General features: G+C 44.2%; 45 protein-coding genes, 4 tRNA genes, 2 rRNA genes and 1 other RNA gene (1 of these 52 cut by a window edge). 15 read left to right on the top strand and 37 right to left on the bottom strand.

The window, feature by feature from the left end; all coding sequences use genetic code 11:
- The 9 genes from AO382_RS05980 to nfsA all read right to left on the bottom strand — a co-directional run.
- Window positions 1-2,409 (bottom strand): 23S ribosomal RNA (locus tag AO382_RS05980); the annotation flags it as partial.
- A 245-nt stretch (window positions 2,410-2,654) separates the two neighbouring features.
- A tRNA-Ala gene (locus AO382_RS05975) sits at window positions 2,655-2,730 on the bottom strand.
- A gap of 4 nt (window positions 2,731-2,734) precedes the next feature.
- Window positions 2,735-2,811, bottom strand: a tRNA-Ile gene (locus AO382_RS05970).
- A 61-nt stretch (window positions 2,812-2,872) separates the two neighbouring features.
- A 16S ribosomal RNA gene (locus AO382_RS05965) occupies window positions 2,873-4,401 on the bottom strand.
- Window positions 4,402-4,856: 455 nt separating this feature from the next.
- A tRNA-Met gene (locus AO382_RS05960) sits at window positions 4,857-4,933 on the bottom strand.
- Between the two features lie 132 nt (window positions 4,934-5,065).
- An RNA gene (gene rnpB / locus AO382_RS05955) (RNase P RNA component class A) lies at window positions 5,066-5,404 on the bottom strand.
- Between the two features lie 19 nt (window positions 5,405-5,423).
- Entirely contained in the window at window positions 5,424-5,675 is a 252-nt protein-coding gene (locus AO382_RS05950) for a YfhL family 4Fe-4S dicluster ferredoxin (RefSeq protein WP_064602541.1), read from the bottom strand.
- A gap of 8 nt (window positions 5,676-5,683) precedes the next feature.
- Window positions 5,684-6,178 carry a pantetheine-phosphate adenylyltransferase gene (coaD, locus tag AO382_RS05945; RefSeq protein WP_064611642.1) on the bottom strand — a complete coding sequence of 165 codons (495 nt, stop codon included), beginning with the start codon at window positions 6,176-6,178 and terminating at the stop codon, window positions 5,684-5,686.
- 148 nt (window positions 6,179-6,326) lie between these two features.
- Window positions 6,327-7,109 carry an oxygen-insensitive NADPH nitroreductase gene (nfsA, locus tag AO382_RS05935; RefSeq protein ID WP_064618993.1) on the bottom strand — a complete coding sequence of 261 codons (783 nt, stop codon included), beginning with the start codon at window positions 7,107-7,109 and terminating at the stop codon, window positions 6,327-6,329.
- A 209-nt stretch (window positions 7,110-7,318) separates the two neighbouring features.
- On the opposite strand from nfsA, the gene smpB reads away from it, so the two are divergent.
- On the top strand, window positions 7,319-7,783 hold the full coding sequence (smpB, locus tag AO382_RS05930; protein WP_049235842.1) for an SsrA-binding protein SmpB: 465 nt from the start codon (window positions 7,319-7,321) through the stop codon (window positions 7,781-7,783).
- 55 nt (window positions 7,784-7,838) lie between these two features.
- On the opposite strand, the gene rarD is transcribed toward smpB, so the two are convergent.
- A complete protein-coding gene (gene rarD / locus AO382_RS05925; protein ID WP_064618990.1) occupies window positions 7,839-8,747 on the bottom strand; it encodes an EamA family transporter RarD in 909 nt (302 codons plus the stop codon).
- Window positions 8,748-8,955: 208 nt separating this feature from the next.
- Here rarD and AO382_RS05920 point away from each other — a divergent pair, with 208 nt between their 5' ends.
- Window positions 8,956-9,423, top strand: a complete 468-nt coding sequence (locus AO382_RS05920; protein ID WP_227512542.1) for an Lrp/AsnC family transcriptional regulator — start codon at window positions 8,956-8,958, stop codon at window positions 9,421-9,423.
- A gap of 1 nt (window position 9,424) precedes the next feature.
- Window positions 9,425-10,027 (top strand): hypothetical protein, encoded by a 603-nt coding sequence (locus AO382_RS05915; RefSeq protein ID WP_227513640.1) that lies wholly within the window; start codon window positions 9,425-9,427, stop codon window positions 10,025-10,027.
- A gap of 35 nt (window positions 10,028-10,062) precedes the next feature.
- On the opposite strand, the gene AO382_RS05910 is transcribed toward AO382_RS05915, so the two are convergent.
- On the bottom strand, window positions 10,063-10,953 hold the full coding sequence (locus AO382_RS05910) for a DMT family transporter (RefSeq protein ID WP_064618984.1): 891 nt from the start codon (window positions 10,951-10,953) through the stop codon (window positions 10,063-10,065).
- A gap of 5 nt (window positions 10,954-10,958) precedes the next feature.
- Window positions 10,959-13,034 (bottom strand): NAD-dependent DNA ligase LigA, encoded by a 2,076-nt coding sequence (gene ligA, locus AO382_RS05905; protein ID WP_064618982.1) that lies wholly within the window; start codon window positions 13,032-13,034, stop codon window positions 10,959-10,961.
- Between the two features lie 266 nt (window positions 13,035-13,300).
- Here ligA and AO382_RS05900 point away from each other — a divergent pair, with 266 nt between their 5' ends.
- Window positions 13,301-14,323, top strand: coding sequence for a PTS transporter subunit IIC (locus tag AO382_RS05900; RefSeq protein ID WP_064618978.1), 1,023 nt, complete (start codon window positions 13,301-13,303; stop codon window positions 14,321-14,323).
- Between the two features lie 177 nt (window positions 14,324-14,500).
- Window positions 14,501-15,148 (top strand): uracil phosphoribosyltransferase, encoded by a 648-nt coding sequence (gene upp, locus AO382_RS05895; protein ID WP_064618976.1) that lies wholly within the window; start codon window positions 14,501-14,503, stop codon window positions 15,146-15,148.
- Between the two features lie 114 nt (window positions 15,149-15,262).
- Here upp and AO382_RS05890 read toward each other — a convergent pair whose 3' ends face one another.
- From AO382_RS05890 to pstS, 12 genes are all read right to left on the bottom strand, one after another.
- Window positions 15,263-16,255 (bottom strand): LLM class flavin-dependent oxidoreductase, encoded by a 993-nt coding sequence (locus AO382_RS05890; protein WP_064618973.1) that lies wholly within the window; start codon window positions 16,253-16,255, stop codon window positions 15,263-15,265.
- A gap of 162 nt (window positions 16,256-16,417) precedes the next feature.
- A complete protein-coding gene (locus tag AO382_RS05885; protein ID WP_147286450.1) occupies window positions 16,418-18,892 on the bottom strand; it encodes a DUF262 domain-containing protein in 2,475 nt (824 codons plus the stop codon).
- Window positions 18,870-20,258, bottom strand: a complete 1,389-nt coding sequence (locus tag AO382_RS05880) for a hypothetical protein (protein ID WP_162270577.1) — start codon at window positions 20,256-20,258, stop codon at window positions 18,870-18,872. The genes AO382_RS05885 and AO382_RS05880 overlap by 23 nt, the downstream gene beginning before the upstream one ends.
- Window positions 20,259-20,293: 35 nt before the next feature.
- Entirely contained in the window at window positions 20,294-20,683 is a 390-nt protein-coding gene (locus AO382_RS10470) for a DUF262 domain-containing protein (protein WP_162270576.1), read from the bottom strand.
- 322 nt (window positions 20,684-21,005) lie between these two features.
- Window positions 21,006-21,081, bottom strand: a tRNA-Gly gene (locus AO382_RS05875).
- Window positions 21,082-21,229: 148 nt separating this feature from the next.
- A complete protein-coding gene (locus AO382_RS05870) occupies window positions 21,230-22,720 on the bottom strand; it encodes a Ppx/GppA phosphatase family protein (RefSeq protein ID WP_064618967.1) in 1,491 nt (496 codons plus the stop codon).
- Window positions 22,721-22,732: 12 nt separating this feature from the next.
- Entirely contained in the window at window positions 22,733-23,782 is a 1,050-nt protein-coding gene (phoR, locus tag AO382_RS05865; protein WP_227512544.1) for a phosphate regulon sensor histidine kinase PhoR, read from the bottom strand.
- Window positions 23,779-24,471 (bottom strand): phosphate regulon transcriptional regulator PhoB, encoded by a 693-nt coding sequence (gene phoB, locus AO382_RS05860; RefSeq protein ID WP_064618964.1) that lies wholly within the window; start codon window positions 24,469-24,471, stop codon window positions 23,779-23,781. The genes phoR and phoB overlap by 4 nt, the downstream gene beginning before the upstream one ends.
- Window positions 24,472-24,762: 291 nt before the next feature.
- Window positions 24,763-25,569: a phosphate ABC transporter ATP-binding protein PstB gene (gene pstB, locus AO382_RS05855; protein ID WP_049237765.1), complete on the bottom strand. Its 807-nt coding sequence runs from the start codon at window positions 25,567-25,569 to the stop codon at window positions 24,763-24,765.
- 101 nt (window positions 25,570-25,670) lie between these two features.
- Window positions 25,671-26,543 (bottom strand): phosphate ABC transporter permease PstA, encoded by an 873-nt coding sequence (gene pstA / locus AO382_RS05850; RefSeq protein ID WP_064610670.1) that lies wholly within the window; start codon window positions 26,541-26,543, stop codon window positions 25,671-25,673.
- 10 nt (window positions 26,544-26,553) lie between these two features.
- Complete coding sequence (gene pstC / locus AO382_RS05845; protein ID WP_049237728.1) at window positions 26,554-27,516, bottom strand: phosphate ABC transporter permease subunit PstC; 963 nt, start codon at window positions 27,514-27,516, stop codon at window positions 26,554-26,556.
- Between the two features lie 107 nt (window positions 27,517-27,623).
- Window positions 27,624-28,763, bottom strand: a complete 1,140-nt coding sequence (gene pstS / locus AO382_RS05840; protein WP_064618960.1) for a phosphate ABC transporter substrate-binding protein PstS — start codon at window positions 28,761-28,763, stop codon at window positions 27,624-27,626.
- Window positions 28,764-29,111: 348 nt separating this feature from the next.
- On the opposite strand from pstS, the gene AO382_RS05835 reads away from it, so the two are divergent.
- From AO382_RS05835 to AO382_RS05815, 5 genes are all read left to right on the top strand, one after another.
- A complete protein-coding gene (locus AO382_RS05835; RefSeq protein WP_064618957.1) occupies window positions 29,112-29,939 on the top strand; it encodes a M48 family metallopeptidase in 828 nt (275 codons plus the stop codon).
- Between the two features lie 43 nt (window positions 29,940-29,982).
- Complete coding sequence (locus AO382_RS05830; protein WP_064618954.1) at window positions 29,983-30,303, top strand: BolA family protein; 321 nt, start codon at window positions 29,983-29,985, stop codon at window positions 30,301-30,303.
- A 69-nt stretch (window positions 30,304-30,372) separates the two neighbouring features.
- Window positions 30,373-30,765, top strand: coding sequence for a hypothetical protein (locus AO382_RS05825; RefSeq protein ID WP_064618951.1), 393 nt, complete (start codon window positions 30,373-30,375; stop codon window positions 30,763-30,765).
- A 3-nt stretch (window positions 30,766-30,768) separates the two neighbouring features.
- Window positions 30,769-32,478: a SulP family inorganic anion transporter gene (locus tag AO382_RS05820; protein WP_064618948.1), complete on the top strand. Its 1,710-nt coding sequence runs from the start codon at window positions 30,769-30,771 to the stop codon at window positions 32,476-32,478.
- 139 nt (window positions 32,479-32,617) lie between these two features.
- Complete coding sequence (locus AO382_RS05815; protein WP_064618946.1) at window positions 32,618-32,944, top strand: beta-lactamase hydrolase domain-containing protein; 327 nt, start codon at window positions 32,618-32,620, stop codon at window positions 32,942-32,944.
- A 47-nt stretch (window positions 32,945-32,991) separates the two neighbouring features.
- Here the strand turns inward: AO382_RS05815 and AO382_RS05810 are convergent, their stop codons facing one another.
- Entirely contained in the window at window positions 32,992-33,720 is a 729-nt protein-coding gene (locus AO382_RS05810; protein WP_064611688.1) for an RluA family pseudouridine synthase, read from the bottom strand.
- A 198-nt stretch (window positions 33,721-33,918) separates the two neighbouring features.
- Here AO382_RS05810 and trxA point away from each other — a divergent pair, with 198 nt between their 5' ends.
- From trxA to AO382_RS05790, 4 genes are all read left to right on the top strand, one after another.
- Window positions 33,919-34,239: a thioredoxin gene (gene trxA / locus AO382_RS05805; RefSeq protein WP_003657354.1), complete on the top strand. Its 321-nt coding sequence runs from the start codon at window positions 33,919-33,921 to the stop codon at window positions 34,237-34,239.
- 233 nt (window positions 34,240-34,472) lie between these two features.
- Complete coding sequence (rho, locus tag AO382_RS05800) at window positions 34,473-35,741, top strand: transcription termination factor Rho (protein WP_003657353.1); 1,269 nt, start codon at window positions 34,473-34,475, stop codon at window positions 35,739-35,741.
- A gap of 473 nt (window positions 35,742-36,214) precedes the next feature.
- Window positions 36,215-36,583 (top strand): hypothetical protein, encoded by a 369-nt coding sequence (locus tag AO382_RS05795; protein WP_064618943.1) that lies wholly within the window; start codon window positions 36,215-36,217, stop codon window positions 36,581-36,583.
- Window positions 36,584-36,753: 170 nt separating this feature from the next.
- Entirely contained in the window at window positions 36,754-37,167 is a 414-nt protein-coding gene (locus AO382_RS05790) for an Ohr family peroxiredoxin (RefSeq protein ID WP_064611685.1), read from the top strand.
- 174 nt (window positions 37,168-37,341) lie between these two features.
- Here AO382_RS05790 and AO382_RS05785 read toward each other — a convergent pair whose 3' ends face one another.
- From AO382_RS05785 to AO382_RS05735, 11 genes are all read right to left on the bottom strand, one after another.
- Window positions 37,342-38,868 carry a fumarate hydratase gene (locus AO382_RS05785; protein WP_064618940.1) on the bottom strand — a complete coding sequence of 509 codons (1,527 nt, stop codon included), beginning with the start codon at window positions 38,866-38,868 and terminating at the stop codon, window positions 37,342-37,344.
- Window positions 38,869-39,001: 133 nt separating this feature from the next.
- Window positions 39,002-40,099, bottom strand: coding sequence for a histidinol-phosphate transaminase (hisC, locus tag AO382_RS05780; protein ID WP_064618937.1), 1,098 nt, complete (start codon window positions 40,097-40,099; stop codon window positions 39,002-39,004).
- Window positions 40,100-40,187: 88 nt separating this feature from the next.
- Window positions 40,188-41,495, bottom strand: a complete 1,308-nt coding sequence (gene hisD / locus AO382_RS05775; protein ID WP_064618934.1) for a histidinol dehydrogenase — start codon at window positions 41,493-41,495, stop codon at window positions 40,188-40,190.
- A gap of 8 nt (window positions 41,496-41,503) precedes the next feature.
- Entirely contained in the window at window positions 41,504-42,133 is a 630-nt protein-coding gene (locus tag AO382_RS05770) for a Type 1 glutamine amidotransferase-like domain-containing protein (RefSeq protein WP_064618931.1), read from the bottom strand.
- Complete coding sequence (locus AO382_RS05765) at window positions 42,130-42,510, bottom strand: gamma-glutamylcyclotransferase (protein WP_064618928.1); 381 nt, start codon at window positions 42,508-42,510, stop codon at window positions 42,130-42,132. Before AO382_RS05765 ends, AO382_RS05770 begins: the two co-directional genes overlap by 4 nt.
- 5 nt (window positions 42,511-42,515) lie before the next feature.
- Complete coding sequence (hisG, locus tag AO382_RS05760) at window positions 42,516-43,172, bottom strand: ATP phosphoribosyltransferase (RefSeq protein WP_064618925.1); 657 nt, start codon at window positions 43,170-43,172, stop codon at window positions 42,516-42,518.
- A gap of 77 nt (window positions 43,173-43,249) precedes the next feature.
- Window positions 43,250-44,512, bottom strand: a complete 1,263-nt coding sequence (gene murA, locus AO382_RS05755; protein WP_064618922.1) for a UDP-N-acetylglucosamine 1-carboxyvinyltransferase — start codon at window positions 44,510-44,512, stop codon at window positions 43,250-43,252.
- Window positions 44,513-44,527: 15 nt separating this feature from the next.
- Window positions 44,528-44,770, bottom strand: coding sequence for a BolA family protein (locus AO382_RS05750; RefSeq protein ID WP_064602591.1), 243 nt, complete (start codon window positions 44,768-44,770; stop codon window positions 44,528-44,530).
- Window positions 44,771-44,903: 133 nt separating this feature from the next.
- Window positions 44,904-45,677, bottom strand: a complete 774-nt coding sequence (locus tag AO382_RS05745) for a BON domain-containing protein (RefSeq protein ID WP_064619000.1) — start codon at window positions 45,675-45,677, stop codon at window positions 44,904-44,906.
- A gap of 94 nt (window positions 45,678-45,771) precedes the next feature.
- A complete protein-coding gene (locus tag AO382_RS05740) occupies window positions 45,772-46,185 on the bottom strand; it encodes a YraN family protein (RefSeq protein WP_064618919.1) in 414 nt (137 codons plus the stop codon).
- Entirely contained in the window at window positions 46,185-46,655 is a 471-nt protein-coding gene (locus tag AO382_RS05735) for an RDD family protein (RefSeq protein WP_064618916.1), read from the bottom strand. Before AO382_RS05735 ends, AO382_RS05740 begins: the two co-directional genes overlap by 1 nt.
- Before the next feature lie 174 nt (window positions 46,656-46,829).
- Between AO382_RS05735 and rlmH the strand changes: the two genes are divergently transcribed.
- Entirely contained in the window at window positions 46,830-47,312 is a 483-nt protein-coding gene (gene rlmH, locus AO382_RS05730) for a 23S rRNA (pseudouridine(1915)-N(3))-methyltransferase RlmH (RefSeq protein WP_064606463.1), read from the top strand.
- Window positions 47,313-47,435: 123 nt separating this feature from the next.
- Here rlmH and pnp read toward each other — a convergent pair whose 3' ends face one another.
- Window positions 47,436-48,072 carry the 3' end of a polyribonucleotide nucleotidyltransferase gene (gene pnp, locus AO382_RS05725; RefSeq protein WP_064602595.1) on the bottom strand. The gene runs 1,451 nt beyond the window's last position, so the window shows 637 of its 2,088 coding nt (coding positions 1,452-2,088); its start codon lies off the right edge, out of view; its stop codon occupies window positions 47,436-47,438.

Raw genomic sequence — 48,072 nt, 5'->3', positions numbered from 1 at the left:
ACCTTTTATCCGTTGAGCGATGGCCCTTCCATACAGAACCACCGGATCACTAAGACCTACTTTCGTACCTGCTCGACTTGTGGGTCTCGCAGTTAAGCGCGCTTTTGCCTTTATACTCTTTGAACGATTTCCGACCGTTCTGAGCGCACCTTCGTACTCCTCCGTTACTCTTTAGGAGGAGACCGCCCCAGTCAAACTACCCACCATACATTGTCCTTAGATCTGTTAATCTCAAGTTAGAACCCCAACATAACCAGGGTGGTATTTCAAGGTTGGCTCCACAAATACTGGCGTATCTGCTTCAAAGCCTCCCACCTATCCTACACAAGTTAGGTCAAAGTTCAATGTAAAGCTGTAGTAAAGGTTCACGGGGTCTTTCCGTCTAGCCGCGGGTACACAGCATCTTCACTGCGATTTCGATTTCACTGAGTCTCTGCTGGAGACAGCGCTGCCATCATTATGCCATTCGTGCAGGTCGGAACTTACCCGACAAGGAATTTCGCTACCTTAGGACCGTTATAGTTACGGCCGCCGTTTACTGGGGCTTCGATCAAGAGCTTCGCATACGCTAACCCCATCAATTAACCTTCCAGCACCGGGCAGGCATCACACCCTATACGTCCACTTTCGTGTTTGCAGAGTGCTGTGTTTTTAATAAACAGTTGCAGCAGCCTGGTATCTGCGACTGCCAACAGCTCAAAGAGCAAGTCTTATCACCATCGGCAGCGTACCTTCTCCCGAAGTTACGGTACCATTTTGCCTAGTTCCTTCAGCAGAGTTCTCTCAAGCGCCTTGGTATTCTCTACCTGACCACCTGTGTCGGTTTCGGGTACGATTCATTTATGACTATGCTTAGAAGCTTTTCCTGGAAGCATGGTATTTGCCACTTCGCTGATAAATCAGCTTGCTATCAGATCTCATTAATAACCGAGCGGATTTGCCTACTCAGTCTAACTACATCCTTCCACCTGGACAACCATCGCCAGGCTGGCATAACCTTCTCCGTCCCTCCATCGCATCATAAACAAGTATCGGAATATTAACCGATTTCCCATCGACTACGCCTTTCGGCCTCGCCTTAGGGGTCGACTCACCCAGCCCCGATTAACGTTGGACTGGAACCCTTGGTCTTCCGGCGAACGGGCTTTTCACCCGTTTTGTCGTTACTCACGTCAGCATTCGCTCTTGTGATACCTCCAGCACACCTTACAGTGCACCTTCACAGGCTTACACAACGCTCCCCTACCACTTAATTGAAACAATTAAATCCGCAGCTTCGGCTCCTAGTTTGAGCCCCGTTACATCTTCCGCGCAGGCCGACTCGACTAGTGAGCTATTACGCTTTCTTTAAAGGGTGGCTGCTTCTAAGCCAACCTCCTAGCTGTCTGTGCCTTCCCACATCGTTTCCCACTTAACTAGGAATTTGGGGCCTTAGCTGGCGGTCTGGGTTGTTTCCCTCTTGACGACGGACGTTAGCACCCGCCGTCTGTCTCCCGGATATCACTCATCGGTATTCGGAGTTTGCATCGGTTTGGTAAGTCGGTGTGACCCCCTAGCCGAAACAGTGCTCTACCCCCAATGGTGTTCGTCCGAGGCGCTACCTAAATAGCTTTCGGGGAGAACCAGCTATCACCGAGTTTGATTAGCCTTTCACCCCTATCCACAAGTCATCCCCTGGCTTTTCAACGACAGTGGGTTCGGTCCTCCGGTGCCTGTTACGGCACTTTCAACCTGCTCATGGATAGATCACTCGGTTTCGGGTCTATACCCTGCAACTCATTCGCCCTATTAAGACTCGGTTTCCCTACGGCTCCCCTATTCGGTTAACCTTGCTACAGAATATAAGTCGCTGACCCATTATACAAAAGGTACGCCGTCACGGAACAAGTCCGCTCCGACTGCTTGTATGCACACGGTTTCAGGTTCTATTTCACTCCCCTAACAGGGGTTCTTTTCGCCTTTCCCTCACGGTACTGGTTCACTATCGGTCAGTCAGGAGTATTTAGCCTTGGAGGATGGTCCCCCCATCTTCAGACAGAATTTCTCGTGTTCCGCCCTACTTAATATGTCGCTTAAACAGTTTCGCATACAGGACTATCACCTACTATGGTTGGCTTTCCCACGCCATTTTGCTACTGTAAAATTGATCGGCTCCTCCGTGTTCGCTCGCCGCTACTTACGGAATCTCATTTGATGTCTTTTCCTCGGGGTACTGAGATGTTTCACTTCTCCCGGTTTGCCTTACACAGTAAACTGTGTAATAACCAACTTGTGTTGGTTGGGTTTCCCCATTCAGAAATCGCCGGGTCACAGGATATTGCCACCTCACCGACGCTTATCGCAGGCTATCACGTCTTTCATCGCCTCTGACTGCCAAGGCATCCACCATGTGCACTTCATTACTTGACCATACAACCCCAAGGGGTCTTATGGGTAATGTGTAACGATTCACCTATGTTTACGCTTGATTCAGTTCTCTTTACTTTAGGTGATTGTATTGGGTACAATCACCATGGTTAATTATTACGTTGGATAATAATTAACCCAGACTCATACTATGTTGTTAAATAATGTTATAAACTTCGTCAGTTTATAAAATGAAAGCATAAATAAGAAATCTTATTTAAATTGCTTATGTATGCTTTGATGTTTATTGGTGGAGCCAAGGAGAGTCGAACTCCTGACCTCCTGCGTGCAAGGCAGGCGCTCTACCAACTGAGCTATGGCCCCAAAATGGTGGGTCTAATAAGACTTGAACTTATGACCCCCGCGTTATCAACACGGTGCTCTAACCAACTGAGCTATAGACCCGTTTTAAACATCTTACCAAAGAACAACTTGTTGTGAATTCTTGCCAATCAGATAACTTCGTTAAGGAGGTGATCCAGCCGCAGGTTCCCCTACGGCTACCTTGTTACGACTTCACCCCAGTCATCGACCCCACCGTGGTGATCGCCCTCTTGCGTTAGGCTAACCACTTCTGGTGAGATCAACTCCCATGGTGTGACGGGCGGTGTGTACAAGGCCCGGGAACGTATTCACCGCAGCATTCTGATCTGCGATTACTAGCGATTCCGACTTCATGGAGTCGAGTTGCAGACTCCAATCCGGACTACGATAGGCTTTTTGAGATTGGCATCACATCGCTGTGTAGCAACCCTTTGTACCTACCATTGTAGCACGTGTGTAGCCCTGGTCGTAAGGGCCATGATGACTTGACGTCGTCCCCGCCTTCCTCCAGTTTGTCACTGGCAGTATCCTTAGAGTTCCCGACCGAGTCGCTGGTAACTAAGGAAAAGGGTTGCGCTCGTTGCGGGACTTAACCCAACATCTCACGACACGAGCTGACGACAGCCATGCAGCACCTGTATGTGAATTCCCAAAGGCACTCTCGCATCTCTGCAAGATTCTCACTATGTCAAGACCAGGTAAGGTTCTTCGCGTTGCATCGAATTAAACCACATGCTCCACCGCTTGTGCGGGCCCCCGTCAATTCATTTGAGTTTTAACCTTGCGGCCGTACTCCCCAGGCGGTCTACTTATTGCGTTAACTGCGTCACTAAGTCTTTAAAAGACCCAACGACTGGTAGACATCGTTTACGGCGTGGACTACCAGGGTATCTAATCCTGTTTGCTACCCACGCTTTCGCACCTCAGTGTCAGTATGATGCCAGGGAGCTGCCTTCGCCATCGGTATTCCTCCAGATCTCTACGCATTTCACCGCTACACCTGGAATTCTACTCCCCTCTCACCTACTCTAGTCATCCAGTATCAGATGCAGTTCCCAGGTTAAGCCCGGGGCTTTCACATCTGACTTAAATGACCACCTACGCGCGCTTTACGCCCAGTAATTCCGATTAACGCTTGCACCCTCTGTATTACCGCGGCTGCTGGCACAGAGTTAGCCGGTGCTTATTCTGTGGGTAACGTCAGGGCTTATGGGTATTAACCATAAGCTTTTCCTCCCCACTTAAAGTGCTTTACAACCAAAAGGCCTTCTTCACACACGCGGCATGGCTGGATCAGGCTTTCGCCCATTGTCCAATATTCCCCACTGCTGCCTCCCGTAGGAGTCTGGGCCGTGTCTCAGTCCCAGTGTGGCTGATCATCCTCTCAGACCAGCTACAGATCGTCGCCTTGGTAGGCCTTTACCCCACCAACTAGCTAATCCGACTTAGGCTCATCTAATAGCGAGAGCTTGCGCCCCCTTTCACCCGTAGGTCGTATGCGGTATTAGCTTGAGTTTCCCCAAGTTATCCCCCACTACTAGGCAGATTCCTAAGCATTACTCACCCGTCCGCCACTAAGTATCAGAAGCAAGCTTCCTAACTTCGTTCGACTTGCATGTGTTAAGCCTGCCGCCAGCGTTCAATCTGAGCCATGATCAAACTCTTCAGTTTAATCTTTTATTTGCCAATGAAAAAGACAAGCTTTTTTATTGGACTTTAATTTTGGCTCATTCATCGTGTACATTATGTACTTACTAGCAATAATTGATATTATAAAAATATCTGCTCATCGTGTAAATGAATTAACTTTGAGTATTTTTGCCTTACTTAAGATAAGTAATTAAGATAAGTAATAAGTATCAATGAATGATAATTTATTTAAGTATCTTGTATTGACAAAAATCCACACAAGTTGTTCTTTAGTTTGGATTTTAAATAGTGTGTTAATCATCGTCTGATTAACTTGAGCTGAACATTATAACATGGAATGTTTTAAAGTCAAGCGGTTTTTTGTTTACGAATTAGTTAGAGTTCGTGAATTTTGCTACTCATTCATCAGAGTAGAAGTCATATTATAATGAATTAAAATCTTCTGTCAAGCATTAATTTTAAATTTTTATAATATGTGGTGGCGATGAAGAGACTTGAACTCTTGACCTCACGATTATGAGTCGTGCGCTCTAACCAGCTGAGCTACATCGCCATTACAGGACGCAAATTATAGCATAAAGTTTTGGCTTGTCAACGGTAAAATTAAAAAATTTTGAAAAATTTTAATATTGATGAGCAGCAGTAGAGCGGTTCGTTTGGACTATATAAAATAAAGCCATAAATATCAAAAGGCAGACCGATAAGCCGAGTTCTGTCGTGGACAATCATTCATCTAGGCATATCGTTACCGATATGCTCAAGCAACCTACCCGAACTCTGAGCGGGCAACCCATTGAGTTCCTATTTGGTCTTGCTACATGTGGAGTTTACCTTGCCGTGAACTGTCACCAGTCACGCGGTGGGCTCTTACCCCACCGTTTCACCCTTACCTATATCATAGGCGGTCTATTCTCTGCTGCACTGGTCGTAGGCTTTCGCCCCCTAGCCGTTAGCTAGCACATTGCCCTATGTAGCCCGGACTTTCCTCCCGCACTGTCGTGCCGGCGATTGTCTGGTCTGCCAAGTTATTATTATAACACATTTTATAAATCAGAGGTAAGTTTTTGATATTTTGCCAGCAGCTCATCTTCGGTCTCTGGAAATTTTGGATCTTTGGGAATGCAATCCACAGGACAAATATCCACACACTGCGGTGTGTCATAATGCCCAACACATTCAGTGCATAAGGCTGGATTGATCACATAAATATCATCGCCTGCATAGATGGCTTCATTAGGGCAAACTGGCTCGCAAACATCGCAGTTAATGCACTCTTCGGTAATTTTTAATGCCATAACAGCGCCTATGATTGATGAAACTTTTTGTCAAATGCCGCCAACACTGATTCAGGGACAAATTTACTGACATCACCACCAAGCTTGGCGACCTCACGAACCAAGGTCGATGATACGAATGAATACTCTTGAGATGGAGTCAAAAACACTGCTTCAAAATTATCATCCAAACTGCGATTCATATTAGCAAGTCCAAATTCATATTCAAAATCACTCACCGCGCGCAGCCCACGCAGTACCGCACTTGCCCCCTGCTCTTTAGCGAATTCAACCAACAATCCCTCAAAACCCACCACTGATACTTTAGGATTATCCGCGAAATACTGTTTCACCAATGCCACACGCTCATCAAAATCAAAGAGCGGCTTTTTGTGATGCGCAAATGCCACAGCAATGATCACTTCGTCAAATAACTTAAGCGCACGATTCACCAAGTCAATGTGACCGTTGGTCATTGGATCAAATGTGCCAGGATAAAGAACTTTTCTAGGGGTAGCTGTCATGGCGATACGCCTTTTGATTACAAAACAAAATGTCTATGGTAACAAATTTTTATTGACTTTTAAATATGGAAATATAAAAGGCAGGAATTGCCTGCCTTTATTGACTAACCATCAACGAATTATGACTTTAAATGCTGAATTTGATCAATTAACGCTTCGCAAAGCCTTGGTCTTGTAGGTATTCAAGCATGAATGGGCGCACTTCGCCGCCAAAAGTCGAGGCAATTTGGGCACTCCAGTCCAAATCCAATCCGCGTCCTTGATAATATTCACGCACCACATCATTATACTCTGCTAGCGCACGCTCATCTGGCACTTGATAAGTATCTGTAGACACCAGTACATCCAGTGGCAAGCGCGGACGCTGCGATTGATTGATCTTAGAAGACATGTCTGGGTAACCCAAGCACAGCCCAAACAAAGGCACCACATGTTTTGGCAAACCTAAAATCTCGCCTGCACGGCGGATGTCATTGCGTAGGCTGCCGATATAGACGCCACCAAGCCCTAAGCTTTCTGCAGCCGCCAGCACATTTTGTGCCATCAAGGCGGCATCAATCGCCCCAATGACCATCACTTCTGTCCAGTCAGTCTGCACATCAGCAAGCTGATTGTGACGATGACTGTCCATACAAAACACCAAATACTCAGCACAACCTTCTACATAAGCATGACCCAGACGCTTACCATCAGCAAGCGCCTGCTCATACTCTTCTTGGCTCATATTACAAGAAATTTGTCTTAGCTGAGTGCGCTTAAACTTATCCACCACGCGGATGATGCTTGCTGCCTGAAGAAAACTTGACGTCGATACCGCACGTCCTGCCTCAAGTATCGCGGTGAACATCTCCTCAGAAATCGGCTCGCCTGTGTACTTTCGAATCGAGCGGTGATTCATTAAGGTTTCTAAAGTGGGTTGACTGTTTAGCATCATTTTTTCCTTTTAAAGCTTAAAGTGTGAATACCTACTTCATATTAACAAATTTTTTGGGGATGGCGCAACCGCTACGCCACCAAAGCGCTCCGCTATGTTAAATCCACTCAGCAAGATGATACTTGTATGAATAACTTCGAATTTTGCTATAATAAAGGTCAAATACGACTTATTTTGAGTAATTTTAAGAATAATAAGGACACATCATGGCAAAAAAACCAAGCAATCAGATCTGCGCTAATAAAAAGGCGCGGCATGAATATTTTATTGAGGAAACTTATGAAGCAGGCTTAGTGCTTGAAGGCTGGGAAGTCAAATCCATTCGCGCAGGCAAAATGTCAATCACCGAAAGCTATGTGATCTTTAAAAATGGTGAAGCGTTTTTATTTGGTGCGCACATTCAGCCACTTTTGACCAGCTCAACACACGTCAATCCTGATAACATTCGCACACGTAAGCTTTTGTTAAATCGCCGTGAGATTGACAAGCTCTATGGCATGGTGAATCAAAAAGGCTATGCGGTGGTGGCGCTGTCTTGTTATTGGAAAAATGGGCGCGTCAAATGCGAGATCGCCCTTGCCAAAGGCAAAAAGCTGCACGACAAGCGCGCAACACTCAAAGAGCGTGATTTTGCGCGTGATAAACAGCGTGGCTTTAAAAATCAACTGTAAAAATCAAAAAAACGATGCTAATTTGGCATCGTTTTTAGTGGCTGCGTCATAAAGACTAACTACGCTGCTCATCTTTTTGGCGATTCGCAAAAAGCCCTTGGATAATCAAGCACACCACCGCCGCCCAAATCAGACCATAACTTACCAACATACTCAAGCTAAACACGCTGCCCAAAATCGTAATCGACAGTATGAATAATAAAACCGGCTCAAGATAACTTAGCATCCCAAATAAACTGACAGGCAAAAGGCGGCTGGCTTCGATATTAGTCGCCATCGCAAGCACGCTGATCGCCCCAAGCCCCAATGTCTTGATCAGCAGCGTGCCGCTGCTTGTAACCACCGCTGCATCGCTCATCAAGATGCCTGCTAGGCAAATCGGCGCAATGATCGACAAATCAACAAACAAACCTGTCAAGGCACGCACCCCAAGCAAGCGTCGTATCACATAATAAATCGGATACGTGCCACACACCCAAAGCGTCGCCCAGCTGATGCCGCTGGTGCGCCAAATCTCTACGCTTACGCCAGCTGCCGCCAGCGCCACGGCAAGTGTCTGTAGCTTGGTAAGTCTTTCACGAAACACCAAAAACCCTGCCACTACCATCGTCAGCGGAAATAAAAAATACCCCATCGACACCTGAATACTCTGTCCATTCACCGGTGCCCACATAAACAGCCACAGCTGACTTGCCAAGATGGGCGTGGGTAGCAGCAAATACACCCAAGATTTGGCGCCGCGGATCGCCTGTAAATCAGACTTAACCTGAGCCATCTTGCCCGTCATCACCAAAAATGCCGCCATGCACAGCCACATCATCACCATGCGCCAAAAAAATACCTGCGTCCCCGTCAAAGGCGCCATCCATTTGCTATAGGCGTACAGCACACCAAAAAGCACATTTGACAATGCCGCAAGTATCACCCCAATCATCAGCTTATTGCCAGTCGACAGATGGCTCATTTGAAAAATCCTGCCTGTGTATCTCAAGACCGCTGTCATCATAAAGACCGTCGCATCCTAATTATTAATGGTAGGTTGATTAAAAGAATAGGCGTATTTTAAGAAAAAAGGATGATATAATGTTCTGATAATCGCTGCTATTTTGAGTATATTTTTCAAAATTCTATCGATTATGATAAAATTTCTCATATTTTTGGAATTTATAATAATGCATAAACTTGATCATATTGACAAAAAAATTTTAAACATACTGCAAGACGATGCCACCTTACCCCTAAAAACGATCGCTGAAAAACTGCAAATCTCCACCGCCACAGCGCAGCGACGCATCAGTCAATTAAGCGATGCCAAAGTGATCGAACGCACCGTCGCCATCGCCAATCCTGCCAAAGTCCAAAGACCGCTGATCGTGCTTGTACTGATCAAAATGACCCATTCAAACACGCCAACGCAGCACCGATTTGAAAGACTGATGGCAACACATCCGCAAGTGCTCAGCTGCTATGAAATTTCAGGGGATTATGACTTTGTGCTGACGGTTGTGAATAAAGACATGCAAGATTATCATCGCTTTACGCGCCAAAATCTATCTGGTGATAATAATGTCGCTAATTTTAATAGCCAATTTGTGATGAATTCGGTAAAATCTAGTACAAAAATTTATTTGGATGATTGATATGCCTGTGTTTAAGTTTATCATACCGCTTTTGGCGGTCGCACTCATCGGCTGCCATGACCGCAGCACCGAAGATAATTTAAAACTCATCCATGATGACGCTAAGACTGCCAAAACCACCGATGGTCATGAAAAATTAGACAATCCCCATGATTTTCAAGCGCTGCTAGATGAGCTTGGGACAGATCATGAGCCTTTGGCGCCGTCAATTCAGCCCATCATCACCGAAGATGGCAAAACAAAAATTGACTGGTCGCACATTGATACCAAAACCGCCAAAGTGGATAAAACTGCCTTTGATTATCCATTTTTAATCGATAGTGAGCCTGTCGTTAATTATGCCAATGCCTACAATATCAGTGCTGAACAAGCGCAATATTCTATGCTGCTATCCATGGCAAGCCCAGAAGCGCTTGGTAAAATCGTCGATCAGCTTAGCAATCAATATATCGCTCATCAATTCCGTGATGGCAGCGATCCTGCGCTGATCATTCAAGTGATGCCTGATGTCGTCAATGAACAGCATAGCTATATTATCTCTGATAAATTTGCTGAAGGCTTGGAGCTGCCCATTGAGATTGTATCGACTCAAAACGCTCAATAAATCAGTGAATCAAAAAGGGTTTGGGTTTTACCAAATCAGTGCTTGGCTTTGGCTTTGACCGAGCCCAAATAAATGGCAGCCATGGTGAGTGCCGCGCCTAGCCACTGTATGACGGTGATGGATTTATTTAACCAAAAATAATCCAGCACCAGTGCCGCCACAGGTTCAGATAATAATAACAGTCCCGTCACTGCCAAGCTCAGACGCGGAATACTAAACGCAATCGCACCAAAAGCTAAGCACTGCATGACTGTGCCATAGACCAAGATCCAGCCAAGCTCATGGGGCGTCTTGGGCAAGATCTGACCTTGATCCAACCAAAGCATCAAAGGCAGCACTGCCATCGCACCCCCTGCACCCACCAAAGCCATCAAGCTAAACAGTGGCGTCGGTGCATGATAATGTACTTGACGAACCCAAGTCAAAGAAATCGCAAGGCAGGCGCCAGAGACGATACCTGTCACAAAGCCCAAGCCTGCCTGCCCATTATGCCCAAACTCAGGACTGGCAATCAGCGCCACACCCATCACCGCAAGGACGAGGCTAACAAGCTGCATCCAATTTTGACGCTCGCCAAAAAAACAAAAGCCAATAAACGCCAAAAAGAAAATTTGCAAGCTGTTTAGCAGGGTAGAAATGCCAGGGCCTACCGCATGGATGCTTTCATGCCATAGCGCCAAATCAAGCCCAAGCGCCGCGCCTGCAAGCAGTGCATATACCAAGGCAGGTTTTGATTGGGGGAATTTTTGGCGAAACAAGAGCGCCAGCAGCACAAATACGATAGACGACACCGCCAATCGCCAAAATGCCATGGCATAAGCGCCGACATCGACATGCACCACAATCAAGCTGCCCATGCCAAATAAGATGCACCCAATCAAAAGCCCAAGCATGGGCAGGGTTTGTGGATTATTTATCCGACTCATCGCTGCTATGCCTGATCGTACGAAGTCAGTAGTGCTAAAAATTCATCTTCTAAAACGACTGCGACGCCAAGTTTTTGGGCTTTTTCAAGCTTACTGCCTGCTTTTTCACCAGCAAGTAGACGTGTGGTCTTCGCCGACACGCTGCCGGCAACTTTAGCACCCAAAGCAACGAGCTTATCTTTGGCTTCATCACGCCCCATACTGCCTAAAGTACCAGTCACCACCCAAGTCTCTCCAGTCAATGGCAATGATGATTTGTCAGGCGTATCCATCGCTTGCCAATGAACACCCGCCTCAATCAGTGCCTGCACCACCTCAATATTATGCGATGCCCGAAAAAAATCATAAATTGATTGAGCAGTTACCTCACCAATATCAGGTACAGCTTGTAGTGCTTGTAAATCTGCCTCAATGATCGACTGTAATTCCCCAAACTGCTGTGCCAATGACAATGCTGTACTTTCACCAACACCACGAATCCCCAAAGCAAAAATAAAACGAGGTAAGGTGGTCTGTTTTGATTTTTCAATAGCCGATAGCATTTTGGTAACTGATTTATCACCCATACCCTCTAGCGTTATTAAATACTCAGCCTGCTTGTGGAGTTTGTAAATATCTGCCACCGTCCGAACAAGCCCCATTTCAAAGAACTTAATCAGCCACTGACTGCCCAAACCATCAATATCCATGGCACGGCGAGAGACAAAATGAATCAATGCTTCTTGCTGCTGGGCGGCGCAGTACAGTCCACCAGTACATCTTGCCAACGCCTCACCTTCTGGCAAGCTAATCGGTGATTGGCAAACTGGGCAAGCCTTTGGCAGGAGGATAGGTTTGGCATCGGTAGGGCGTAGCTCACCAATGACGCCAGATACCTTAGGAATGACATCACCTGCCCGATGCACATTGACCATATCTCCAATCATTACCCCAAGACGCTCAACCTCACCAAAATTATGCAGCGTGACATTACTGACCGTAACGCCGCCCACATTCACCGGCTCAAGCTTACCAACAGGTGTCAAAGTCCCTGTCCGCCCCACTTGCCACTCAACGCCCATCAGCCTGGTAGGCACAGTTTCGGCAGGGAATTTATACGCAGTCGCCCAGCGCGGTTCACGGCTTAAAAATCCCAATCGCGCCTGCAAACCCAAATCATTCACCTTAATGACCAAGCCATCAATTTCAAATGGTAACTGGCTGCGCGTTTTGATAATATGGGCATAAAATGCTTGAATCTCGTCAAGACTTTTGGCGATCTCAAAAGGCGCGGTCTCAAACCCAAGCTGACCAAGCCACTGCATTGCACCTGACTGCGTGGTGATACCATCAGGCAATCCATCATTCACCGAATACCCAAAAAACGCCAACGGACGCGCGGCGGCGATGGCAGCGTTTAACTGCCTGAGCGAGCCTGCGGCGGCATTGCGCGGATTGGCAAAGGTTTTTTCGCCGCGTGCGGTGCTTTCTCGATTTAATTTTTCAAAACCTGCCTTTGGCATCAGCACTTCGCCGCGGATCTCAAGCCGCTTGATTTGCTCACATCCTGCCAAAGTCAGTGGCAAATTACGGATTGTTCTGACATTATGCGTGATGTCCTCGCCCACCTGCCCGTCGCCTCGCGTGACCGCTTGGATGAATTGACCGTATTGATACTTTAGCGATACCGCCAATCCATCAAGCTTTAGCTCCATTTCATACTCATCAATGACCACGCCCAATCGCTCATTGGCACGGCGCAAAAATCCTGACAAATCATCAGCATTGAACACATTGCCCAATGATAGCATCGGCACCTCATGCGCCACTTGCGTAAAGAACGGTAGTGGCTCACCACCGACCGTATTAATCGGGCTATCAGGTTGTATCAAATCGGGATGCTGCTCCTCAAGTGTCATCAGCTCGCGGCGCAGACCATCATATTCGCCATCAGAAATCGTCGGTGCATCCATCACATAATACGCATGATTATGGCGCTTTAGCACCTCGATCAAGGCGCGCATCTGAGCGATGATCTTATCATCAGCTTTGGCAGAACTGTCTTTGGATGCGTCATCAAAAAAAGAAGTTTGGGTATTCATAATTCTACTTTGGTTGGTATGCATTGGGCTTAAGTGCCCTATTTTAGCAGAAATTTTTATATGTTTTTAAGTATTTCGGTGGCGATCAGCGGTTATAAATTATTGAAAAATTCAATTAAAGACCAATGAATCGCTACGCCATTTTCGATCAAAATTAATCACTTTTGAATAAATTTTGAATTATAATAATGGCTTTGATTGGCTCATCATTTCAGCGCCACAAAGCGATCTTTGGGCGTCAATTTTTATCAACTTAAGATCATCTTATGACCAAATTTTCTTTTAAAGCACATCTTGAGCGCCAAAATATTGTGCTCTCCTGGCAGCGCTATGGTATCGAAGCCCTGAACTTTATGGCGCTTGGCTTATTTTCATCACTGATTTTGGGTTTGATTATCAAAAATTTGGGTACATGGCTTGATTTACCATGGTTGGTTGAGATTGGCAAACAAGCACAAAGCCTAATGGGCGCAGCCATTGGCGCTGGCGTGGCTTATGCCCTCAAGGCGCCGCCGCTGGTGCTGTTCACCTCGATCACCACAGGCTTTGCAGGTGCGGCGATGGGTGGTCCTGTTGGGGCATTCGTGGCAGCGCTGATTGGGGCCGAGTTTGGAAAATTTGTCCATCGCATGACACCTTTAGATATCATCGTCACACCTGCCACGACGCTCATCGTCGGCATGGCAGTGGCAGGATTTATCAGCCCTGCCATCGATCGGCTGATGGTGAGCCTTGGACAATTTATCATGTGGGCGGTAGAGCTATCACCGATTATGATGAGCATTGTGGTGGCGGTTGCCATGGGTCTGATTTTGACTTTACCCATCTCAAGTGCGGCGATCGCCATCAGCCTTGGGCTTGGCGGTTTGGCAGCAGGGGCTGCAACGGTAGGCTGCGCAGCGCAGATGATCGGCTTTGCGGTGATGAGTTATCGAGACAATGGCATCGGTGGTGCGATGGCATGTGGGCTTGGCACTAGTATGATTCAGGTACCCAATATCCTAAAAAACCCCAAAATCTGGCTGCCGCCCACCCTATCAGGCGCCGTGCTTGCCCCCTTTGCGACGGCGGTGTTTGGCATGACTAATATCCCTTCAGGTGCAGGCATGGGCACCTCAGGCTTTGTCGGTCAGATTGGCACACTTGACGCCATGGGTATCAGCCCCATGACTTGGCTACTTATCATCAGCTTTCATGTCATTTTGCCTGCGATTTTGACTTGGATATTTGCCAAACTATGCTACAAAAAAGGCTGGATTAAAACAGGCGATCTGTTACTTAATAAATAGCCAAAGCGTGCTATCACCAAAGATTGGCAAGCGGACTAAGGGTTTTGTGGGTAGCCTTCACTCAAATTGGCAAGGCAAAAGCCAGTGCAATTCTGCTAAAAAATTGGTATCATTATCAGCATCGCCACACATTCAAATCATTAGATCGTGGCAAATCTTCTTAATTAAGGCACTATTATGACCGCTCCTTTAAATATCCATGTCATTGACCATCCTCTTGTCCGCCACAAGCTGTCACTCATGCGCGAAAAAGAAACCAGCACTTATAAGTTTCGCACGCTGACCAATGAGCTTGGGCGACTGATGGCGTACGAAGCGAGCCGTGATTTTGAGATTGAAAGCTTTAGCATGCAAGGCTGGTGCGGTGAAATCACTGGCGAGCAAATCAAGGGTAAAACAGTCACTGTGGTACCCATCTTACGCGCAGGCTTGGGGATGCTTGATGGCGTCCTTGATCTATTACCAACTGCCAAAATTTCTGTCGTTGGACTTCAGCGCGATGAAACGACACTAGAACCTGTGCCTTTTTTTGAGAAATTTGTCAGTGACATTGACCGTCGCCCTGCATTAATTTTGGATCCGATGTTGGCAACAGGGGGCAGTATGGTCGCTACGATTGATATGCTTAAAAAACATGGCTGTACTAACATCAAAGCATTGGTATTGGTCGCAGCACCTGAAGGCGTGCGCTTAGTCAATGAAGCACACCCCGATGTCAAAATCTATACCGCCGCCTTAGACAGCCATCTTAATGAAAACGGCTACATCATTCCAGGTCTTGGCGATGCTGGCGATAAGATTTTTGGCACCAAGCAGATTGATTAAATCCATCTTTGGGAAAATAGGCACTTTTTATCTTAAGTTAAAAGTGCCTATTTTTATTTAGTGATTTATTTTCATTCAGCATAGCAAAAATTATTTAAGCTAAGCTATTTAAAGCTATTTAAAATTTTTGACAATATCGGATAATAGCTCATAAGAATCATGCTGTTTTTGGACATCATAAATATAGCTGACTGCCATCAGTTCATCGGCTTGAACTTGGCTTTGTAATTGTTCGAGCTGTTCTGCGACTGTCTTAGGAGAACCAAGCAAGCGACACGACATCATACTATCAGCCATCTGTACAATATGCGGCGGAATGTGCGCGTCGATGTCTGTCACAGGCGGCTTCATGCCGCTACGCTGACCTGTTACTATATTTAAGAAAAACTGTAAACTTGTGCTAGCCAAAAACTCAGCTTCGGCATCGGTATCTGCAACAAATGCGTTCACGCCAACGATGACCTTAGGCGTATCAAGCACCGCTGATGGCTGAAAGTGATTACGATAAATCTGTACCGCTTGCGTCAAAAAGCGTGGTGCAAAGTGTGAGGCGAATGCATATGGTAAGCCCATTTGAGCCGCCAAATACGCACTTTCGGTACTAGAACCTAAGATATAAAGCGGCACTTTTAGACCTTTGGCAGGATAAGCGCGCACTTGATTACTATCTGCATCATCACCAAAATAAAATTGCAACTCTTTGATATCATTTGGAAAACTCATCGCAAAATCATCATGATTACGACGGATGGCGCGTGCAGTCTCAGGATCTGTACCAGGTGCACGCCCAAGCCCCAAATCCACTCGATCAGGATATAAGCTCGCCAATGTCCCATAGTACTCTGCTACCACAAAAGGTGAGTGGTTGGGCAGCATAACACCACCTGAGCCGACACGAATGTGTGCTGTTTTATCTAGCACACGCTGAATAAGTAGGCTGGTCGCAGAGCTTGCCAAATATGGCATATTGTGATGTTCGGCAATCCAAAAACGGCTCAGTCCTAGTTTTTCAGCATGTTGAGCCAGTGCTACGGTATTATCCACTGCCTGAGCGAAGGTTTCGCCCTGACGAAATAGGGATAAGTCTAAAATGGATAAATCAGTCATCATTTCACCTTCTTTTTATGATCGTTCAGCCAAAAGCTTGTTTTACGGTTTGGGATATCTGATTACGATATGGGGGCAACTGATGAATTTACCAGTTTGAGATTTCATTGATACAACACATCAATTAGTCTAACAGCACTCACTTGATTTGACTAATTTTAATTAATAGTGATCAATCAGATACTCTAACACTGTTTTTAATTTTATGATTCTATCTTCTAAGTCCACGCCCTGATCATCTTGAGTGATCATAAGTTTGTTGTCTTTAGTCAAGATATTTTCCTGAATAAGTTGATCAATGATGTCTTTAAATGAGTCATTGCCTTCGCAGTTGAATTTGAATACAAATCCATCATTAGCACAACCGATCGAAATAGAAAGATCATTGTGGTTAAAGCTTAAGTCGCTGCGATAATCTTCGATCGAGCAACATTTTGTCAGATCTTCACAGTTTTCAAAATCTTCAGTGATGGCTAATAAAAATGGTCTCCAATGACGACCATTGAATTGTCTTTTAAATAACATCCAACAATCATAGGGTTCGTCATAATTCTTCCAATAATAAAACCCTTGTGTCCATTGATCTTGCCACTTATGAAACGCAGGATATTTGATCAGATAATAATTTAAATCTTTAGGTAAAGCTTGGTTATCATCAAACTTTGCCAAATAATCATCAATCATATCACGATGGGTCTTTTCAGGATGTTCAATAAAAAATTTCAAATACGCTTTGAGTGTTTCTTTGGTTTTATCAAAATCCTCTGAACTTCTTTGATTACTTTGGGTGAATATTTCTCGCCAAGTATTGACATGGTTACCGTTACCAAAGCGTTTTTTACCACTTGCACCATAAGCTTGCGTATAGTCACCCAAAGTCAGTAAAGCCGGGCTAATAGACTCATAAAAATCCTTTTGCTTCTCATCATCGCTTTTCTTCTCACAGAATCTTTCAAGAAATTTACTTGCCAAGGCAGGAAAATTTTCATCTATTATAGGTAAATTTTTATCCTTATCAACATTGCCATTACTGTTTCTTAGAAAGATGCTGATACTGCCTCTTAATAAGTGGTGATCCTCAAGTCGATATAGAACCGACTTATTTTCAGGGTGCTCCTTAATATAGTCAGATTTTGTCTTATCTTCATCAAATTGTCTTTTTGAGAATTTGGGCTGCGCAGATAACTCATCTTTTTGTAATATCAAATCCACTTCTTCAAGATAATGCTTAAAAAACTCCTGTCTAAGCCAAGTATCTGATGTTAAATTTCTAATTTTTCTTAGTTTCACTCTATCAAGTTCGTCATATCTCCTGCAGGACTTGATATAGGCGTATAGCAATATCTGCTCACCCATGGAAAAGGCATTTTTTATCTGCTCACCCATAGAAAAGGCATTTTTTTCATCACCAAATCGATATTCCTTGACACATTTTTCAAAGAGATTTACAGCAGGCTTGTTAAAAAATAATCTGACCTTATCCTCTGTAAAGTCATCCTGATCAATATAAAACACTTCTTCAAATCTGGGAAAATTCGATTCATTTGAGCGATTCAATTTCTCAAAAAAATCCAGATTATCAAATAAAAATTCAACATTTTGTGTGTCTGAATACACCTTTTTAATGATTTCTAGCCAAAAATCCTGCTCCTGAATTTCAATCCCTTTAGTGGCGATCAGAATATCAGTAATAAACCAGACAAAGCTTAAGAAGCCTTTATCCATTTTTTGGGCAATATCACTATCAGGATTTGGATTTTCTTTGTCTTTGAATATATCCCAAAACAGATCAGACCATGCTTGATCAATTTTATTGTTAAAATCGTCTTTGAGCTTACCTGATAAAATCTCTGAAAATTGAGATTTAAAATGTTCAAAATCAGTCAGCGGCTTACCTCTGGCATTCATTTTGATGTATAAATCATCAGGCAAGCCAAGATTTTGCATTTTAAGTAGATGAAACACGATCCTAGGTTTGCTGCCTGTCAGCTTTTCCCAGATGTCTGACACGCCATGGAATTTTTTGTCTATGGCTTTTAGCATCACTAACATGGATGTGATGGTCGGATCATTCTTCCAACTGGCAGTGAACCAGTTTTGGTTCATAATTTGTTTTTCGATTCTGTCGGCAGTTTGCTCAGAAAACTCTTCACCAAAATCTGGCTGAAAATCCACCACCAACTTTTCACAAAAATCTCTAGAGCTTTTTCGGGTATCATAAGTAAAGTTCTTAAGAACTCTCAACCGATCTTCTGATACGCCTTCTTTTTTGGCAGCATACCAATGCAAGAGAAATAATGTAGTAAGCCGCTGCTGTCCATCCAAAGGTTTAAAAATCGTAATTTTTTTGTCTTGGAATTGATCTTGATCCTCATAACCATAGATAAAATCCAATTTTAGTTTTTTATCATCAGCATCATCGGATAATGCCTCAAATAAATTACTCAAAAACATTTCTCGAATATACTGGATGTTTTTGGTGTTTCTGCCTTGAGCGTAGTCTCGCTGGATTTTAGGGATGGATACTTCATTTTCTTTCAAAAGCTCAAACAAGCTTTTTTCTTCGCTGTCGCATGTTGATAAATTATCAGTTAGTTCACTCATATCATGCACCTTAATATTTGTTATATTTTCCAAGTACTTCCTCAATCTTTTCAATGTAGCCTTGACGGTCAGCAGCAGACCAAAAATGACGCTGCTTTAAATCAGGATCTTTAGTGTAATACTTCAAAAATGCCCTGCGTGTACAGACAGGAATAAACTGACCTGCTTTATCTATCTCGATGATTTTTTTGCATTTCACTTCAAAGATTGAATTATTCAGAGCAGAGTTGTCATTCATGCCCAATAAAGCAAGATTACTAAGGCTATCCAGATGATCCAAGCCATCGTCATTTTGATTAAAATGTTGGTGCATTTGATCAAACACATAATCAAATTTTTCCCAACTTAAGCGATCAGGATTACCTAGATAGCGTTTGACTTGATCGATTAATTGTTGGATTTCAGGTGTCTGTTCTTTTTTCTCAAGAATGGGTAAATGATATTCTAACCAAGTCTTCCACTGATCTTTGTTATTTTTATCAAACTTATCAGAATTTCTTGCATGAATATGCTCAAGACTCCAATTTTTAGATTTATGAAACTTAAAAGGATAAGGTTCATATTCAGACTGGTAGTTTGTTTCAACATTAAACAATAGTAAGATATTAAAAATCTTATTTGAGTCGTCTTCGTACCCTAGATCTTTAAAATTCCAATCAATTGACTGCTGAATCTGCTTATTAATACCGCTCTTAAAATCATCTTTGGTGCTGCACAAAGCTTCTTTGACCAACTCTGCCAAATCAATGCCCTTATAGCCACCTACCGACCTTGCCAAAACCAAGTAGCCAATTTTATGATAAAGCTCATGATCAGAATACCAATCACTCAATGTAAAATAAAACTGTTCAATCCGATTCCACCACCCGGTTAGCGGCAGGCTATTTTGTTGTTCGTCTTGTTTCCCTAAAAATTTGGTGAATGTAAAATAAGGGTCTTGCTGATTTTCATCGTTGCTTGTGATGATGTCTAGGCTTGGGATGATGTCTAGCAGAAGCTCAATTTTGACTTCATAGTGATCTCTGGGTTTATTGGTAATAAATGCCCAAAATTTCCCATCTTCTGCATTTAATTTATTTTCTATCTCATCCCACAGTTTGGCTATTTCAATTTGTTTGATTTTCCGCTTTTCTTCAGCTAAGTGACCAAAGCTGTTTTCTGATAAAAATAACGCTTTGACAAGCTCAGCATTTGTCAAAGGAATTTTCCCTAAATTCAGTCGCTCAAACAGAGCATTGCTCGGCTCAGATGAATTGACTTCATACCAAATGACTTTAGAATTTTCAAAAAAATTTTTTTCAAATGAGCCGCTATTTTTTTTATATGATTTGATCCATTCACATATGGTTTCATATGCTTTACCAATGTAGTAAAAATCTATATTTTCTTGATTAATCAAAACTTTATTTTTTTCTTCATCTTCCTTTAGCCCATTCAAAAAGTCTGCGCTTTTTTCTCGAGTTTCATAAGCAAGTTTGAACTGAGGCTGCTTTTTTTACCTTTCCAAAATTCATTAATCCCCTGAATGATTAAAAATATGGTGGTCAGTCTTTGCTGTCCATCGATCACCTCATACCACTCACCTTCCAAATTATGCAACTGTTTTTCCGCCGTATCCATTGCTTTGACAACAACAGGCTGCAGGCAATAAAAGCTCAAAGCTCCTCTGGCGTTCAAATAAGTGGGTGTAAACTGCTCAATATCATCGAGCAATTGCTTAACTTGTGTTTTTGTCCACCGATAACCGCGTTGATAATGCGGTATAAAAAATTGCTTATCATGAATATCTTGAATCGCCAAGAGCTTTAGAATAGATGTTGTCATCATAAAAACCTATATTTATCAGGTGCATAGTGGCAGGTTAATCAGATAGCCTATCGCAGATTATCATACTTTGGTTTAGCAATGATCTCACGACACAAATCAGAAATCAAGACTCAAAAAGTGGCTGAGCACAATCCAAATCAGCCGCTTTCAACCAGTATTTGCTTTGGCATAAGGTGGTTTTTATTCTCATCAATAAAGCAAACGGCTAACATGGCAGGCTAATAATCCCTGAACCAATCTACAAGATATAATAGCCCCCAAATCCTTGATTTGCAACAACAAAAAAGCCCAAATCTTTTGATTTGGACTTTTTAAAATTTGGAGCGGGAAACGAGATTCGAACTCGCGACCCCGACCTTGGCAAGGTCGTGCTCTACCAACTGAGCTATTCCCGCTGATCAGCATTTGCTGTATGGATGCGTATTATACACCAAAAATATATGCCGTCAAGCCATTTTTACAAAATTTTTGCAATTATTTGTCAAAAACTGAAATCTTATGCCAACTTACTGATTTATAATAAAATTTCATCAATATAATCCATCAAACGCTTGACACCGTCAAACGCACGCCCCATTTGGCAAACCAATGCGCTTCATCTTGAATATCAATGACACACGCCTGATGTTCGGGGCGATCGATTTTTACGGTCACATGCCAGTGATTATCGTCAACGGTAAGTTTTAGCTGATGTTTGGATATCTCAAAACGCCCATGATTCGCAACGACAGATAAGCGTAATAAAAGTGCCAAATAAACCAAGCCCACGCCCCCATTTTTGATAATTCGGTCGCAGTCATCCCCATTGATGGCGCGGCGATGATAACGAACCAGCCAAGACAGCTTTTCTTGATCGGTACGAGAAAACCCCGCCATATCTGCATGCCTGAGTAAATAGCTTGAATGCTTATGATAGCTACTATGCCCAATGGCAAGCCCTACTTCGTGTAATAAAGCTGCACGCCTAAGCATGTATTCACCTTCTATCGCTAAGCCTAAGGGTTTATGAACCTGATTAAACAGCGAGCCTGCCGTCTTGGCGACACGCTTGGCTTGTTTTTTATCGACACCAAATCGATCAATCAACATCGCCACCGAGTCATCACGCACATCATGAAAATCCATGCGTGATAACATGTCATACATCACACCCTCTCTAAGTGCACCATCACAGTATCGAAGCAGGCGAATCCCAAACACACGCATGATCGCAAGTAAGATCGCCACACCTGCAGGAAAAATGCCTTTGTGGTGCGACTTAACACCTACCATATCGATGGCATCAATATGACCACAAGCAATCAAAGACGATTTTAATTGCTCCACGCCTGCCACAGTGATCTCACTACCCAACCCAAACCCTGTGATTGCTTGTTGGATGGTCTTAATCGTACCCGATGATCCCACAGCTTCCTCAAAACCAGTTTTTTTATAGTGGCTACCATACTTAATGATTTCTTTTTGGGCGACATAAATCGCCTTTTCAAAAGACAGTGCGTTGATGTTGCCATCTCCAAAAAACTGCTGAGTAAAACCTGCAACGCCCATTTGCGTGCTTTCGGTGAGTATGGGATTTAGATTTTTGCCAATAATCAGCTCTGTTGAGCCGCCACCAATATCAACCACAAACCTTTGCTGATGACTTGGGCAGGTGTGCGATACGCCCAAATAAATCAGCCGTGCCTCTTCTCGTCCTGAGATAATCTCAATATGCACAGGTAAAATATCATTGGCACGCACGATAAATTCTTGGCTATTGACAGCACGCCTTAGTGTATTGGTCGCCACGACACGCAACCGAGAATTATTCACATCACCCAAACGCCCTGCAAATCGTGTCAAGCATTCAATACCACGGTCAATAACAGCCGATGATAAGTGATTGTATTCGTCAAGTCCCATCGCCAATTGTACTTTTTCGCTCATCGAAGCGATGCGTCTGAGCTGATCGCCATGGCGTTCAACGATGGCCAAGTGGATACTATTTGAGCCGATATCGATAGCGGCTAATTTTTCGGTATCTGATAGGGGCATCTATTATATCGCTTATGTTGACAAGGTCTGTGTAGAGATGGTTTGAATTTTAGGGAAAATAATACGAAACATAGAACCGACGCCTTCTTCTGAGCTAATTTCTAGGCGGGCGTTATGCTTATTTAGCACATGCTTAACAATGGCAAGTCCAAGCCCCGTCCCACCTGTCGCACGGCTACGCCCACTGTCTACCCGATAAAATCGCTCAGTCAGCCGCTCAAGATGCTCGCCACCAATCCCAATACCATTATCCGTCACCGACAGATGTACATCGCCATCATCTTCTTCATAGATAATATCAATCATGCCGCCTGACGGTGTATATTTGATGGCATTTAAAACCAAATTAATAATCGCACTGTACAAATAAGCCTCAATGCCCAAAATATTTTTATCAGTGTCCAGATGAATATCAATCAGATGCCCAGCTTGGTTGCTGGCAGACGCTTGATCAAACACCTGCATCAGCAGGCGTGGCATATTGACCTCAGCCATTGGCTTGGTTTCGTCACTTTCAAGGCGTGATAGCATAAGTAAATCATTGATTAAGTCATTCATGCGAATGGCTTGCTCGTGCATGAGTTTTAGTCCACGCATCCACGCAGGTTTAATATCATCAGTTAGTGTAAAATTTTCAAGATAACCCAAAATCACTGTCAAAGGCGTGCGTAGTTCATGCGATACATTACCCACAAAGTCTGTCCGCATCTGCTCAAGCTGCTGCATGCGTGTATAATCTTTGATGATGACCGCACAGCGATGATCAACCAGTCGCATCAAGCTTAGGTTTAGGACATTACCGATAATCGTAGGGTGATTTTGGTAAAACGAACTGGGCAAGCTTTGGTCTTGATAAATATCATAAAGCTTTTTAAATACGCTATTTTTAAATATCATACTTGGCAAGATAGGAGCATGCGTATCATCAGAGGTGATGGCAAGTAAGCTTTTGGCGGCAGGATTGATGTATTCAATTATCAAGCGACTCATATCCATGACCACAATACCATCGGTCAAATTTTCTACCAATAAACCAAAATCGACCGCAGAGTATTTCATCATGATTTATCCGAAAACCGATAACCTGTACCACGCACTGTTTGAATCAGCGTATCTGCCTTAAAAGGTGCTAGTAGCTTACGCAGACGGCGAATATGTACATCTACCGTACGCTCATCAATATAAACATTACCGCCCCACACCGCATCCAAAATCTGAGTGCGTGTATAAGCTCGCTCTGAGTGCGTCACAAAAAAGCAAAGCAGACGGTATTCGGTACTACTCATAGTGATCTCAGCATCACCTGCCATAACTCTTTGACTGGCTGTGTTGATGGATAAATTGCCCGCCTGCATCAGCTCTTTGCCCATGTCGATGCCTGTGCGGCGAAGCACTGCCTTGACTCGGCTGATCAATTCTCGAGTACTAAAAGGCTTGGTAATATAATCATCAACACCAGCATCTAATCCATAAACTTTATTATCCTCTTCACCTTTGGCGGTGAGCATAATGATAGGAATGTCAGCGGTTGCTGGGTTTTTCTTGAGTCTGCGCGCAAAATCAATCCCAGACTCTCCATGTGGCATCATCCAATCCAATAAGATCAAATCAGGTTTTTCGTCGACCACAGCCACATAAGCGCCTTGGGTGTCATAGGCTTGAACCACATCAAAATCTGATAAATCCAAAGTTCCTGTAATCAGCTCATTGATGGCAGGTTCATCTTCAACAACCAAGATTTTTGCACTCATAGATGACGAACTCCCTAAAACGGCTTTTGGGTAGATTGAATAAGGCTTTTGGGTAAGGGCTGAGTTAAATTGTAACATAAATATTGTCCGATAACAGCCACAAATCATGGCTTAATTCGTTTAACAAACTTTAATTAATTCATAAAAGTAAGAAGACATCGACCAAAATAAAACCCAAGGGGTGCTAAGCACGCCTTGGACTGTCCGCCAAAGCCCTTTGACCGATCAAAACGACACCTTTGATCGCCCCACCAAAGCTTGGGCCCAAGACAGAGAATCTTGCTTGATCAATCAGCCGTGACGACCAGCGATATAATCTGCCGTTGCTTGATTTTGCGGATTGTTGAAGATTTGGCTAGTTTCGCCCATCTCAATCATATCGCCCAAATACATATAAGCGGTGAAGTCAGAGCAGCGAACCGCTTGCTGCATGTTATGCGTTACGATTGCGATGGTATAGTCTTGTTTTAGATCATGGATCAGCTCTTCGATCGCACCTGTTGATATGGGATCTAGTGCTGATGTCGGCTCATCAAGTAGCAACACTTCAGGGCGCGTCGCCACACTGCGAGCGATACATAGACGCTGCTGCTGACCACCTGATAAAGATAGACCTGATTTTTTCAACTTGTCTTTTACTTCATTCCATAGGGCAGATTTTTGAAGTGCCCATTCAACGCGATCGTCAAGCTCAGATTTAGATAAATTTTCATATAACTTCACACCAAACGCCACATTATCATAAATTGACATAGCAAATGGGGTTGGCTTTTGAAACACCATGCCAACGCGCGCGCGTAGCAAGTTAACATCGACGCGGCTGTCTAAGATATTTTGGTTATCCAAGATAATCTCACCTGTTGCACGCATACCTGAGTACAGGTCATACATACGGTTTAGCGTGCGCAAAAGCGTTGATTTACCACAGCCTGATGGACCGATGAAGGCCGTAACTTTTTTATCCAAAATATCTAAATTGATATTTTTGAGCGCCTTATAATCACCATAATAAAAGTCAAGATTACGCACTTGTACTTTGGCGGCAGTTTGGCTTAGAGTTTTATCATCGGTATTGCTATCAGTAAACGCTGTGTTCATGGTTGGGTTTAGACTTTGGTTAAGTGTATTCATGTTGAGTTTTCCTTATATTTGGCAAGTGTTCAAACACTTTGGCTATGTTGGCTAAGATCAATTGACTCTTAATGCGCTTTGGACGATAAAGCACGAGCGATGATATTTAACAGTAATACCGCAAAAGTGATCAGTAACGCCGCTGCCCATGCCAAAGCATGCCAGTTGTCATACGGACTCATCGCAAACTGATAGATGGTATTTGGTAAGTTTGCCATCGCTTGAGACATATCCGTGCTAAAGTATTGGTTATTTAGCGCGGTAAATAGTAACGGCGCAGTTTCGCCAGCAATACGAGCAAAAGCAAGCAGCACGCCTGTAATCACACCTGCTTTGGCGGATTTTAGGGTAATGTGGCTGACCAATTTATATTTTGGTGCGCCTAGCGCATAGCCTGCTTCGCGTAGGTTATTGGGCACAAGTAGCAGCATGCTTTCTGTGGTACGCACCACCACAGGAATCACAATCACCGCCAAGGCAACAACGCCCGCCCAGCCTGAGAATCCGCGACCTTGAACCATCAAAGCAAATACGAACAAACCAATCACAATAGAAGGCGCTGACAGCAAAATGTCATTCATAAAGCGCGTGGCACGACCAAGCCAGCCACCTTGGTCAAATTCTGCTAAGTACACGCCCGTCAAAATCCCAATCGGTGTACCCACCGCAAGACCAGCAAAAGAAATCATGATCGAACCGACAATGGCGTTACGCAGACCACCTTCAACCATCGGCGGTGGTGTATCCATACCAAACACTGGCATAGACATCAAGCCTTGGATACCTTGGGCAAATAACGTCACCAAAATCCAAGCCAACCAAAACAGACCAAAAGTCATCGCAACAGCGGTCAATCCCATCGCAAAGCGGCTCACCGCACGGCGGCGATGATACTTTGGCATATGGATGCGATTGGCAAAATTTGCTTTTTCATTAATCATGGTATTATCCTTATTTTCCAGCTCGCTTGTCGATCTTCATCAGCATAAGCTTAGAGGCTGATAATACAATGAAACTAATCACAAACAGAATCAAACCTAAGTGCAGTAGCGACGATAAGTGCATCTCGCTTGAGGCTTCAGCAAATTCGTTAGCCAAAGCTGAGGTGATCGATACCCCAGAAGTAAATAGGCTTGTATTGATATTAAAGGTGTTACCAATCAAGAAAGTCACCGCCATGGTCTCACCAAGCGCACGGCCCAAGCCCAAAATCAGACCACCGACCACACCCGCTTTGGTATAAGGCAGGACAACTTTGGTAACAACTTCCCAAGTAGTCGCACCCATGCCATACGCTGACTCTTTTAGCAAATCAGGCACCACCAAAAACACATCGCGCATGGTCGCAGCGATGAATGGAATGATCATAATGGCAAGTACCAAACCTGCTGTGAAAAGACCGATACCAATAGGCGCACCAACAAACATCTGACCGATGATCGGCAGTCCTGCCAAATGATTGATTAGCCATGGCTGCACAGTATCACCGAACCAAGGGGCAAAGACAAACAAACCCCACATACCATAGATAATCGATGGAATACCAGCAAGTAGCTCAATGGCGATACCCAATGGCTTTTTTAGGAAGTTTGGGCAAAGTTCTGTCAAAAAGACAGCAATACCAAAACTGACTGGCACGGCAATCACGACCGCGATAATGGAGGTGACGATTGTGCCATAAATTGGTGCCAATGCACCGAACTGACCAGCGACTGGATCCCAGTTACTGCTGGTATAAAAATTTAAACCAAATTCGCGAATACTCGGCATTGCACCAAAGACTAGTGACAGCATGATACCGCCTAAAGTCAAAAGTACAAGCAGCGCAGACAGTTTGGTTGTCCAAACAAAAGCGCCATCAAGTCGCTTTTGGCGACTGAGTCTGGCGGCGAGTGCTGAGTTTTGGGTGGTCATTTGGGAATTCCCCTGATTTTGCTAAATTGGCTGTATTTTAAGAAATAGTGGGCTTGCCAATTCTGACAAGCCACATTTCAAGAAGTCATCGCAGCTTATAGGGCAGCTTATTGTGCATAAACTGCATTGCCGCTTGAGTCTTTCACTTCGCTCCAGCTTGCCTTGAACAGCTCAACCGCTTTGTCGCTGAATGGTACATAGTCAAGATCTAGCGCTGCTTGGTCACCATTGGTGTATGCCCAGTCAAAGAATCTTAGAACACCAGCAACTTGCTCAGGATTTTCTGGGTTTTTGTGTACGATGATGAAAGTTGCAGCAGCGATTGGCCATGCGCCTGCAGTTTCTGAGTTGGTTAGCACTTGGTTAAAGCCAGGTGCTGCTGACCAATCGATGTCACCTGCAGCAGCGAAGCTGTCAGCTGATGGCTGAACAAATTCGCCTGCGGCGTTTTTAAGTGCTACATGAGACATGCCATTTTGCTTGGCGTAGGCGTATTCTACATAGCCGATTGAGTTTTTGATGCGGCTAACATAGCTTGCTACACCTTCGTTACCTTTACCAGCAGCGCCTGAAGAAGCGGTTGGCCATTTGATGGCTTTGTCCACGCCCACTGAGCTTGCCCAGTCAGTTGAAACTTTATTTAGGTAGTCAGTGAAGTTAAAGGTCGTGCCTGAACCGTCTGAACGGAATACTGTGGTGATGTCAGCATCTGGCAGTGTCAAATCTGGGTTAAGTGCAACAATCGCAGGGTCGTTCCACTTCGTCACTTTACCCAAGTAGATATTTGCCAAAGTTTCGCCATCTAGCTTAAGCGCGCCAGCTTCGATACCTTCGATATTCACCACAGGTACAACACCGCCGATCACTGTTGGGAACTGGATTAGGTTTTCAGCATTTAGCTCATCCACAGTCAATGGCGCATCTGAAGCACCGAAGTCAACAGTTTTAGCGATGATTTGCTTGATACCACCTGATGAACCGATTGATTGATAGTTCACTTGACCGCTGGTAGCTTCTTTGAAATCAGCTGACCATTTGGCATAGATTGGTTGTGGGAAAGATGCGCCTGCGCCTGTGATGTTGATAGTAACTTGTTCCATAGCGGCTGGGGCAGCGTCAGCTGGAGCTGCTGTCGTTGCAGCTGGTTCTGGCTGAGCCGCTGCAGCTTGTTCGTCTTTTTTGCTACAAGCAGTTAGCGCGATAACAGCAGCGACAGATAGGCCGATCAATTTGATGTTCGTTTTCATCATAACTCCGTTGGGTAAACTCTATTAAGGATATGGATGTTAAAAGCTAAGGAGATTTATCACATAAGTTATGCGTATTGTAAAAATCGTGCATGACGATTTAATGACTGATAGATGACGGTTATATGAAAATTATATGACAATTTGATGACAAGGCTTTTGGCGGGTAGGTCAGGTGAGCTTTAAATAAAATGGCTTTTTAAAAATAGCTACTTAAATAGTGATTCTATAAACAATGATAATTTGTGAATTTTTTATTGAGATGGCTAGGCTTATAGATGGCTTTGGTTTATAATCACGACAAGCATGACAATTTTAAGGCATTAAAGTCATTACGGCAGGGTAAATATGCAACATTTCATCAAAAAAAATATTTTGGCAGTGACTTTGGCGGCGGCTACGACCACAACCATAGTTGGCTGTGCTAGCACAACCAGTGCAGGCGTGGTAGGTGCTGACCGAAAACAGCTATTGTTAATTTCAAGTCAAGAAATCATGCAGCTATCTCATCAAGCCTATTTACAAACCATTAATGAAGCACGCACCAAAGGTCGGCTTGATAACAATACCGCTCAAGTTCGACGCCTTCACCGCATCGCCAATCGTCTGATTCCACAAACAGCGGTTTTACGCCCAGATGCAACCAGTTGGGACTGGAAAGTACACGCCATCACCGACAATCAAATCAATGCTTATGTCATGCCGAGTGGTAAAATTGTCTTTTATACTGGCATTATTGAGCGTCTTAGATTAACTGATGCTGAGATTGCAGCTGTCATGGGACATGAAATGGCGCATGCTTTGCGTGAACATTCACGAGAAAAAGCCAGTCGTCATATTGCCACCCAAGGTGCGCTTAGTATAGCCGTGAATGCCCTTGGATTGTCAGGTGGGCAAGCACAATTGGTTGGCTTGGCAGGTCAGCTTGGATTGGATTTGCCGCACTCACGCACCCAAGAAGCAGAAGCTGATAAAATTGGCATTGAGCTGATGGCTCGTGCAGGCTATGACCCAAATGCTGCAGTCACTTTATGGCAAAAAATGCAGTCAGCTGGCGGTAATGGCATGCCACAGTTTTTAAGCACACACCCAAGCTCTACCAATCGCATTACCAATTTAAAAGCCTTAGTGCCAACAGTGATGCCACTATATCAAGCATCACAAAACATTCATTAACCCAATTAAGCATCTTAAATTAAGTAATTATTAAGTAATTATCATGAATAATCAAACAGCAGAGGCATTGACTGCAGCACTACAAGCACTCAGCCCAAGCGTACTATTATTACAAAATGAAAGCCATATGCACGCAGGCTATTTTGAAGGCAAAGAAAGCCACTTTAAGCTTGTGATCGTCAGCGACGCTTTTGAAAAACAGCGTCTGGCGGCTCGCCATCAGACAGTCTATACCTTGGTTCAGCCTTTTTTGACTGTCAGCGGTGGCATGGTTCATGCCCTTGCTATTCACGCTTATACGCCTAGCGAATGGGTACAGCTTGAGCAAGCGCCCAACAGCCCCTTGTGTGCTTCTCGTCGCTGATAATTTGCCTTGGCTTCATGGTCTATGATTAAGTTAAGGCTAAAAATTGATTTTAATAGGGATTTTATGATGAAAAAATTCATGATCGCCGCAGCCTCTGCTATCGCATTGGCAGGCTGTGCCACTACTGGCAATATCACGCCGCAGTATGTCAATCCCAACGTGTATCACAGCTATGACTGCACTCAGCTGCAGTCAGAAGTGCGCCGCGTCACCATTTTGGTCGAAAGAGCTCAAAATGAGCAAATTGGTTTATCCGCCTCTGGCATTGGGATCGGTGTGACAGGCAGCCGCCACGGCATCTATCCAAGCATCAGCTGGGGTGTGGGCACCAATAGCAGACAGCGCGCCGCCAAAAAAGAGACACTCTCTCGCTTATATGGTGAGCATGATGCCATGATTCTTGCCGCTCGCCAAAAACAATGTGCATTTGCCCAAGGTGTGAAAATCTACGGAGAATAACTGATGAGAGTACAAAATCTACTGCCTCATTGGGCTTTGCAGCTCATTCAGCATCCGCGCACGGCTCTATCAGACATCCCTGCTGGGCTTATGATGGCGGTATTGGTTATCCCTCAAAGTCTCGGCTATGCCGCCTTGGCGGGTCTACCGCCCATCATGGGTCTGTATGCTGCCATCGCACCTGTGATTGTCTACGCATGGATAGGCGCCAGCAGCGTCTCATCTATCGGTCCAGTGGCCATTACCGCCATCATGACCGCATCAGCACTGACTGGCTATGCCGCCGGCAGCTTACAATATACATCACTTGCCATTATTCTTGCCTTTATGGTGGGCGGGATTTTATTGATCGCTGGGCTGATTCGTTTGGGCTGGATTATGCAGTTTGTCAGTCGCGGCGTCGCCTCAGGATTTATCAGCGGGGCAGCAGTATTAATTATTTTTAGTCAAATCAAGCACATCATCGGCGTCCCTTTAAATGCTGACAGCTTGATTGACCTGTTTTTAAGTGTTTATACCAGCACTCAGCCCATCCATCTGCCGACAGCTTTACTTGGGGTTAGCGCCACCTTTTTATTGATCATCAGTCGTTATGGTGAGGCGATGATTTGGGGCTGGCTGCCGACTCAGTGGCGCGGCTTTGGCAATCGCTTTTTTGTCATTTTAATTGTCGCCCTCTCCATTTGGCTCAGCCATCGCATGGAATTTGAGCAAATGCAGATCAGATTGCTACAACCTTTGCCCACAGGATTACCCAAAATCGCTTTTCCCAATTTTTCTGTAACCACTTTATTAGATTTATTACCCTCGGCGCTTTTGATCGCGCTGATCGCTTTTATTTCGTCAAGTACGATCTCAGCACAGCAGGCACGGATACGCGGTGAGCCATACGATGCCAACAAAGAGCTTGGGGGCTTAGGTTTGGCGAACATCACCAGCGGTGCCTATGGTGGTTTTGCGGTCGCAGGCGGTATCTCGCGCACCAGCCTCAACCTGTCTGTGGGCGCCAAAACACCGTTAGCGTCCATCATTTGCGCCTTGGGCGTGCTAATGATCTTGCTTTTTTTGGGGCGCTATTTGGAAGGTCTGCCCTATGCCATTTTGGCAGCAGTGATCATCAGCTCTGTCATCTCGATGGTTGATACCAAAACCTTTATCAGCGCGTGGCAGCTGGATAAATTCGATGCCATTTGTTTTGGTATCACCTTCTTTACCTCGATTATTTTTGGTTTAAATAGCGGTTTGGTTGTCGGGCTTTTGGCAAGTTTTGCAGCGATGATTTATCGGACACACCAAGTACGCATTGCGATCGTTGGGCGTGTTGGCGACAGCGAGCATTTTCGCAATATTGAGCGACACGAAGCAACCACTTTTGATGGGCTGTTACTTTTACGCATCGATGAAAGCTTGTATTTTGGTAATGCTCAGTCCGTTCTTGCCAATTTAACCCAGCTGTCTGACGACCCCAGCATTCATGACATTGTCCTGATTATGACTGCGGTCAATCACGTCGATTTATCCGCCCAAGAGATGCTTATCACCTTCAATCACAGCTGCATTGAGCGTGGTCAGCGCCTACATTTAGCTGAAGTCAAGGGTCCCGTGATGGATGTTCTAAAGACAAGTCCGGTGGTTGAAGATCTGTCAGGGCGCATTTTTTTAAGTGCCAATCAAGCCGTACAAAGTCTAACCAAGCCTAGTACAGATCTTTGAACTAGCCCTGCCTTATTCCATTTTGAAACAATGACAGCTGTAATCGCTAAATACCGTCATAAGCTTATGCCAAATCACAATTGCAAGTCATCTTGGCATTGGGTATCATAAATCCAAAACAAATATCAAGGATTCACCCATGCACAGTCAAATCACCCTTTACAAACAAATCCATCCCAAGCAGTGTGATGGGCTTGCCAAATTAGGCTTTAAAAGCCTGATTAATCTGCGTTTTGATGATGAAATTGATGGGCAGCCCAAAGGGTCTGACATTGCTCAAAGTGCTAAAAACGCTGGACTTAGCTATCATACCCTGCCGATTGATATTGACGACATCCATCTCGCTCAAGCCCAAGCATTCGCCGATCTGATTAACCACGCACCAAAACCTGTGATGGTATTTTGTGGCACAGGCTCACGCGCCAAGCGTCTGTATCAATGTGCTGTCGTTTCTGGGCTGATCTGATGGATTTGGTGCATGGTCTTTGGGTCATCAGCCAATAAATACACCGCCTAAAATGGCACTGGACTGACCCAATCCATCCAAATGCCGTGCGTTGGGTGCTTTAAGCGAAGCTTGTGTGCATGTAAATTCAACCGATTTGACAGTTTGAGTGCCACATCTTCAGCATAAATGGGATCGCCAATCATCACATGACCCAAATGCACCATATGCACCCTAAGCTGATGGCTACGCCCTGTGATGGGCTTGAGTGCTACTCGAGTCACAGGATACGCCCTACCATTGTCATCACAGCGTAATTCATGATGCATCACCTCATAATGAGTCAACGCCCGTTTATTCCAATCCATATCAACAATATGGCGTGGCTTGGTGGTTGGTTCATAGCGTACAGGTACATCGACGACACCCTTTTTATCATCTATCATCAGGGTTCCAAACACAACCGCTTGATATTCTTTTTGGGGAATACGGTCAATGAACTGCTTACTAATGTGCGTTTGAGCCTCACTGGATTTGGCAAAAATAATCAGCCCTGAAGTATCCATATCCAATCGATGAATCAGCTTAATATTTGGATTGATACGCAAAAGTCGTGACTGCAAACTGACCTTTAGCATGCGTCCATCAACACTCAAAAGCCCAGCTGGTTTATCTAGTACCCAAATGTTCTCATCTTCATAAATGGTGATTGATTTGGCAAATTCATGAAAAAATAGGTCATCATGCGAAAGCTCTAGTGCATTCATACGCAAAATATCAGCATCAGTTAAGGTCATCTTTTATTTGCTCAATCAGTAAATTTAATAAATTCAATTGCTCTGCCTAAGGCTTGGGGCAACAAGGCTGTTATTATATCATGACTTGACATTCAAGCTGACATCTTGAATTTTTTTACAATAAACCACATAATACTTAATCATGGCAATCGTCATTTAATCCACTGTAAAACTGTTAAATTAAAAAGGAAGCAAATTATGTCAATTATTAACGCTACTGATGCAAGCTTTGATACCGATGTTGTAAATTCTGATGGCTTGGTTTTGGTTGATTTTTGGGCTGCGTGGTGTGGTCCATGTAAAGCCATCGCCCCTGTGCTAGAAGAGCTGGCTGAAGATTATCAAGGTCGTGTCAAGATTGTCAAAGTTGATGTTGATGCCAACCCACAATCTGCAGCTCGTTTTGGTATTCGCAGCATCCCAACCTTATTTGTTTTTAAAAATGGTGAGCGGGTAGAAACTGTGGTTGGTGGTCGTCCAAAATCTGAGTTTGCCGCTTTGCTTGACAAGCACTTATAATAACTCGCCTGATCTTAAGACCTGATTTGATCCACGGTTCAAATCAGGTTTATTTTTGCATAAAATGTTTGATAATTTACCCCAAGTTCACCCTAACGCTTGACAAATGCTTGATTTACGCTTAATATGGACGCACCTGCAATCGATTTCTTGAGATTGCATTTTTCTTTTTCTATACCTTGCAAAACCATCACTGCCTATTTTGGGTGCATCATCACACATCTTACCTATCTATGAACTTAACTGAATTAAAAAGTAAATCCGTTGGCGAGCTGCTTGCTATTGCTGAGCATATGGGTTTGGATAATATGGCTCGCAGTCGTAAACAAGACATTATTTTCGCCATTTTAAAGACACATGCCAGAAATGGCGAAGCAATTTATGGCAATGGCGTGCTTGAGATTTTACCTGATGGATTTGGTTTTTTACGCTCAAGTGAAGGTTCATATTTGGCAGGACCAGACGATATTTATGTCAGTCCAAGCCAAATACGCAGATTTAATTTGCAAACAGGCGATTCCATCGCAGGGCAGATCCGCCCACCTAAAGATTCAGAAAGATATTTTGCCCTCTTAAAGGTGAGTGAAATTAACTTCGATACGCCTGATCGTAGCCGCCACAAGCTGATTTTTGAAAATCTTACCCCGCTTTTTCCCACCCAACAACTGGTACTTGAAGCAGGCAATGGTACAACCGAGGACTTAACGGGTCGCATTATTGATTTGATTGCACCCATTGGTAAAGGTCAACGCTCTATCATCGTTGCACCGCCCAAAGCTGGTAAAACGGTACTACTACAGACCATCGCCCAAGCCATCACCAAAAATCATCCTGAATGCTACTTGATCGTTCTACTCATTGATGAACGCCCAGAGGAAGTCACCGAGATGCAACGCACCGTTTGGGGAGAAGTTGTTGCCTCTACTTTTGATGAACCACCACAACGCCATATCCAAGTCGCCGAAATGGTCATCGAAAAAGCCAAGCGCTTGGTTGAGCATAAGCAAGATGTGGTGATCTTACTTGACTCTATCACTCGCTTGGCGCGTGCTTATAATACTGTCATCCCCTCAAGTGGCAAAGTGCTGACAGGTGGGGTAGATGCTCATGCACTTGAGCGTCCCAAGCGGTTTTTTGGAGCAGCACGAAATGTCGAAGAAGGAGGCAGCTTGACCATCATTTCAACCGCTTTGATTGATACGGGCTCAAAGATGGACAGTGTCATTTTTGAGGAATTCAAAGGAACAGGTAACCAAGAGATTACCTTGGAGCGTGAGCTTGCTGAACGGCGTATTTTCCCTGCCATCAATATCAAAAAATCCAGTACACGCCGAGAAGAACGCTTGCTAGATGAAGACACCCTACGCCGAGTTTGGATACTTCGTAAACTCATGCAGCCCATGGAAGACGCCCAAGCAACCGAGTTTTTACTTGAACGCCTAAAAGACTCAAAAACCAATGATGAATTTTTTGAGCAAATGGTCAAAAAATCTCAAAACTAAAATGATCGCTTTGGTTTAGGCACTCTCACCCTTGATAACACCATAGAGGTTTTTTAAATCAGCATGTTTGATGGCAAACACCAAAGGCAATCACGCCTTAACCAAACTTTAGTTATTAAAAATACCACTACCCTAACTTATTTTTAATAAAATTTTCATCACTGAATTGCCATTTTAAAAAATGTGTGTTAGAATTTTTCAACACCAAAGTCTAACGGCAATTTATTGCCACTTACTTAAGGTGGCAAAAGTAAAGAAAAACAATATTTTGTTACATTTTTATTAAGCTAATAACAAAATTTTCTTTTTATCTTTGCTAAGTTATTGTATACTGATACATATATGTGTCAACCTATGGATAGATGATTGATATTTTTAAATCTGATATTGAGATTTAAACAATGCTCAATTAATTATCCATAGGTATTTTTCTGTCAAATATTTATTGAATATTTACCTCATTGGAGTTTATCATGCAAATCAAACTAATCGCATCTGCACTAATCGCTGCTCTAGCACTAACCGCTTGCTCAAAACCACAAGAACAAGCTCAAGATGCAGCTACCACTGCAGCTGAAGCAGCAGCTGACGCAACTGCTGCTGCCAACGAAGCTGCTGTTACAACTGGTGAAAATGCCGCTGATGCAGCTGAAGCTGCGGCTGAAGCTGCGGCTGACGCAACTGCTGCTGCCAACGAAGCATCTGCTGCGGCAGCTGACGCTATGACTGGTGATGCTACCGCTGCTGAAGCTGCTCATGCTCACGCTGCTGCTGACCAAGCTCAAGCTAATGCTGAAGCTGCTCAAGCTGCTGCAACTGAAGCAACTGAACAAGCTAAATAATCATAAAACAGTTTTAACTGTTCAAAGTTATTTACTGACACAAAAGAAGAATCCATTTTGGGTTCTTCTTTTTTTTGTCTTGTATTGGTGGGTATGATAAAGTATTTTACTTGACTTTATATGATGATTTGCTACAATCAAAGAAACACAACAACAACTGGGAGTAAATGATGAGTCAAATCTATCAAACAACCGCTAGCGTTAGTGGTGCAAGAACTGGTACTGCCACTCTTTCAGATGACGATAAAAGTTACAACATGGTTGCCCCTGGCACAAAGCAAGAGGGCAATAACCCAGAGCAATTTTTTGCGATGGGGTATGCTGCATGTTTTGATGGTGCTTTAGGGCTTGTCAAAAAATCAGCTGACAAATCATTTGATAGCAGAACCGAGGTAACGATTGAGCTTAACAAAGAAGGTGATTCTAACTTCTTTTTAACTGGAGCTATTCATGTTGTTGCCAGTAATGGCGATATCACCGAAGATGAGTTGTTATCATTGGTTGAAAAAACGCATACCGTTTGCCCCTACTCAAAAGCTGTTCAGGGCAATATTGACATGAAGCTGAGTGCTTCGGTAGAGTAATAGCCATTTAAGCTTTGATTTATGCCGCCCAAATCGTTCAGTTGCTTTGGGCGGTTTTATTTTTCTGTTATTTTAATTTAAAAATATTAAATTTACTAAATTTACTTAAATTTAGATAAAATTACCCTAAGATAACCTAGGGTAATATGGCAAAATATGCTTGCTAAGAATTGGTTAAGCTTCTACCACTGGAATTTTACCAATTTTAGCTTGCCAAATCTTTGGTGCTGTTGCATGTACCGAACTGCCGCTACTATCCACTGCCACAGTCACTGGCATATCACAAACCTCAAATTCATAAATCGCCTCCATACCAAGCTCAGGGAATGCCACAACTTTGGCATTTTTAATCGCCTTAGAAACCAAATAGGCCGAGCCGCCCACTGCCATCAAATAGACCGCCTTATTATCAGCAATCGCTTGACAAGCTGCCTCACCACGCTCTGATTTACCAATCATACCCAATAAACCCGTTTGCTCCAGCATTTGACGGGTAAACTTATCCATACGCGTTGCTGTTGTTGGGCCTGCAGGACCAACCACCTCATCACCCACAGGGTCAACAGGGCCAACATAGTAGATAATTTTATTGGTGAAATCAACTGGTAGCGTTTCGCCATTATTGAGCATATCTGTCATGCGCTTGTGTGCAGCATCTCGGCCTGTGTAAATCTTACCACTCAGTAAAAGCACATCACCTGTTTGCCAATTGGCTACCTCTTCTTTGGTCAATGTATCGACATTGATACGCTTACCATTTTCAGGATTATAAGTCACATCTGGATACACATCCAAGCTTGGTGGCACAAGCTCAACGGGACCTGAACCATCAAGCTCAAATTCTACATGGCGTGTGGCGGCACAGTTTGGAATCATTGCCACAGGTTTTGAAGCGGCATGTGTTGGGTAATCTAAAATTTTGACATCCAATACTGTTGTCAATCCACCCAAACCTTGTGCACCAATACCCAATGCATTGACTTTATCATAAATTTCCAAGCGTAACGCTTCTGTCGTAGACAGCTGGGCGCCAGAGTCGGATTTTTGCTTAAGTTTATGAATATCGATATGGCTCATCAAAGATTCTTTGGCAAGCAGGGCGGCTTTTTCTGGTGTGCCACCAATACCAATACCCAAAATACCAGGTGGGCACCAGCCTGCACCCATCGTGGGGATAGTTTTTAGTACCCAGTCAACAATATCATCTGACGGATTTAGCATGGCAAGCTTTGATTTGTTTTCAGAACCGCCACCTTTGGCCGCACAAGTCACTTCCACTTTATCACCTGCCACAATCTGCATATGGATGACCGCTGGGGTATTATCTTTGGTATTTTGGCGTTTGCCTGCTGGGTCAGTCAGTACCGAAGCACGCAGGGTATTATCAGCATGATTATAAGCACGGCGAACTCCCTCATTAACCATATCTTCAACGCTCATGGTCGCATCCCAAGTCACATTCATGCCAACTTTCAAAAATACCGTCGCGATACCCGTATCTTGGCAAATGGGGCGATGCCCTTCGGCACACATACGACTATTAACCAAAATTTGGGTCATGGCATCCTTGGCAGCAGGGTTTTCTTCACGCTCCAAAGCCTCAACCAAAGCTTCGATATAATCTGTTGGGTGATAGTAACTAATGTACTGAAATGCATCGGCGATACTTTGAATGAAATCATCTTGTTTAATGATGGTCATGGTGACTTCCTTTTGGCTAATTTGGTGCTAAGCACGCAAACGGCTAATATTTGCTTAAGTCATCTTAAGCTGCTTTAAAATTTTAAAATCTTGGCAAGCCTTTATGGACAAGCCGATCAAGCAGGTCAGTAAATTAATTATCAACTGACAAAATATGTGTCAGTACTTCGATCAGTCGCTCGTTTTGAGCTTGTGTGCCCACACTGATGCGCAGATAGTCTTTGATACGCGGCTGCTTAAAATGACGCACAATCACGCCTTCTTGACGCAGACGATCGCTAATGTCTGCTGCATCATGAGCAGCTAAGGTGGCAAAGACAAAATTCGCCGCTGAAGGCAGCACTGTAAAGCCAAGCGCCTGCAAGTCTTGGGTGAGTGCTTTGCGAAGCTTGATGACCTGAGTGCGCTGATCTTCAAAATAGGTCACATCTTCGACGCTGGCTTTGGCACCTGCTTGGGCGATGCGGTCAAGCGGATAAGAATTAAAGCTATTTTTCATCGCCGTCAAAGCCGCGATCAAATTTGGATTGGCAAATGCCATACCCACACGCAAGCCTGCCAAAGCACGAGATTTTGAAAAAGTTTGGGTAATCACCAAATTATCAAACTGGCGAATCAGGCTCACCGCAGATGCCTGCTTGACATTATCAGCATAATCAATATATGCCTCATCAATGACAACCACCGCATCAGGGTGCATGGCAATCAGTTCTTTGATATCTTCGATGGGCAACAACCGCCCTGTTGGTGCGTTAGGATTTGCCAAGATAATACCATCACACGACTGATGATACTCTTTTATATCAATGCTAAAATCGTCCTTAAGTGGGATGCTTTGGGTTGTGACACCAAAGGTATCAGCATAAACAGGGTAAAAGCTGTAGCTAATATCTGGCATCAATAATGGACGCTGTTTCATAAAAAAACATGCAAATACCAATGCCAATACTTCATCCGACCCATTACCAACAAATACCTCATCTAACCCAAGCCCATAATAATCCGCCAAAGCTTGGCGAAGTTCGTCTGACTCAGGTTCAGGATAAAGCCGCAATGCACACGCCTCATCAGCAAGCACTGCCTGCATTGCCATCACCGCTTTTGGGCTTGGTGGATAGGGGTTTTCGTTGGTATTTAGTTTGACCAAATTATCATGCTTGGGCTGCTCGCCAGGTACATAGGGGCTAAGATTTTTTGCCTTAGTGCTCCATAAACGGTTGTCAATACTCATGATTATCCGACGCTTTTATTAAGATGTTAACTATGATGTGCTTATCTGCTGCAGAGATTTTAATTATGCCAAATGATTCAAATCAATATCAATCATTATGACGATAGCGTGCCGATAAGGCATGAGCGTCCAAGTTTTCTTGTACTGCCAAAATATCTGCTGTTTTTGCCAAAGGTTTGGCACCATTTGGTGTACAATAGATAAGCGAGGTTTTTTTGGTAAAATCATAGACCCCAAGCGGTGAGCTAAACCGTGCCGTGCCTGATGTTGGCAAGACATGGTTAGAACCTGCACAGTAATCGCCAATGGCTTCTGGCGTATGCCTTCCTAGAAAGATTGCTCCTGCATGGCGTACATATTGCTCCACTTCTTCAGGGTTATTCAGTGACAGCTCCAAATGCTCAGGGGCGACTTGATTGATGATGGCAATCCCTTCTTCTCGGTCTTTGACCAAAATCAGTGCTCCGCGACTGGCAAGCGCCTCTTTGGCGATATCGGCTTTTGGCAAAACTGCCAAGGCATCATCAATGGCATTTTTGACCGCTTGCAACTGCTTGGGGCACGTGGTCACAAAAATCGCCTGTGCCACTGTGTCATGCTCAGCTTGCGACAATAAATCCATCGCCAGCCACTCAGCATTATCACCAGGCTCACCTTCGGCATAGACCAACACTTCTGATGGCCCTGCGATCATGTCAATGCCCACTTGCCCAAACACCGCACGCTTGGCGGCAGCGACATATTTATTGCCAGGTCCTGTAATTTTATCTACTTTGGCAATACTGTCTGTACCGTATGCCAATGCTGCCACCGCCTGAGCCCCGCCGATGGTAATCACGCTGTCCACGCCTGCCAAATATGCCGCCGCGAGTACCAAGGGATTTAGCTCGCCATTAGGTGCAGGAACAACCATGGTGATATGCCCAACGCCAGCGACTTTGGCAGGTATGGCGTTCATGAGCACGCTGGACGGATAGCTTGCCAGCCCCCCTGGCACATAAATGCCCACACGGTCAAGGGGCGTGACTTTCTGTCCCAAAATATTGCCCAAATGGTCGGTAAAACGAAAGCCTGCCTCCACTTGATGCTGATGAAAGTCAAAAATCCGCTTGGCGGCGTATTCTAAGGCGTGTTTGACGTCATCGGTTAAGCCATCAAATGCCGCTTTTAGTTTATCAGCGCTGACAAACAGCTCATGCATGCTGACAGCGGGGTGCTTATCAAACTGTTGGGTATAGCTTAGCACCGCTTCATCACCGCTTTCTCGCACCTTAGCAATGATGTCATTGACCGTGGCAATCAGTGCGCTGTCGGTTACCGTCTCAAAAGCAAGTAAGTCTTTTAACTGGCTGTCAAAGTTATCATCTTGGCTGTTTAAAATTTTTATGTTTGTCATGGCTACTCTTAAAATGAACATAATTGTATGGTGTCATCAATGACCATGACCGCTTGATGGTTGCTCATCGGCGTTAGGGCAAGTTCTGTGTGGTATTGGTCATAAATCTTATGGGCGACTTGTACAAAGGGCGGATTGTCAAAATGGGGCAACACATAAAAATCCACCACGCCCAAGCCTGCCGTATCTGTCAAAAGTGGGGCTTTTTGTTTGTCGTCCATCTGTGCCACATACTCAATGTCAAAGGCGGTAATGATACTGCCTGCTGATGTGCCGACATAGGGCTTGCCGTCATTGATGACTTGTATGAGAAGTTTATCAAGTCCTGTGTGTTTGAGCATGGATAATAAATAAAAGGTGTTACCACCACCAACAAACACACAATCGCTGCCGGTGATTTTTTGGCAAAGCGTATCAAAATCCATCGCTGATAAATCCAGCTCATCAACCACCATGCCCAAATCCATAAACGCCTGCCTGTCATCGTCCATAAATTTGGTGTACTCTTCAACATCGCAAGCGGTGGGAATAAAGGCAACGGTTTTACCTTGGCAATCAGGCAAAAATTTATCAAAACCAACCGCCACATCAGCAAAAGATGCGGTCAAAAACAGGCGTTTGTGTGGTTTGCTTGTCATTGATTGCCCCAATTTTCTTTAAATGATACATCTAATAAGGGATACAGTTTGCGATGCAAAGCATACACATAGGCACTGACACACTCGCCTGTCTGGGTGGTTGCCATGATACGTTCACGCTGATACGCCGCCCCTTCAAAAGCATCCAATCTCTCCCAATGCAAAGGCAAGTCATCAGAGCCAAACAGCCACCCTTGCACCGTTTGTGTTGTCTGATTTATAAACACCAAAGCAGGGTAGCCGCCTGTCAGACCAAAACCCATCTCATCCATCACCCCCTTGACCGCGGCCTGCTGCCAAGTACCCAAAATCGGCCTCATGATGTGATGATTAGATTTGCCAGGAGCGAGCGTCCCATAAACAAATAGGTGCTCCATGATCTTTAAGCGCCTTGTTCTAGGACTGCTTTTTCCAAAATCTGTAAAATTGGCTCAATCTGCACCAATTTACGCTTGTGGCTGACAGGATTCGCAATCAAGCGCGATGACACTTGACAGATGGTTTCCAAAGGCTCTAACCCATTGGCGCGCAAGGTATTTCCCGTATCCACAACATCCACAATCAAATCACCAAGCCCCACCAAAGGGGCAAGCTCCATAGAGCCATACAGCTTGATGATGTCTACTTGTTCACCACGAGACGCAAAATAGTTGCGTGCTACATTGGTGTATTTGGTGGCGATACGCAAGCGGCGATTGGGCAGCACCGCGCCTTTGACACCTGCAGTCATTAGACGGCATTTGGCGATGTCTAAGTCAAGCAGCTCATAAATCTGCGCATCGTATTCCATCAAGACATCTTTGCCCGCGACGCCGATGTCCGCCGCCCCATGCTCTACGTAGGTTGGCACATCAGAAGCTCGCAAAATCAGTAAACGAACATTGGGATGCGTGGTCGGAAAAATGAGCTTTCGAGACTTATTAATGTCTTCGAGCGGTACAATACCTGCCTTAGCAAACAAAGGCAAGGTTTCGTCCAAAATTCGCCCTTTTGATAGAGCAATGGTTAAGCCTGAAAAATTTTCTGTCATGGTTGTCATCAGTTGCCGCTGCCACCGTTTAGATAGTAAAAGATTGGGTGTGATTTGGTGAAAATGGCGTCAAAGTCTTAACCGCTTTAGGCTTTGATACGCTCAATATTAACGCCCAACCCACGCAGTTTATTTTCCACATCATCATAACCACGATCGATATGATAAATGCGGTCAATGATACTCTCACCTTCAGCACACGCTGCCGCCATCACAAGCGACATGGATGCTCGTAAATCGGTTGCCATCACAGGGGCTGGCATGAACTTTTCGACACCTTCAACGACGGCAGTATGACCATCGATGCGGATATTTGCTCCCATACGCTGAAGCTCTGGCACGTGCATGAAGCGATTTTCAAAGATGTTTTCAATGATCGTGCTTGTACCTTCTGCCAAACAGCACACCGCCATCAGCTGTGCTTGCATATCGGTTGGAAATCCTGGGTGTACTTGAGTGCGGATGTCAACCGCTTTTGGACGCGTGGTCATCACTGCACGAATCCAGTCATCCCCTGTGGTGATCGTCGCACCCATGGCTTCAAATTTTTTGAGTACAGGATGTAAAAACTCTGCCGATGTATTGAGCGCCAAGACATCGCCGCGGCTCATGAGTGCGCCCGCCAAATAAGAGCCTGTTTCGATACGATCTGCGATCACGCTGTATTCACATCCATGCAAGCTCTCAACGCCCTCAATAACCATCGTCGTTGTACCGATACCACTGATTTTAGCCCCCATGGCAACCAACATATTTGCCAGATCTACCACTTCGGGCTCGGTGGCACAATTTTCTAAGCGCGTGGTACCCAAAGCAAGCGTTGCTGCCATGATGATATTTTCGGTACCACCGACCGTCACCATATCAAAGCTAAAATCACAGCCGATCAAGCGACCACCTGCCGGTGCACGAGCTTTAACATAGCCATTTTCAACTTCGATAGTTGCACCCATGGCTTCTAGTGCCTTAAGATGCTGATCCACAGGTCGTGAGCCAATGGAGCAGCCACCTGGTAAACTGACTTCCGCTTCACCAAAGCGTGCAAGCAATGGACCTAACACCAAAATCGATGCACGCATCGTACGCACCAACTCATAAGGTGCATAGTAATCTGTCACGACGCTGGCATCTGCTGTGACCATATTACCTTCTTTATAGATTTTTACGCCAGTGCCTGCAATCAGCTCAATCAAAGTGGCTGTATCTTTGAGTGTCGGCACATTATGAAGCACCGTTTCACCATTGGGTAGCAACATTGCTGCCAACAGTGGCAGCGCGGCATTTTTTGAACCTGAAATGGTGACCTCACCAACGATACGACTTGCACCTGTGATTTTAAACTTATCCATAACTTATCCCTAAGCTTAAGCTTTTTTGGCGGCGTATTCTGCAGGCGTAAGCGCATGAATCGTCAAAGCGTGCATTGCACCGTTTTGGATATATTGATTAACAAGTGTATAAACCATCTGCTGACGCGCAACCAAACGCTTGCCCTCAAAGGCATCATCAACAATCAACAATTCAAATTTATTACCTTCATTCACCGCATCAATGTGGGCATCGGCAAAATGTGGGCGAAGTAGCTCAATTAAAGCTTGTGCATTCATAGGTTTTCTCGTTGCCATAGGGCGGTTAATCCACCCAAAATAATTACATTATTATATCAAATCTGGCAACATTTATCATCAAACGCTGCCAAATATGCCACCAAATTACCATGATAGATGATGGTACAAATCGCTATTGGTAGATCTCAAATACAGGTGCTGTATTGGCTGGAGCTACATTACTGGCATTGGGCGTATAAATTTCTTGCAATATATAGCCACTATCTTCTTGTGTATCAGGCTTTGCCACCACGGCATCATAGCCATCATCGTTGGTATACGCTTCGGTACTCACCTTAGTACTCACTTTATGATCGGTATAATTTTCCAATTCCTGAACACTCACCAAAGTCGTCAAAGTTACCGCAGCCTCCATACCAGGTGTCGCTTGAATGGCTTCTAAGATATGACCTTGCTGCTCGGATGTCAAATAACCCAGCACATACGCAGTACGGTCACGAACAATAACCTTATATTGTGATGATTTAAGATGGCGGTTGGTTAGTAAGCGGGTATTGATTTTTGAGCGTAAATAATTTTCATGCAAAGTATGGCTTTGGCTTTTTGGTGTCTCAACGACAGTCAAATAATTAAAGACTTTTTCGACATCTCTCATCGAGTCAATCGTACGCCCAACTTCAATCTTAATCTGTTCACTGGGTACTTCGCCAGTCAATAAAACTTCTCGGCGAAAACTGGCAATATCAATACGCACTGCATTTGGACTGACGCCCGGAATGGTTGCAAGATTACGGCGTGCAGTAAGCTCAATGCTACTGTCACTGATACGCTCAGGAATGGTGCGACCCATTGCATCAGCGCCGACACTTTGCGTGCCATTGCTGGCACATGCTGTCAAGCCAATCATTGCCATGCTCGTCAAAACGATTAATAATTTTTTCATCATGCTATGTTTCCATATTACTGGGATGTATCTTGTCGTAAAGTTACGGATTGCTTGATTGATTTTAGTTGATTTTAGTTCACGACCATTTAGCCAATCAAAACGCATTTGTTATCCATTCATGTTCAATCAATCCATCAGCCAAATCAAAAACCATGACATCAAAACGGTATACATCATCAATATATTTGGGATAATTGATTAAAAATCGTTCTGCTGTTTGGTAGATTTTTGCCTGCTTTTTTGAGGTGACACTCTCAAGTGCTGTACCATACACAGAACTTGTTCGGCTACGCACTTCAACAAATACCGTACAAAATCTTGGCTGCACCAAACGGTGCGATTGCTCCAAAGCCTGTCTGGCGATAATATCAATCTCACCAACAAATGGGGCGGTAAAGTTGGTTACAATAATTTCATAGCCTGCTTGTTTAAGTTTATCTACCGCCAACTGTTCAAACACATCGCCCTGCTTGCGTTTGATGGTTTTATTTTTTAACTGGCGATTCATTAGCGAATGCGTTTTACCACAACAGTTTTGGCAATTTTATCATGCCAGCCTTGTTTTTTCTTATCAAAACCAGCCCAAATAAATCCCAAACAAAGAATTAAGTATGAAATCAGATAACTAAAATATCGCAATAATGCCCTTGGCACACTGATAAATTGCCCTGTTTTGGCATCACGGACTTGCAGCCCAAAGAGCATTTTACCTGGTGTTGCACCTTTTTTTACCCAAAACCAAACAACCGCCGCCCCAATCACCAAGTGTAGGATGGCATCCCCAGCACTATAAAGCGGCATCTGGTCAACGGGCATAGCCGCCATCTGCTGATAATTATAAAACCAATACGGTGCAAATATAATCATAATAATTAAATTATCGACAATACATGCCGCAAATCGTATCCAAAATCCTGCATATTCAAATTCAGAATCATCGTACTGTGGGCTGTGTGACACTGCTGTATTTGTTATCATCGTTTACTCCATGTATTTTTATGACCCAAGGCTATGCTTGAGCTGCTTGATAAATTTGCTGGTAAATTGCTTAGAATAACAAAATTTTGTCATTTTCGCCATCAGTTATGTTATTTTGCGATGAAATTTTGGCAAATTTTAAGTAAAATGGTATCAAAACCATAGGAAGCTTTGATGAAATTACGAATTTTAAGTATTGGGCATAAAATGCCAAATTGGGTACAACAAGGCTTTGAAGAATACCTCAAACGCATTCAGCCCATGATTAGTGTTGAGATGGTGGAATTACCTCCCGCCAAACGAGGCAAAACCCCCTCACCTGCCGAGATTGATAAATATAAAGCCATCGAAGCGACGACAATTTTAAATGCCAAACATCCAAAAGAGCGATTATGGCTGCTTGAAGTTAAGGGTAAAATGCTGTCTACTGAGCATTTTAGTGATAAGCTGAGTGTGGCGATGCAAGATGGTGCAGACATTGCCTTGGTGATTGGTGGTGCTGATGGCGTTTCGCCTGAGATATTGCAAGCAGCAGATTTTAAATGGTCATTATCGGAGCTGACTTTGCCGCATCCGTTGGTGCGTATCATTGTCATAGAGCAGTTGTATCGTGCGATGAGTCTGATTAATCATCACCCTTATCATCGTGGTGGGTAGAATGATTAGCTGTTCAAGTGATTTAGATTACTCAAGCTTGGGTACTTACCATCTTTAACCAAAATCATTAAAAAACCGCTCAAAAGAGCGGTTTTTAAAGCCATATGATGCTAAGGTTACTTATTATTCAACACCTTTCATGGTTAATTTAATACGACCACGATTATCAATGTCTTGAACTTGAACCTTGACAGTTTGACCTTCTTTTAGATAATCGCTCACATTCTCCACACGCTCATCAGAGATTTGGCTGATGTGTACCAGACCATCTGTGCCTGGTAAAATGGTAACAAACGCCCCAAAATCAACAATGCGAGCAACCGTACCTTCGTACACCGTACCCACTTCAACCTCAGCGGTAATCGCCTCAATTTGAGTAATGGCAGCACGCGTTGATGCTTTATCTGTACCAAAAATACGAATTGTGCCGTTATCATCAATATCAATGGTTGCACCTGTATCCTCAGTCAGCTGACGAATGGTCGCACCACCTTTACCAATCACATCACGGATTTTTTCAGGATTGATAGTGATGGTGGCATAATTTGGTGCATGAGCGTTAATCTCAGTACGAGAGGTTGCGATGACCTCATTCATGGCGTTTAGGATATGGATACGACCTGCGTGTGCTTGTTTTAGGGCTTGTTCCATAATATCGGCGGTAATGCCTTCAATCTTAATATCCATTTGTAGAGCTGTGATACCATTTACCGAACCTGCAACTTTAAAGTCCATATCGCCTAAGTGGTCTTCATCACCC

Source organism: Moraxella catarrhalis (genome assembly GCF_001656295.1).
Lineage (GTDB): Bacteria > Pseudomonadota > Gammaproteobacteria > Pseudomonadales > Moraxellaceae > Moraxella > Moraxella veridica.
This window is presented reverse-complemented; position numbering and strand designations above follow the sequence as displayed.

Bases quoted from the DNA above. Each gene is read 5' to 3' on its own strand.
- AO382_RS05950 (WP_064602541.1), bottom strand. From the start codon at position 5,675: ATGGCATTAAAAATTACCGAAGAGTGCATTAACTGCGATGTTTGCGAG.
- coaD (WP_064611642.1), bottom strand. From the start codon at position 6,178: ATGACAGCTACCCCTAGAAAAGTTCTTTATCCTGGCACATTTGATCCA.
- nfsA (WP_064618993.1), bottom strand. From the start codon at position 7,109: ATGCTAAACAGTCAACCCACTTTAGAAACCTTAATGAATCACCGCTCG.
- smpB (WP_049235842.1), top strand. From the start codon at position 7,319: ATGGCAAAAAAACCAAGCAATCAGATCTGCGCTAATAAAAAGGCGCGG.
- rarD (WP_064618990.1), bottom strand. From the start codon at position 8,747: ATGAGCCATCTGTCGACTGGCAATAAGCTGATGATTGGGGTGATACTT.
- AO382_RS05920 (WP_227512542.1), top strand. From the start codon at position 8,956: ATGCATAAACTTGATCATATTGACAAAAAAATTTTAAACATACTGCAA.
- AO382_RS05915 (WP_227513640.1), top strand. From the start codon at position 9,425: ATGCCTGTGTTTAAGTTTATCATACCGCTTTTGGCGGTCGCACTCATC.
- AO382_RS05910 (WP_064618984.1), bottom strand. From the start codon at position 10,953: ATGAGTCGGATAAATAATCCACAAACCCTGCCCATGCTTGGGCTTTTG.
- ligA (WP_064618982.1), bottom strand. From the start codon at position 13,034: ATGAATACCCAAACTTCTTTTTTTGATGACGCATCCAAAGACAGTTCT.
- AO382_RS05900 (WP_064618978.1), top strand. From the start codon at position 13,301: ATGACCAAATTTTCTTTTAAAGCACATCTTGAGCGCCAAAATATTGTG.
- upp (WP_064618976.1), top strand. From the start codon at position 14,501: ATGACCGCTCCTTTAAATATCCATGTCATTGACCATCCTCTTGTCCGC.
- AO382_RS05890 (WP_064618973.1), bottom strand. From the start codon at position 16,255: ATGACTGATTTATCCATTTTAGACTTATCCCTATTTCGTCAGGGCGAA.
- AO382_RS10470 (WP_162270576.1), bottom strand. From the start codon at position 20,683: ATGACAACATCTATTCTAAAGCTCTTGGCGATTCAAGATATTCATGAT.
- AO382_RS05870 (WP_064618967.1), bottom strand. From the start codon at position 22,720: ATGCCCCTATCAGATACCGAAAAATTAGCCGCTATCGATATCGGCTCA.
- phoR (WP_227512544.1), bottom strand. From the start codon at position 23,782: ATGATGAAATACTCTGCGGTCGATTTTGGTTTATTGGTAGAAAATTTG.
- phoB (WP_064618964.1), bottom strand. From the start codon at position 24,471: ATGAGTGCAAAAATCTTGGTTGTTGAAGATGAACCTGCCATCAATGAG.
- pstB (WP_049237765.1), bottom strand. From the start codon at position 25,569: ATGAACACAGCGTTTACTGATAGCAATACCGATGATAAAACTCTAAGC.
- pstA (WP_064610670.1), bottom strand. From the start codon at position 26,543: ATGATTAATGAAAAAGCAAATTTTGCCAATCGCATCCATATGCCAAAG.
- pstC (WP_049237728.1), bottom strand. From the start codon at position 27,516: ATGACCACCCAAAACTCAGCACTCGCCGCCAGACTCAGTCGCCAAAAG.
- pstS (WP_064618960.1), bottom strand. From the start codon at position 28,763: ATGAAAACGAACATCAAATTGATCGGCCTATCTGTCGCTGCTGTTATC.
- AO382_RS05835 (WP_064618957.1), top strand. From the start codon at position 29,112: ATGCAACATTTCATCAAAAAAAATATTTTGGCAGTGACTTTGGCGGCG.
- AO382_RS05830 (WP_064618954.1), top strand. From the start codon at position 29,983: ATGAATAATCAAACAGCAGAGGCATTGACTGCAGCACTACAAGCACTC.
- AO382_RS05825 (WP_064618951.1), top strand. From the start codon at position 30,373: ATGAAAAAATTCATGATCGCCGCAGCCTCTGCTATCGCATTGGCAGGC.
- AO382_RS05820 (WP_064618948.1), top strand. From the start codon at position 30,769: ATGAGAGTACAAAATCTACTGCCTCATTGGGCTTTGCAGCTCATTCAG.
- AO382_RS05815 (WP_064618946.1), top strand. From the start codon at position 32,618: ATGCACAGTCAAATCACCCTTTACAAACAAATCCATCCCAAGCAGTGT.
- AO382_RS05810 (WP_064611688.1), bottom strand. From the start codon at position 33,720: ATGACCTTAACTGATGCTGATATTTTGCGTATGAATGCACTAGAGCTT.
- trxA (WP_003657354.1), top strand. From the start codon at position 33,919: ATGTCAATTATTAACGCTACTGATGCAAGCTTTGATACCGATGTTGTA.
- rho (WP_003657353.1), top strand. From the start codon at position 34,473: ATGAACTTAACTGAATTAAAAAGTAAATCCGTTGGCGAGCTGCTTGCT.
- AO382_RS05795 (WP_064618943.1), top strand. From the start codon at position 36,215: ATGCAAATCAAACTAATCGCATCTGCACTAATCGCTGCTCTAGCACTA.
- AO382_RS05790 (WP_064611685.1), top strand. From the start codon at position 36,754: ATGAGTCAAATCTATCAAACAACCGCTAGCGTTAGTGGTGCAAGAACT.
- AO382_RS05785 (WP_064618940.1), bottom strand. From the start codon at position 38,868: ATGACCATCATTAAACAAGATGATTTCATTCAAAGTATCGCCGATGCA.
- hisC (WP_064618937.1), bottom strand. From the start codon at position 40,099: ATGAGTATTGACAACCGTTTATGGAGCACTAAGGCAAAAAATCTTAGC.
- hisD (WP_064618934.1), bottom strand. From the start codon at position 41,495: ATGACAAACATAAAAATTTTAAACAGCCAAGATGATAACTTTGACAGC.
- AO382_RS05770 (WP_064618931.1), bottom strand. From the start codon at position 42,133: ATGACAAGCAAACCACACAAACGCCTGTTTTTGACCGCATCTTTTGCT.
- AO382_RS05765 (WP_064618928.1), bottom strand. From the start codon at position 42,510: ATGGAGCACCTATTTGTTTATGGGACGCTCGCTCCTGGCAAATCTAAT.
- hisG (WP_064618925.1), bottom strand. From the start codon at position 43,172: ATGACAACCATGACAGAAAATTTTTCAGGCTTAACCATTGCTCTATCA.
- murA (WP_064618922.1), bottom strand. From the start codon at position 44,512: ATGGATAAGTTTAAAATCACAGGTGCAAGTCGTATCGTTGGTGAGGTC.
- AO382_RS05750 (WP_064602591.1), bottom strand. From the start codon at position 44,770: ATGAATGCACAAGCTTTAATTGAGCTACTTCGCCCACATTTTGCCGAT.
- AO382_RS05745 (WP_064619000.1), bottom strand. From the start codon at position 45,677: ATGATGAAAAAATTATTAATCGTTTTGACGAGCATGGCAATGATTGGC.
- AO382_RS05740 (WP_064618919.1), bottom strand. From the start codon at position 46,185: ATGAATCGCCAGTTAAAAAATAAAACCATCAAACGCAAGCAGGGCGAT.
- AO382_RS05735 (WP_064618916.1), bottom strand. From the start codon at position 46,655: ATGATAACAAATACAGCAGTGTCACACAGCCCACAGTACGATGATTCT.
- rlmH (WP_064606463.1), top strand. From the start codon at position 46,830: ATGAAATTACGAATTTTAAGTATTGGGCATAAAATGCCAAATTGGGTA.